This window comes from Heterorhizobium halophytocola (assembly GCF_017873095.1).
Lineage (GTDB): Bacteria > Pseudomonadota > Alphaproteobacteria > Rhizobiales > Rhizobiaceae > Allorhizobium > Allorhizobium halophytocola.
In genome coordinates, this window is the sequence record NZ_JAGGJU010000012.1 from 55,332 (window position 1) to 110,690 (window position 55,359).

The following is a 55,359-nucleotide window of genomic DNA, read 5'->3' on the forward strand; positions in this document are numbered from 1 at the left end:
GGAGGCGCCCATGCTCTCGGAGACGATATCGCCAAGACCATAGCCGGAGACGACGGCGGCGACCGGGCTGCCGACCGCGTCGGCCACATTGCGGGCGAAGGCGGCTGCACCGACGGCGGAGCCGCCCATGCCGGCGACCGCCAGCACGGAAACTTTCCTGCCCCCGCGGGCGACGAATTCGTCGATCGTCTCGCAGATCGTCAGCATCGGCCCGCCGCGCGGCGGGACGATCATGATCAGCCCCTCGGCGGCAATCGCGTCGGAGATGTAGTAGACCTCTTCGGTGGTGAGCGTCCCCACATCGTAGAAGAGGCTGTCGATACCGGTATTGCGGGCGCGCCACACCTCCAGCACGCTGTTGCGGCCGGGGCGTTTCTGGATGCGTTCGGGGAAACTCAAAGTGCGCGCGAACTGGCTCAAACTCAGGGTGTACGCCGTTTCAAACATCTGGCCACCTCATGGTTTCGAAGGGTCTTTGAAAGACAACCTGCAAGCGCAAGCGTGCCACAGTTTCGCGCCACGGCCAAGGGATGCGCGGACATTCTTTCATCATCGCGGTGCTTCGCCCGGCCGGGTTTTGCGAAAGCTCCGCTCTTGACCTCAACCATGCTTGAGGCGCTACCACCCGTCAGGCGGACACAACAGGAAAGGAGCGCGCCATGGGGCCGACAAGGGCGTCAGGCGAAACCGGTCTGGCGCAAGGCTTCGCCGGCAATCATGGCCGCCGACATGGCGACATTGATCGAGCGCTGCCCGGCGATCATCGGAATGATCACGCGCGCGTCGGCGCCCTCGTGCACGGCATCGGGTACGCCGGCGCTTTCGCGGCCGAACAGCAGGATGTCGTCGGGCCGGTAGGCGAGATCGACATAGGGGACGGCAGCCTTGGTCGAGGCAAGCACCAGCCGTCGGCCGGTCGTCGCCCGCCAGGCTTCGAATTGCGCGAAATTGACGTGGCGGGTCATCGTGACGCTTGCCAGATAATCCATGCCGGCGCGTTTCAGGTTCTTGTCGGAGAGCACGAAGCCGGCTGGTTCGATGATGTCGACGCCAAGGCCAAGGCAGGCCGCCAGACGCAGGATCGTGCCGGTATTGCCGGGGATGTCGGGCTGGTAAAGGGCGATGCGCAGCTGGCTCATGGCCATCGTTTAGCGGTGCGTGCGGATTTGCTCAAGCCGCTGCCCCGGTTCGGCTGTGGTCTTGCCGCAACATTTTCGCGCTTTCGCGTTGCGGGCAGGATCTTTGCGGGTTTTCAATTTTGCCGAGACCCGGTAAAAGACGTCGTCTTCAACGCTCAAGAACAGGGGAGGCCATGATGACATCATCCGCTTTGCAGCGCTTCCCCGTGCCTCCACGCGCACGGATGGATTAGCGCCGGTCAAATCGCGGCGTTTCACACCCTTCCAAATCGCCTGGCGGCCGTCAGCGGCCTCTTCGAAAATTCATGTTGCCCCCGCTTTGCAGCGCACAGACAGCGTTTCTTTCGCGCTCCGGGGGCCCGTTGTCTGGAGTCGACCCATGTTCTCCTGGTTCGAGAACCGCCTGAACCCGTTCCCGAGCGCCGAGCCGGATCTGCCGCCCAAGGGGCTTTTCCGCTTCTGCTGGCATTATACAAGGCCTGCCGCGCCCTGGCTGTTGCTGCTCGGACTGTGCTCGATGGTGATCGCCATCTTCGAGGTGCTGCTGTATCAGTTCCTCGGCAATATCGTCGACTGGCTGTCCGGTGCCGACAAGGCAACCTTCCTGCAGACCGAAAGCGGCCATCTGCTGTGGATGGGCGCGCTGGTGCTGATCGGCATGCCGCTCGTCGGCGCCCTTCATACCGTGACCATGCACCAGGTGCTGGCCGGCAGTTTCCCGATGATCGCGCGCTGGCAGATGCATCGCTTCCTGATGCGCCATTCGATGACCTTCTTTGCCAACGAGTTCGCCGGCCGGGTGGCGACGAAGGTGATGCAGACCTCGCTTGCGGTGCGCGAGACGGTGATGAAGATCATCGACGTCTTCGTCTATGCGGCGAGTTTCTTCATCTCCATGCTGGTGCTGGTGATGAGCGCCGACATGCGGCTGGTGATCCCGCTGGCGCTGTGGATCGTGTTCTACATCCTCATCCTGCTCTATTTCATCCCGCGGCTGCGCAAGATCTCCAGCCAGCAGGCCGATGCCCGCTCGCTGATGACCGGCCGGGTGGTCGACAGCTATACCAATATCGCAACCGTCAAGCTGTTCTCCCATGCGGGCCGCGAGGAGACCTATGCGAAGGCGGGAATGGCCTCGTTCCTCGACACCGTTCACCGGCAGATGCGCAAGATCTCGGCGCTCAACATCGTCGTCGACATCAACAATGCGGTGGCGCTGTTCTCGGTCGCCGCCCTCAGCCTGATCTTCTGGCTGAACGGCTCGATCTCAATTGGCGCGATTGCGGTTGCGACCGGCCTTGCCATGCGTATTTCCGGCATGTCGCAGTGGATCATGTGGGAGGTCGCCGGCCTGTTCGAGCAGATCGGCACGGTTTATGACGGCATGGGGATGATGACCAAGCCGCACGACATCGTCGATACCCGCGAAGCGCGGGACCTCGACGTGAAGGAAGGCCAGATCGTCTACGACCGCGTCCGCTTCCACTACGGCAAGGACAAGGGCGTCATCGAGAATTTCTCGCTGATCCTGGCCGCCGGCGAAAAGGTCGGCCTGGTCGGCCGGTCCGGTGCCGGCAAGACGACGCTGATGAACCTGCTGCTGCGCTTCTACGACCTGGAATCCGGCCGGGTGACCATCGACGGGCAGGATATTTCGGCGGTGACGCAGGAGAGCCTGCGGTCCGCCATCGGCGTGGTGACGCAGGATACCTCGCTGCTGCACCGCTCGATCCGCGACAACATCGCCTATGGCCGGCCCGAGGCGTCGGATGCCGAGATCATCGAGGCGGCGAAGCAGGCCAATGCCTGGGACTTCATCGACGGGCTTGTCGACATGCAGGGCCGCAAGGGCCTCGACGCGCAGGTCGGCGAGCGCGGCGTGAAGCTGTCGGGCGGCCAGCGCCAGCGCATCGCCATTGCCCGCGTGTTCCTGAAGAACGCCCCGATCCTGATCCTCGACGAAGCCACTTCGGCACTCGATTCGGAGGTCGAGGCCGCCATCCAGGAAAGCCTGTTCTCGCTGATGGAGGGCAAGACGGTGATCGCGATCGCCCACCGCCTGTCGACGCTGACGCAGATGGACAGGCTGGTCGTACTCGACAAGGGCCGGATCATCGAGACCGGCACCCATGGCGAACTGGTCGGGCAGGGCGGCGTCTATGCCGACCTGTGGAACCGCCAGTCCGGCGGCTTCCTGGCCGATAATGACGAGACAGAGCAGGCGGCCGAATAGCCGGGATTGCGACGCGGCGGCCACGGAGATTGGCCGCTGCCGTTCGAAAAGGGGCCGGCCGGCACCGGGCGCGGGCCTCGGCCATTATCCACTGCCTATAGTTTCGCTATAGGGCGCCTGCGCAAAAATGCATTGCCGCGGGGCCTCCGGTCGCCTAGCGCTTGGGCTTCTGGTCCGGATTGGCGGGGACGATTTCATGCGGCACTATATCGACTGGCTCTGGGCCTTGCTGGCCGGCGCGCTGCTTGCGTCGATGATCACGATCAACAGCACGCTTGCCGCCTACACGACACCGTTCATCGCGTCGTGGGTCGTGCATGGTGTGGGGGCCGCCGCGGCCTTCGTGCTGCTGATGGCCAATGCCCGGCTTCTGCGGCGGCGCCCGGCCTTTGCCGGCGGGGAGCGACGCCCGCCGCTATGGTCCTATTTCGGCGGCGCGCCGGGGGCCTTTGCCGTTGCGCTGTCGTCGATCGCGGTCAATTCGGAACTGGCGCTTGCCGGCGGCCTGTCGCTGCTGCTGGTCGGGCAGATCCTGTTCGGGCTGCTGTCGGATCTCTGGGGCCTGTTCGGCACGCCGAAGCGAGAGATCAACCGCTTCGACATCCTGGCCGCCGGCTTTGTCGTCGCCGGTAGCGCCGTGCTCATCTATTCCGGGAGCGCCTGATGCTGTTTGCCGTCGCCATCGCGCTTGCCGGGGGAGCAGCCGTCGGCATGTCGCGCTCGGTCAACGGGCGCCTGACGATGGACCGGGGCGCCTTCGAGGCCTCGTTCTGGAACCATCTGAGCGGTTTCGTGCTGCTCAGCGTCTTCATCCTGATCGCCGAGCGGGCCAATGTCGCGCTGCTGGGCGGCACGCCCGGCTGGGCACTCTGCGGCGGGATCATAGGCGCCGTGTTCGTGGCGATCAGTTCCTATGTCTTTCCCCGGATCGGCGCCAACCGGTCGGCGCTGCTGATCATCGGCGGGCAGATGATCACCGGGCTTGCCATCGACTACCTGCGCGGCACGGCGAGCTTTCATGCCGGCCAGCCGGTCGGCGTCGGGCTGATCCTGTTCGGCATCTGGCTGACGCGGTTTTCCCGCTAGCGCTGAGAGATGGTCGGCCAATGTCGGCTATGAAGGCGGCCCTCCATGTCTCTGATATCCCGCAATTTCTCAAGGGTCTGCCGCCTTCAGCCGGTGCCGCGATTGCCGCCGGCGGCACGGATTGCGGAAAATCCGACCCGCTGCACGCGATGGCTGGTATTTGAATTGTTTCCTTAAACCGGCTTGCGCTTTTTGCGGTCTATTCTGGCTGTTAATCAGGCTCGGGGCAGGGCGCGATTGCTGGAGACCACATCCATGTCCGACGGGACGCAATACTCACAAGGTGATCGACTGTTTCGACAGGCCTGGACACTTCTCGGCCATCTGGGCGTGCACATGACGCCTGCCAATTACGAGCTGATGTGCGAGGTCCTGATCGGCCGCAAGCCCGATCTGCGCGCACGCTTCAAGGCCCTGCCGCGTCCGGTGACACAGGCGCATCTGAACCAGCTGGTGGACGAATACCTGCCGCATCACGGCCTGCCGGCAGCGCTTGCCAGCGCGGGCGCTGCAGCGACCACGGCGATCGACACGCTGGAGGGGGAGTTCGCCACCTCGCAGCAGGCGCTCGCCTTCCAGCTGAAGCATCTGACGATCCTGAAGGCGCGACTGCCGAACGCGCAGGAGCTGAAATCGATGACGGCGCAGGATGTCGTCATCGACCTGGAGACGGCATTGGCAGCCCATGCCGAGACCCTGCAGCGCCTGACATCCGCGGTCAATGCCGGACAGGATCCGGTCGTGGCGCTGAAGGAGGTGCTCGACAGGCTGAAGGAACAGCCCATGTCGCAGGCCGTCATCGGCCCGAAGGATGCAGGCCTCGTTCACGGCTTCGGCGACGGGCAGGCCATGAAGACGCAGCTGGAGCAGCTCTATCTGGCGCAGAACCGGCCCAGTAATATCAGCCTTCTGTTGTGCCATCTGAACGGTCTTGAAAAATACCGGGTGCCGGCGCTCGCCAAGGCCGGCGCGCATATGGCGGCGAACCTCAGCCGCCGGGTCAAGGGCATGATGGAGAAGGACGAAAGCGCCTATTGGCTGACGTCCGATCGCCTCGGTCTGCTGTTGAAGACCGACGATGAGCGGGCGATCAGCCAGGTCGGCAGCGAAATCGGCTCGGTCGTCGGCCATTCGCTGGCGGATGTGCGCCGGTCGATCGCTTCGGCGCCGGACGTCTCGTGCCGCTTCGGCAGCGCCAGCGCCCACGGATCGGATACGGCGGCGCATTTCTTCATGAGTGCCAATCGCGCCCTCCAGCAGGCCGAGGCCGGCGCAACCGAGCATCCGGTTTTCTCCGATGGCGCCGATGTCAGCGAGGCTGCCGGTGCTGCGCGATACAAGGTCCTTTACGGCCGCGAACAGCAGGGCTGAGCCCGACGGTCCTTTGCGGATCGGAACGAGAAACGGCGCGCCTCCCGATCGGAGGCGCGCCGTTGTCGTTGTTGGATCCGACCGCTGATCAGGCGGTGGTCGTACGCGGCTTGTGGCCGACAAGGCCGTAATAGGCGATGTAGACATAGCAGATCACCGGCATCAGGAAGGCCAGCTGGACACCGATGGTGTCGGCCAGCGCCCCTTGAGCAACCGGCAGCACGGCGCCGCCGACGATCGCCAGGCACAGGATGCCCGAGCCCTGGCTCGTCAGCCGGCCGAGGCCGTGGAGGGCGAGCGAGAAGATCGTCGGGAACATGATCGAGTTGAACAGGCCGATCGCCAGAACGGCCCACATGGCGGTGGTACCGGTGGTGAAGACCGTCACCAGCAGCAGGATGCCGGCGATCAGGGCGTTGAAGGCGAGCGCCTTGCCGTCGTCGACATAGCGCATGGCAAATGCGCCGATGAAGCGGCCGATCATCGCGCCACCCCAGAAATAGGAGACGTAATGGGCGGCGTCGGCTTCCGACAGGCCGGCAATCGACGGCTCGGCAAAGAAGTTGACCAGGAAGCTGCCGATGCTGACTTCGGCGCCGACATAGACGAAAATGCCGACGGCACCGAGGACCAGATGGCGGTAGGACCAGGCCGAGCCGTGGGCGCTGCCGATCGGGGTGATTTCGTCATTGCCTTCGACGACCGGCAGTTTCAGCGCGGCAAAGACCGCCGCGAGGATCAGCAGCAGGGCTGCCAGACCCATATAGGGCAGCTTGACGGCGCTGGCCTCGGTGGCGTGCAGGACGTCCAGCTGTTCCGGCGTCATGTTGGCGGTTGCGGCAGCCGCAGTGCCCAGGATCATGAAGGCGCCGAACATCGGCGCGATCGTCGTGCCGAGCGAGTTGAAGGCCTGGGTGAGGTTCAGCCGGCTGGCTGCCGTGTCCGGCGGGCCGAGAACGGTGACATAGGGATTGGCAGCCACCTGCAGCAGCGTGATGCCGGTTGCCAGCACGAACAGCGCGCCGAGGAAGACCGGGTAGAGCCTGGACGTGGCGGCGGGCACGAACAGTGCGCAGCCGATGGCGGCGATCACCAGGCCGACCACGATACCGCCCTTGTAGCCGATCCGCTTGACCACGGCGCCGGCCGGCAGCGACATCAGGAAGTAGGCGCCGAAGAAGCAGAGCTGGATCAGCATCGACTGGGTGTAGTTGAGCGAAAACACGCTTTTCAGATGCGGAACGAGAATATCGTTGAGGCAGGTGATAAAGCCCCACATGAAGAAAAGCGATGTCAAGGCGATGAGTGCGAACCGGTAATTCGGCGCAGTGCCATGCGTCGGCGTCGCGCCGGCGGGGGCGGAGGAGGAAATTGCGACCAAGGGAAATACCTCGATGGAAAATACGAAATGGGAATATTCGGGAGGGAGGATCCCGAACGGTGGAGGAGGGACCGCCGACGAAAAACGCCATGCGGGGTGACATCTTCTTAATGCCAAAACCGGGGAAATGTTTCGCTGCCAAATTGTTATTTCATATAAATACGCATGTGTTGCCGCTGTGGCACAGTGCGTGCCTCGGCCCGTCCGGTTTTTCGGGCCGGGCTTGGGCGGCGGGGACGGCATGTGCGGCGGCGTCGTCCGCCGCTTTGCCGTCGGTCAAAAGGCGCCTATATGAGCTCTCATGATTTTCCGCTCCATCGCCCGCCTCTTCGAACACTGGATCGATCCGTTTTCCGCCCGCCGCGCGCTGCGGCCGCCTGAGAACGTCTGGTCCTTCGTCTGGTTCTATGTCCGCCAGGCCAAGGGGCCCTTCGCCGCCATGGCCCTGTTCGGCGGAGCGGTCGCCGTTCTCGAGGCGGCATTGTTCTGGTTCGTCGGTCGGCTGGTCGACATGCTGGGGGCTGCGCCGCGCGAGGCCGGCTGGAGCGGACTGATCGCCGACCACGGCACCGAACTGATGGTGATGGGCGGCGTGGTACTGCTCGGCCGTTTCCTGGTGACGGCAGTCGGTGCGCTGGTCGAAGAGCAGGTCATCGTGCTCAACTTCTTCAACCTGGTGCGCTGGCAGGCCTATGCCCATGTCGCGCGGCAATCGATCAATTTCTTTCAGAACGATTTCGCCGGCCGGATCGTCACCAAGGTCTGGTCGGCCGGCCAGGCGACGGGCGATCTGCTGACCTCGCTGCTGCAGGTCTGCTGGTTCATGATCATCTATACCGTCTCGACCATGGCGCTGGTCGGCCAGCTCGACTGGCGGCTGGCGGCGGTGATCGCCGTCTGGGTGCTGATCTTTTCGCTGCTCGCCCGCTATTTCGTACCGCGCATCCGTTTTCATGCCCGGGAGACGGCCGAGGCGTCATCGATGCTGAACGGCCGGATCGTCGACAGCTTCGGCAATATCCAGACGCTGAAGCTGTTCGGCCGCGAGGACGAGAACGACTACTATATCCGCGAGGGCTTCGACCGCTTCCAGTCGACGCTGCAGCCTTTTGCCCGGCTGCTGACGGCCGTGCGCTCGTCGCTTGCCATCCTCTCCGGCATCATGATCACCACGGTTGCATGGCTTTGCGTCGAACTCTGGATGGCGGGTTCGATGACCGTCGGCGGGGTTGCCTTCACGCTCGGCCTCGTGCTGCGGCTCAACATGCTGCTCGGACGGATGATGACCCAGCTGAACGGCATCATGCGCAATATCGGCACCATCCAGAATTCCGCCGAACTGATCTCGCGGCCGATCGGTCTTGTCGATGCAAAGGATGCGCAGACGCTGAACGTCCGGCAGCCGAATATCCGCTTCGAGGGCGTCAGCTTCGGTTACGGCCACAAGGGGCCGGTGATCGACGATCTGACGCTGGAGATCCGGCCCGGCGAAAAGGTCGGCATTGTCGGGCGCTCCGGTGCCGGCAAGTCGACGCTGGTCAATCTGCTGCTGCGCTTCTACGACGTGGAGAAGGGCCGCATTCTGGTCGACGGGCAGGATATCGCCCAGGTGACGCAGGAAAGCCTGCGCTCGTCGATCGGCATGGTGACCCAGGATACGGCACTGCTGCATCGCTCCATTCGCGACAATATCCTGTTCGGCCGGCAGGATGCGGGCGACGACGCCTTGCGCCGTGCCGCCGAGCGTGCCGAGGCGCTCGATTTCATCGAGGGGCTCGAAGACCACCGCGGCCGCAAGGGCTTCGACGCGCAGGTCGGGGAACGCGGCGTCAAGCTTTCCGGCGGCCAGCGCCAGCGCATCGCGATCGCCAGGGTGATGCTGAAGGACGCGCCGATCCTGGTGCTGGACGAGGCGACCTCGGCGCTCGATTCGGAAGTCGAGGCGGTGATCCAGGCCAATCTCGACCGGCTGATGCAGGGCAAGACGGTGCTGGCCATCGCCCACCGTCTGTCGACGATCGCAGCGCTCGACCGGCTGGTGATCATGGACCAGGGGCGGATCATCGAGATGGGCACCCATGCCGAACTGCTGGAACGCGGGGGCCTCTATGCCGATCTCTGGGCGCGTCAGTCGGGCGGCTTTCTCGCCGGCGAACCCGACACCGCGCCACCGAGTGTCGCCTCGCGCTGAGCCTTGCTGCCGGAGCATGCCCGGTAAACACGCGTTCACCTGAGGTGCTCAAGTTTTTTGTTTTCACGCATTTCCGGACGGAAAGCCGCGACGACACTTTACCTGGAAATGCTCTGGGGTCCGGCAGGTGGAACGGCAATCTCGGCCGTCAGCCCATAATGGTTCGAGCCATAGGCCTCGGGTATGCGGGCGATCGATCGGGCGGACAGCGACTTCGAAACGAAGACATGGTCGATCGGCACGCCGAAGGGGCCGGCCCAGGTCGGCCAGGTCGCCGGCTCCCAGCCGGTCGTGGTCATGGCATCCCGGCGCACGAAAGCCTGCATGTCGGGGGCGATGGCCGCGGCATTGAAGTCGCCGGCTATGATCCATGGGCCGGGCCGCGGATGCATGAAGGCGGAGAGCGCTTCCAGTTCCTGGGTATGATAGGCGTCGAAATAGGGCTTGCTGACATGGGCGGCGCCCAGATGCACGGTGACGCCGCCGACATCGATATCGGCGGTTGCCAGCCGCTCCTGGCGCAGATCGCTGAGCGCCAGCATGCGCGGATCGCTCAAGGGACGTTTCGACAAGATCATGACGTCGCAGAAGGCAACCACCGCGCCGCAGCCGACCCTGTAGGGATAGGCTTTTGCGAGCGTGTCGACATAGGGTCTGAGCGGCGCCGACTCGAAGATGTAGACGAGGTCGGCACCCGACGAGACGATCATGTCGGCGATCCGGCCGCCATTGGCGCGGTTATTCCCCAGAATATTGAAGGAGACCAGCTTCAGCGTCTGCGTGCCCGCCGCCAGCGCGTGCTGCTTGGGCTGGATCCGGTTTTCAAGATGCAGCGTGAACAGTGCGACGGCGAGAGCCGCGACGAGAAGCAGCGAGCCGAAGCGCCTGGCACCGAGGATAACGGCCAGCAGGGCGCCGAGGGCCGCCAGCACGGCGATGTGCAGTTGCAGGCTGTAGACAATGCCCAGAAGCCAGAAATCGGCGACAAAACGCAGGACAAGAAGGAAGAGTGCTACCGAGACCAGGGTACAGCACGCTGCCGCCAGATTGTTTTTCATGAAGGCTCGTGTTGATTTTCGCGCAGGGGTCGGCGGAGAATGCGCCATCTGAGAGTGCGATGCAACAATTTGCGGCAATGCAATGCTGCGCCTGCGGTTTTGCTTGTTGTTTGCGGCTAAAACTAACATCCGTCAAGTATTTCGCCCGCGACAAACTGCCGTCATCCCCCTGTCCAGACTGGACATATTCGGTTATCAAGCTTAGAAACCGGCACGTTGTAGGAGAATCTGTGGCAGCTTTGAAACGCCAGAGGGACAACGGGCCGACGAGGCGGAAGCGGGTATCGCAACCACTGCGAAAGGGACGAGCAAGCCGTGAGTGAACACGAAACACATAGCGATCTTCAGGGCGAGCCCACTCGCCGCGATTTTCTGTACCTGACGACCGGCATGGCCGGCGTGGTGGGTGCCGTCTCGGTTGCCTGGCCGTTTATCGACCAGATGCGCCCGGATGCCTCCACGCTTGCGCTGGCCTCCATCGATGTCGATGTCTCGGCGCTCGAGCCGGGCATGTCGCTGACCGTCAAGTGGCGCGGCAAGCCGGTCTTCATCCGCAACCGGACCGAAAAGGAAGTGGAGGACGCCAAGAGCGTGCCGATGGCCGAGTTGAAGGACCCGGTTTCGCGCAACGCCAACCTGGCGGCGGACGCCACGGCCAGCGATCTGGACCGGTCGGCGGGCGAGGGCAAGGAAAACTGGATCGTGATGATCGGCTCGTGCACCCATCTGGGTTGCGTGCCGCTCGGTCAGTCGGGGGAGTATGGCGGATGGTTCTGTCCCTGCCACGGCTCTGTCTATGACACGGCCGGTCGTATCCGAAAGGGTCCGGCACCGGAGAACCTGCATATTCCGACTTATGCGTTTACGTCCGATACCGTGATCAGGATCGGCTGAGGGGGGAATTGAATAATGAGTGGTCATTCTAGCTATCAACCGTCGACCGGGGTTGAGAAATGGATCGATGCGCGCTTGCCGCTGCCGCGCATGGTCTATGACAGCTTCGTCGCCTATCCCGTCCCCCGCAATCTGAACTACGCCTATACCTTCGGCGCGATGCTGTCGGTCATGCTGATCGTGCAGATCCTCAGCGGCGTCGTGCTGGCCATGCATTATACCGCCGACGCGGGGCTGGCCTTCGATTCCGTCGAAAAGATCATGCGCGACGTCAACCACGGCTGGCTGCTGCGCTACATGCATGCCAATGGCGCATCCTTCTTCTTCCTCGCCGTCTACCTGCATATCGGCCGTGGCCTCTATTACGGCTCCTACAAGGCGCCGCGCGAGATCCTCTGGATCCTCGGCGTCGTGATCTTCCTGCTGATGATGGCAACCGGCTTCATGGGCTATGTCCTGCCCTGGGGACAGATGTCCTTCTGGGGCGCCACCGTCATCACCGGCTTCTTCTCGGCCTTCCCATGGGTCGGCGAGTGGATCCAGCAGTTCCTGCTCGGCGGTTTTGCCGTCGATCAGCCGACGCTCAACCGCTTCTTCTCGCTGCACTACCTGCTGCCCTTCATGATTGCCGGCGTCGTCGTGCTGCATGTCTGGGCCCTGCATGTGACCGGCCAGACCAACCCGACCGGCGTCGAGGTGAAGTCGAAGACCGATACGGTGCCGTTCACGCCTTATGCGACGCTCAAGGATGCGTTCGGCGTGTCGATCTTCCTGATCGCCTATGCCTGGTTCATCTTCTACATGCCGAACTTCCTCGGACACGCCGACAACTACATCATGGCGAACCCGCTGAAGACCCCGGCCCATATCGTTCCGGAATGGTATTTCCTGCCGTTCTACGCAATGCTCCGGGCGATCACCTTCAACATCCTGTTCATCGACTCCAAGCTCGGTGGCGTGCTCGTCATGTTCGGCGCGATCATCGTTCTGTTCTTCCTGCCCTGGCTCGACACCTCGCGTGTCCGCTCGGCAGTCTATCGTCCCTGGTACAAGCTGTTCTTCTGGCTCTTCGTCGTCGACTGCGTCCTGCTCGGCTGGCTCGGTTCGCGCACGCCCAGCGATCTCTACACGCTGATGGCCCAGTTCGGCACCTTGTACTATTTCGGCTTCTTCCTGGTGATCATGCCACTGCTCGGCATCTTCGAAACACCGCGCAGACTGCCGAATTCGATCACCGAGGCGGTTCTCGCAAAGAACGCCAAGGCCTGAAGAACAGCGCGAAAGGAACGCACACAATGAAAAAGCTTGTGACAAGCATCGCGCTGATGTCGCTCATGTCGGTCTTCCAGGCAGCGGCACCCGCCGCGGCCCAGGAAGGCGAGGAGCATGAGGGGCTGGCAGCCGAAGTCCACCATGCGATGGAGGCGGGGCACTACCCGATCCTCAAGCCTCGCAACCAGAGCTGGAGCTTTGCCGGACCGTTCGGCAAATACGACAAGGGCCAGCTGCAGCGCGGCCTGAAGATCTACAAGGAAGTCTGCTCGGCCTGTCATTCGATGCAGCTGGTGGCCTTCCGCACGCTCGGGGAGCTCGGCTACTCCGAGGAGCAGGTCAAGGCCTTTGCCGGCGAATACGAAGTGCAGGACGGCCCGAACGGCGACGGTGACATGTTCAACCGCAAGGCCGTCGGCTCGGACTATTTCCCGTCGCCCTTCGCCAATCCGGAGGCGGCTGCGGCCTCCAACAATGGCGCGGCACCGCCCGACATGTCGCTGCTGGCCAAGGCACGCGGCGTGGAACGCGGCTTCCCGACCTTCATCTTCGACATCTTTACCCAGTATCAGGAAGGCGGGCCGGATTATATCTACTCGCTGCTGACGGGGTATCAGGAGCCGCCGGAGGGCGTTACCGTGCCGGAGGGGACGCATTTCAATCCGTATTTCGCCGCCGCTCCGTCGCTGGCCATGGCGCCGCCGCTGTCCGACGGGGTCGTGACCTATGACGATGGTTCGCCCGAGACGGTGGACCAGTATGCCCATGACGTCTCGGCATTCCTGATGTGGGCAGCCGAGCCGCATCTGGAAGAGCGCAAGCGTACCGGCTTCATGGTCATGGTGTTCCTGCTGATCTTCTCGGCGCTGCTCTATCTGACGAAGAAGTCGGTCTATTCGGCCAAGGAAGCGCACTGAGCGCTTGCCGCTTGCTAGCATCTGCGCCGGGACGGCTGCTGCCGTCCCGGCGTTGTCATGGATAGGTGATGGTGACGACCACCGTGTCGTTGTAGGAGCCGGCCGCCGCCGGCTGGGGCTCGACAAGGCCGTAGATGGGAATGACCTGCGCGTCGCCCGTTCCGGTTCCCGACACCCTGTCGCTGTCGGTGTTGCCCCAGGGCACCCTGTAGGTCGAATCGGCGTAGAGGCCATAGGCGATCGTGTGCGTGCCGGACCGCATCAGCCGTCGCTGTGGATCGTTTGCGCCCGAAAGGCCGCCATCCATGGAGATCATGTAGGCGGTGCCCGGTGTGCAGGTGACGTCGACGCTGCCTTCGGCTGTCACATCCTCGTCGATGACGCCATGCATGCCGAAATTGAGGTCAGTAACGTCGATCAGGCAATTGCCCGCCACGCTTGCCGAAGCCGTGAAGCTCGTCTGCGCCAGACTGCCGGAGGTTGGCGCCGAGCAGTTCAGAGCGGTGCCCTCGGCGTAGTAGAAGGCGGTATCGGCAGCGCCGAAGGTCGAGGCATAGCTCCCGGCCGCTGCCGTCGGCTGTCCGCCGAGCACGGTGCCATAGAGCGTGATCGTGCCGCTCGCCGCTTTATGGGACGGTGACAAGACTATCCTCTGCGGGGCGCCCAGCGAGGTGTTGCTGTAAGACCCCCACGGTTCGCCGCCGGCACTCGAACTAGAGAGTTGAAAGTCGAGCGAATGGCTGCCGGACCGCAGCTTGCGGGCGCTGCTCGACGCGCCGCCGCTGCCAGCGCCGAAATTGCCGCAGATGGTGACGGCGCGTGCATTGGGGCTGACACTGCTGCAACTGATTGCCACATTCGCCGTGGTGCTGGTCTCAAGACCGGACAAGGTGTCGACATTGCCGAAATTCAGTGCGTCGACGGCGACGCTGCACGTGGCCGCCTCGGCCCGGCTGATAGGGCCCGCAGCCATGATGGCAACGAGGAATATCCAGAAGAGGACAGCGAAGGCTCGCTCAAGGTTTGCATACGGCATCGGGGATGGCCACCTGTTGGCCCTGATCGGGCTTGTAGGAGAAAGTCGCGACGCAGGTGCTGCCGTCTTGACGGGTGATGGTGATGCGATTGTCGGCCTTCAACTGCTCCACCAGAGCCTGGCCGTCATAGCCAACGACGAAGGGGTCGGCGTCAGCGCTGGTGGTGCCGCTGGCGCCCATCTCGATCACCTGGCCGTTCGCAGATCGGAATGTGACCAATGCCGCATTGGCGTGGGTGTCGACATCGAACTTGACGACGACGCCGGAGCGGTCGGCCGGCACGACCTTCTGGCGGGTGTCGTTGACCACGGCATCCAGCGGCAGGTTCGCCGGATCGATGGACACGTTGTTTGCCTGATAGGCCCTCAGTTTCGGCAGGAGCAGCTTGCCGTTGCGGTTGGTCTTGCCGGCCGGGCGATTCTCGTACTGGACATCGACGCCGGGCGCACCTGCGTCAACCACGGCAAAGGCGTCTTCGATCCGGTTTGCGGCAAAAAGGCCGCCGCCGGCGGCCACCACCGCACCGTCGACGCTCACGGATGCGCGCGCGCTGCTGCCGCGCTGGTCGACGCGACCGCTGACCTGACCGACCGCGGAGCGATAGCTTGCCGAAGCGCTGTTGACCGCATCGTCCGATTGCTGCCGGGAGATGCTCCATCCGTAGTCACCGACCTGCTGACCCTGCGTGCGCGAAACCGTTTCGATGGCGGTAAAATCATCGGACTGGGAGGAGACCGAGGTCGACGAGGTCGTCCTCTCGCCGAGGGGTACGAGCAGGCTGGCAAATACACCGGTGTCCCTGCCGCCGAGATCCTTGAAAAAGGAGAGGCTCAGCGTGCTGTCGTTAAACACCCGACGGCTGGTTGAAAGGCTCAGGAACTTGTCGTCGCTGCCGGCATCGGTCTGTTCATGGGCAAAGCTGAGATTCAGCCTGGATTCGCTGAAGGGCAGCGGGATGGAGGCCGAGACCTGCTCCAGCGCGCGTGGCGGGCGGATCGACCGGCTGTAGTACTCGGTGTCGTCCCCGCTGCTCGTCGCGGTGACGGACGCGATGTCATCATAGGTGCCGAAGACGCGCTGGATGCGGCCGGAAAGGTGCAGCTCTCCGAATTGCCGTTCGAGCGAAACGGCAATCTGCTGACCGCCTTCACCATCGTGATAGCTGCCGGACGCCGAAAGCGATATCACCCCGGTGGGCTCGGTGGCGAACACGAAGCCAAGCCCGCCATTAACGAGATCGGCGCCGCCTTCCACATGAGCTTCCGCGGTCAGCCAGTCCGTCAGTCCCCAGCGCAAGGTGGCCGAGCCGTAGGGCCGTGGATCGTAACGGTCGGATTCGCTGCCATAGCCCTGGCGTGCGAAGCCGATCTCGGCGGAGAAATCCTTCAGACCCGGTGCCAGCAGCCGGTTGGAAGTGATGAAGCTGCTGTTGGTGGTTACCTGCTGCCCTTGGGCGTCGGTGACCACCACCTGGGCATTGCCGGTGCCATCAACGATCGGCAGGTTGTCGATCTGGAACGGGCCGGCGTCGACCCTTCCGGAGTAGCGCCGGATGCTGTTCAGATAGACATCGACGGTGGAGGGCACCGCCGCGCTGCCCGAAAGCTCGGGCACGGGGAAGGTGACCAGATCGGAGCGAAGGGCAAAATTGCGCTGGATCTGCACGCCACCGAGACGGGTCGGACGGGTCCAGCTGAGGCCGCCGGTGATGACGTCGCCGACGCTGAAGGTGGTCATCGACGACTCGCTGGAGTAGCGCCAGGTGGTATCGAGCCGCTTCGTGCCGTAATAGTCGCTGCCGGACGTGCTGGCGATAAAGGTGTTGTCGAGCACGCCGAGTGGCCCGAATAGCCGGGCCTCGAACGACCCGCTCAGCCCGGTAAAGCTGAAATCGCCGTCTTCCGCCGAATTGTCGGTTGCGGCGGTCAACCGATAATTGAGAAGCGCACCGGTCACCGATTGCGCCTGCAGGCGTGGCTTCTTTTCTGCAGCCCCCTGCGACGGCCGGGCGTCGATCACCTTGGGTGCCCTCTGGGCATCCGCGGCGACGAAATCGATCGTCTGCTGCGCCTCGTCGAAGACATAGCGCACATGCGGCAAGCGATCGATCAAGATGCGGCCATCCGCCGCCCGCGCCGATTTTGCCGGGGTGATGCCGACACTGCGCAACTCGTCGACCTCGATCGAGAGTTTGCCGTTCGCAGACTGATGAAAGGATGCGACGAGATCGGTCGGCTGGCCGTTTACCGATACCGAAAGATAAAGATCGAGACCATCATCCGGCACAGGCGTCGACGCCGCCGGGTCGGCCGGATCCGAGGTGTTTTCCCCGGATCCGGTCTCCCCATTGGCAGACGCAGCAAACGCGACGCAGCCGGCGACGAACAATGCCAGGCCGGAATGATATCGCATCACCAGGTCTATTCGGAGAAGCGCACTGGGATCGAGTGACGGATCACGACATTGACCTGGCCGGCAACGCGCTTTTTGGGATCCGGCAGCTCGTCGATCAGCAGGCGATAGGTCTCTGTCCCGCTGATCGGCTTCTTGGCGACACGCACCACCCGGATCAGGTTTTCCCGGCCGGGAGCCAGTTTCGTGACCGGAGGGCTGGCCACCACGTCGGTGGTCGGATCGAGCCGGTCGCGGCCGTTGACCTTGGTCCAGCGGTAGACGCGCACCTGGACATTGGTGGGGGTCGATCCACTGTCCCAAAGCCGGATCGTGGACGTCGCAGTGCCGCCGTTCAGATCAAGCCTGACCGGTGAAACCCGCAGCGATGTGGCGTCGGCGGAGCTGCCGAGCATACACGCAATCACGCACGCGGTAGAAAAGCGCAACAAAGACATAAATGTTATTCCCCGTATTCTAACGCTTGCTGTCAGTAGGTGATCGTCGCAACGATCGTATCGGCGTAGTCGCCTGCCGCTATGCTCTGGCCGGCGTTGACCTGACCGTAGAACGGGATGGTTTCGTCATCGCCCGTGGCGGTATTGCCGACGGTGTCGGTCCCGGGCGTATTGCCCCACACGGTGGTGTGGCCGCTGTCCTGGTAGATCGAATAGGCAGCCTTCACGCTGGTATCGCTGGTGTTCGTCATGTAGCGCGTGGCGACCGAGGCTAGATCTCCGCTGCCGGCACTGAGACCAATCTGGTAAGTCGCGCCCGCGGTGCATTTCACCGTGATATTGCCGGTCGCGTCCGCGGCGGCGTCAAGCACGCTGACAGTGCCGAAGGCGAGTGTGTCGGTCGAAATGGTGCACTCGTCCGCGATCGTCATCGACACGCCCATGTTGGCTGTCTTGGTCGCAGCGAAAGCTGTGGTCAGGGAAAGGGGGAGCGCTACGGCAACGGTAGCCGCCGCAATCATATACTTTGTCATGATAACCTCGAGTTGTAGAACTGATCTTTTCGCTTGGCTTGATTTTGCTCTCGCCGCTAATAAACTTCGCAGTAATATGCTAATCATCTGTTAATTTAGTAGCATAGGTATCTTCACTGCACGAATTATATTGCGAGGACAGGATATTATATATTTTTTAACTATAAACATTATTGTCTGTGTAAGAAAATACAGTGAGTTGCTGCCAAGGCCTGGACGTATATCTTCGAGGGTGGTGGTCGGGTTTCGGCAAGTTCCAGTTGCCTTTTCACGGTTTTACCAGATCGGAAGCCGGTGCCGGGCGAGCCGCAGATGTTTCAACTGGACGACGCACGTTGAGCGACCTATTGGTGGGTCTTTCCATTGACCAGCAGCAAGGCCCGTCGTTCATGTCTTCATACGGTACCGAACTCGTTCGTTCGATCCGGTCGATTCCCGACTATCCGAAGCCCGGCATCATTTTCCGCGACATCACCACGCTGCTCGGCGATGCGCGCGCCTTTCGCCGCGCGGTCGACGAACTGGTGCAGCCCTATGTCGGGCTGAAGGTCGACAAGATCGCCGGCATGGAGGCGCGCGGCTTCATCCTCGGCGGTGCCGTGGCGCACCAGCTGTCGGCCGGTTTCGTGCCGATCCGCAAGAAGGGCAAGCTGCCGCATGATACCGTGCGCATCGCCTACAGCCTTGAATACGGCGTCGACGAAATGGAAATGCATGTCGACGCGGTCAAGCCCGGCGAAAAGGTGATCCTGGTCGACGACCTGATCGCCACCGGCGGCACGGCTGTCGGCGCCGTCAAGCTGCTGCGCCAGATCGGCGCCGACGTGGTCTCGGCCTGCTTCGTCATCGATCTGCCGGATCTCGGCGGCCGCAAGCAGCTCGAGGCGCTGGGCGTCGAGGTGCGGACGCTGGTCGAGTTTTCCGGTCACTGAGCCGCAGGGCCGATCGTTTCAGAGGCGAGGGCGGGAACCGGGATGGTGTCCGCCCTCGCGTCTCAGGCGGCCGCGGCTATCGCGGCGCCCAGACCTTCATTGTCATAGGCAATGCCGGCAATCCCCCAGCCGCCATCGACGGCGTATTTGATGTTGGCGAAGATGCGTGCGCGGGGCAGTCGCCCGGCGGCTGCCCTTTCGATGATCTCCGTCCCCTCGCTGATCCAGCGGCGTTTCAGCTCCGGGGTCGGAAGCACGAAGGACGGCACCGTCAGCTCGAAGACGGCAATGTCAGCCGGCTGGCCGGCCGAGACCGTGCGGCCCCGAGGCACCACGATCAGCTCGGCCAGCACGTTCGGCGGCATGAAGCCGTTATCGGCAAGGCCGTGCAGGTCGAGCAGCAGATCGGTCAATTGCTTCAGCACGGTGGCTTCGGCATCGACGGACAGCAGCGCCTGCGAGACGATGACTTGGATGGGCATGGTTTTTCTCCTTAGTGGAAGGCGCGGAATGTCTCGCGTAGGATGGCATTGGGTGCGCAATCGCTATATAACGATCGCTATGTGAATAAATGTAACGATCGTTATTTTGTCAATGAGAAAAATAACGATCACTATTTTTGTAGGTACATTATGGGACGACCCAAAGGGGGCGGTGGCGATGCCGCCGCGAGACTGCTGGAAGCGGCCGGCCGCGGTTTCAGGACCGGTGGCTATGGCGGCATCGGCGTCGACGCGTTGGCAAAGGAGGCGGGCCTGACCTCCGGCGCCTTCTACGCGCATTTCGGCTCCAAGGCGGAAGCCTTTCATCAGACGGTAATGGACGGGCTGGCCGTTCTGGATCAGGGCGTGGCCGTGCATCAGGCCGAATGGGGCCCGCACTGGCTGGCGCATTTCGTCGACTTCTATCTCGGCGACCGGATGATGCTGGGACTTGATCAGGCCTGTGTCCTGCCGGGGCTGTCTGCCGACGTGGCGCGCGCGCCGCACAAGACACGCAAGGCCTATGCGGACGCGCTGTCGGCCTTGGCCGACCGCATTGCCGGCGGATTGGGCGGCGACGACGCACGGGAGCGAGCCTATGCCTTGCTTGCCCAGCTTTCGGGCGCCGCCAGTCTGGCGCGGGCCGTCACCGACGAGACTGTCCGCGAAACGGTCCTGCAGGCCGCCGCCAAGGCCGCCAAGGCGATCTGAGGTGCTGCATTAGCCCGCGCAACGGCCGGCACGGTTACTGGCGGGCCAGAGCTAGCCTGACGCCAAGCAGCAGGAAGCAGGCGGCAAAGCTGCGGCGCAGCCAGGTGACGGCCTGGGGGCTTGCCAGCAGCCTGCGGCGGGCAAGCGAAGCGAACCAGCCATAGAGCGCAAAGACGATGAAGGTCAGCCCCATGAAGGCAAGGCTGTAGCCTGTCATGGCGCAGAGGGCGTGGGGATCGTCCGGGCGGACGAATTGCGGCAGCAAAGCCAGGAAGAACAGCGACAGCTTGGGATTCAACAGGTTGATGGCAATCGCATGCCGGATGATGACCGGGGCTCGTCGCGCGCCATGGTCGGGTCGCGGTGCGAGAAGGCTCCCATCGCGCCAGATGCTGATGGCCATCCAGAGCAGATAGAGCCCGCCGGCGAGTTTCAGCAGATTGAAGGCGGTGGCATTGGTCGCGAGCACGGCGGCAAGCCCTGCTATCGCCGCCAGCATATGCGGAACGATGCCGAGCGTGCAGCCGAGGGCGGCGACGAGCGCCCATCGTCGCCCGTGCGACAGTCCCATGGCGATGGTGTAGATCGCTCCGGTTCCGGGTGTCACGATCACGATCAAGGCTGTCAGAATGAATTCGATCGGCATGGCCGGCTGGTCCTTCGTCAGAGTTCGCCAGACGATAGAGACCTGCAATCCTGCGGTCTTGAACGCAATTGCAGCAGCAACGCGCTACGGTCCCTCAGCGGCGCGCCGAAAACGATGCCGGCGTCAGACCCCAGCGACGGCGAAAATCGCGGGTCATGTGGCTCTGGTCGGCGTAGCCGGCCACGGTCGCGGCTTCCACAAGCGTGCTTCCGCCTGCAATCAGCCGGCGGGCCCGGTCGGCGCGCTTCTGCATCGCATAGGCGTGCGGCGTCAGGCCGGTCCATGCCGCGAAGGCGCGCAGCAGCTGGAAACGGCTCATGCCGGTTTCGCGGGCGAGCTCGCCAAGGGAAGGCGCAGCGCCGTCCCCGGCCTCGATCATGTCGCGGGCGCGCTGAAGTCGCAGCCGGTTCCCGGCTTCGGCCCGAGATGCCGGCAGGAGCAGGGGCGCGAAGAGCGGCAGCAGAGCCTCTTCTGCCGGAAAGCCGTCGCCGCGGTCCGGACCGCAGAGACGATCGAGGCATGCCAACAGCCTGGACCGCAGGACGGCATGGCGCGCAAACACCGGATGTTCGAACTCGAAATTCTGCGTACCCTCCGGATCCACACCATCAAGCAGCGAGGCGAAGCGCTGCGGCGACAGATAGAGCATGCGCCAGCTGCGGCGTTCACCGCGCAGCGGCATGCCGTCATGCACCTCGCCGGGGTTGACGGTAATCACGTCACCGGCAATTGCCTCGACCTGGCCCCGGCCGGAGGCGGAGATCTGGCCACCGGCAAGCATGACGCCGATACCGAACTCGTCATGACTGTGGCGGGGAAAACTGTGCGCCGAATGAGCGGCAACGGTCCTGAGGCCGGGCAGGCCCGGTTGATGAGCGACGAATTCTGCCGCCCGACGGGTCATGCCGCGATCGCCTTTGCGATATCGCTCTCCATGCTATCGGGCCGGGTGTTCGGCGCATAGCGGGCGATGGGCAGACCGTTGCGGTCGATCAGGAACTTGGTGAAATTCCACTTGATTGCCCGGGTGCCGAGGATGCCGGGCGCGGTGCGGGTCAGATATCGGTAGAGCGGGTGCGCATCGGCCCCGCGGACGTCGATCTTGGAAAACATCGGGAAGCCGATCCTGAAGGTGAGATCGCAGAAGCTTGCGATCTCGTCATCCGATCCCTTCTCCTGGGCACCGAACTGGTTGCAGGGAAAGCCAAGCACCACCAGATCGCCGGCAAACCTGTCCTGCAGCGCCTGCAAGCCGGCATATTGCGGGGTGAAGCCACAGGCGCTGGCGGTGTTGACGATCAGCAGCACCTTGCCGGCAAATTCGGCAAGGCTGCGCTCCCTGCCGGTTATGTCGGTCGCCGAAAATTCGTAGACGGTCATGGCGTCACGCCTTCCTCGAATTCGAGTATCTTGCTGTCGAAACGCAGCACGGTCTCGCCCTTCTGGTTGATGCCGTCGGCAACCCCCATGTTGAGGATCCAGCCGGGGCGCGAGGCAAGCGGCCGGCTGTCGACCATCTCGATCCCGTAGCGGATTGTGTCGCCGGCAAACACGGGTTTCAGCCATTGCAGCCGGGAAAAACCGGGGGAGGGGCCGAGCTGCGGCGGGGTCAGACCCTCGGCCGTCAGTCTGACGGTTTCCGTCGACCAGTAATCGACGAAAAGCCGCATCCAGGCCGCGCAGGTGTGCCAGCCCGAGGCGCAGAGCGCCCCGAAGACGAAGTCGCGGGCAGCCTCCGCATCGGTGTGGAAGGGTTGCGGATCGTGCTTGCGGGCAAAGGCGATGATGGCGTCGGCGGTAAAGCTGTGCGCGCCGGTTTCGACCCGGTGGCCGGGCGGATAGAGTTCGAGCAGTTTCATCAGCCGGCCTCCGTCCCCGGTCTCAGCCGCATCATGATCGGGTTTTCCGACTGCAGCACGATCTGGCCATTCTGGTTTTCCAGCTGGTGGGTGAAGTTGACGATGCCGATGCCGGGCCGCGAGCGCAAGGCTCGGGCCGCCAGCACCTTGGAGCGGCCACTCAGCGTGTCGCCGGCAAGCACCGGCCGTTTCCAGGCCATGTCCTCGATGCCGGGCGCCCCTTCCGAGGCGGCCTGCAGCACATAGGCCTCGATCATCATCTGCATCAGCAGGCAGCTTGTGTGCCAGCCCGAGGCCGAGAGCCCGCCCAGAATGCTGGCCTGTCCGGCGCTTTCAGAAATGTGCATGGGCTGCGGGTCGAATTCACTGGCAAACGCGACGATTTCTTCTGCCGTCACGGTCTTCGGCTTGAATTCGAAGACCCGGCCGAGTTCGAAATCCTCGAAATAGAGTGTCGCCATTCGCACCTCCTCCTGCACGTTCGAACGGGCGCAGACAATGGCGGGCATGCCGCGCAAATTCAAGGCGTCGATGGGCCGCGCCAGGGCTTGTCTTCCGCTGAAAACATGCCGCACGAAGGATGGCGCGTTGAAAAAACATGTAGCGATCTCCCTGCCTCGCGCGTTCGCCTTAGCGGCTTGGGTCGCGCATGTCCTGTTCGCGAAACCGCAACTCGGCTTGGACGCGATGCTCCAGGGGCCGCAAGATCCGCCTGGCGGCCACGATCACCCCTTGGGGTTCTCGGCCGTCAGTTCGCTGATGTCCGCGTCTTCAAAGGCCTTCATCACCCGCAGGGCAGCTTCGACATCGGCGCGGTCGACCCTGCGCAGAATGTGCTCGCGCAGCTCGTCCACCAGCTTCTCGACCTCGTTTGCAACCCGCTCGCCTTCTTCCGTCAGCCAGATGCCCTTGGCGCGCCGGTCTTCCGGGTCGTCCTTGCGGATGACGAGGCCCTGCTTTTCCAGCTGGTCGAGCAGGCGCACAAGCGAAGGCCCCTCGATGCCGACCGTGCTGGCGAGCTTGACCTGGCGCACGCCATTGCCGAGGCGGCTGATGAAGATCAGGGGGGCGGCCGAGGCCTCGGACACGCCGTGCGAGCTGAGATGCTGATCGACCAGCTTGCGCCACTGGCGGCCGGTGGACAGGAGAGTGGCGCTGAACTGGCGCTGAAGTGTGGATGCGTTTGCCATGCCATCGTCTACAGCTGAAATAATGAGGATGCAATTAACAACGGTTTTGCGGCGATGCGGTTCAACGCCGCGGCCCCGGTCCCTTGCGCTTACGCTGGCCGGGCTGGACGACGCGAGGGCATGGGTGGGCCCCAATGCAAACTGCCGCCGCTTCGGGGAAGGGGCGGCAGGGCCAGGCAGTTTGAAGATCCGGCTGAAAGTCCGGGATCGGGATCAGGTGTTGAAGCGGAAATGGATCACGTCGCCGTCGTGGACGACATATTCCTTTCCTTCGTCGCGCCCCTTGCCGGCCTCCTTGGCGCCAACTTCGCCCTTGTAGGCGATGTAGTCGTCATAGGCGATGGTGAAGGCGCGGATGAAGCCACGTTCGAAATCGGTATGGATGACGCCGGCTGCGGCCGGGGCCTTGGTGCCGCGCGGAATGGTCCATGCCCGGGTCTCCTTCGGGCCGACGGTGAAATAGGTGATCAGGTCCAGCAGCTGATAGCCGGCACGGATCAGGCGGTCGAGGCCGGCTTCTTCCAGGCCGAGAGCGGAGAGGAATTCCGCCGCCTCGTCTTCCGGCAACTGGGCGACTTCCGATTCGATCGCAGCCGAGATGATCACGCATTCGGCGCCCTGTCCCTTGGCCATCGCGGCGACGGCCTCGGTATGGGCGTTGCCGGTCGAGGCATCGGCTTCGGCGACATTGCAGACGTAGAGAACCGGGTGCGAGGTCAGCAGGTTGAGTTCGCGCAGGATCACCAGATCCTCGGGCGCCAGGGTCTGCAGCAGCAGGCGGGCCGGCTTGCCCTCGTTGAGCAGCTTGATCACGGCTTCCATCACCGGAAGCTGAGCCATGGACTCCTTGTCCTTGCCGGTGGCGCGCTTGCGGGTCTGTTCGACGCGGCGCTCCAGGCTTTCGAGGTCGGCCAGCATCAGCTCGGTATCGATCGTGTCGGCATCGCCGACCGGGTCGATGCGCCCCTCGACATGGGTGATGTCGTCATCCTCGAAGCAGCGCAGCACATGGACGACGGCGTCGACTTCGCGGATATTGGCGAGGAACTTGTTGCCGAGGCCTTCGCCCTTGGACGCGCCACGCACGAGGCCGGCGATGTCGACGAAGGAGATGCGCGTCGGAATGATTTCCTTGGAGCCGGCAACAGCTGCCAGCTTCTGCATGCGCGGATCCGGCACGGCGACTTCGCCGGTGTTCGGTTCGATCGTGCAGAACGGATAATTGGCAGCCTGGGCGGCGGCCGTCTTGGTCAGCGCGTTGAAGAGAGTGGACTTGCCGACATTCGGCAGTCCGACGATCCCGCATTTGAAGCCCATGGCGTCTATAACCTGCTTTGAAGCTTGATTTCGTGTGGCTGTGGCTATGGGATAAACCGGCCATGGGGTCAAGGGTCGAGGGCCGGAACAGCCGGGTTTTGCCGGCGGGGCCGGCCTCTGACCGCTGGCCGGCGGTCTCAGATGGGAAAAAGCCTGGCGCTCACAAGGCCCGATTGGTTGAGGCACCGGCGGAATGCGCGCTCGTCCGCCGGGCTGAAGGCACGCTTGGGAAAGGCAAAGAATTGCGGCCCGGCGGGAAACAGGACGAACACCGTGGCGTCTTCGCTCCATGACTTGAAATCCGTCCATGCGTGACGGCCATGGCCGCGGTCGCGCGTCAGGCTGATCTCCGCTGCGTCGAAGGTCAGTTCGGTCTCCTCGTGACTGGCAGGCGTCTCGCGGAAATACTGAACGGATTTGCGCCGTCCGAGCCGCCTGCCCGCCCTCGCCACGGCAAAGAGCACCAGCGCTGCGAACAGGGGCGAGGCAATCGCCGTTGAGACGAACGAGAGTTCGAACAGTAGCAGGAGATAGACGGCACAGAGGCCGGCGCAGAAAACAAAGGCCATGGCGACCGCGACCGGCGTGGTCCTCTGCCGGCGCCAGAGATCCTGTCCCGCCAGGATGTCGTCTTCCGTAAGCCTGTACCGCATTGTCACCTGCACTTTCGTGTCCCGGCATGGATGCCATGCCGTGCATTGGCAGAATTGTCGCTGGATTGTCAGTCGGCTGAGGCCGGATGTTGAAGTTGATTAGCACACGTGGCATGGCGCGGGACAGGCGCCAAGAAAAATAGTGCGCTACAGGAACCTTGGCAGACGCGGCGGCTTTTATGCTATAATGCACTGCAAAAGCGGATCGCCCTTAGCAACGGAGGAACGCCGTTGGCCGGAAATGAAACAGTCCTGAAACCGAAGACCGTGACCAAGCCGAAGCTGGAAAAGCCGAAGCTCTACAAGGTCATATTGCTCAACGACGACTACACGCCGCGGGAATTCGTGACCGTGGTGCTGAAGGCCGTGTTTCGCATGAGCGAAGAAGCGGGGCGCCGGGTGATGATGACGGCGCACAAGATGGGATCGGCCGTGGTCGTCGTGTGCACGCGCGACATCGCCGAAACCAAGGCCAAGGAAGCCACCGACCTCGCCAAGGAGGCCGGCTATCCGCTGATGTTCACCACCGAACCCGAAGAATAGCCCGTTCCATATCGACTGCTATGAAGTTCAGACGGCGGCCGGCGGCTTGCGGTAGAGATAGTTTGCCGGCAGCCCGAGCCGCTTGCAGGCCTGCACCGGCGCGGAAGAGGGCAGCATGAGCCTGTCGGTGCCGTAGGCTGCCAGATCGACGAGCCGGCGCTGCGTCGGGCTCAGCGACCAATGGGTCCACAGATCCAGCCGGTCGCGCACCCAGGGCGGCAGGATCTCGATCGCCGCCTTGACAAACAGGCCCTGCATGAAGCGCAGTGGTGCCGGAAGCAGGGGGACGGTGCGCATGATGTCGAGGAACTCGAACACCACGTCCGACTTGACAAGCCGGTGCCGCATCACCTCGAACAGTACGTTCATGTCGGACAGTGACGTCGGCACGCCGCCGGCACCATAGAGATGGGCGGCAGCCTCGCCTTCGGCCAGCATGTGGTTGCGCTCGACCTCCGTGAGCGGGCGGGCATAGGTGCTGAACGCCTCCATGAAGCCATAGCAGGCCGTGGCATGCACCCAGTCGAGCAGCAGCGGATCATCGGCCCGGTAAGGGTGCCCTTCGCGCGTCACGCCACTCACTGCGGCATGGCGCCGGTTGATGCCGTCGATCATCCGCGATACCCGGCTCTCGGCGCCGTAGACGGTCGCCATTGCCGCCAGCGCGGTGCGTTGCAGCCGCGGTACGGCATCGGTGCGGAAACTGGTGTGCTGCCACACCCCGTCGCGCACCTGCGGTTCTGCCAATTCCAGAATGACGGCACTGATGCCGCCGATGAACAGCGTCACCGGATTCTTGAAAACCTGCCAGGACACCGAATCGGGCGGCAGAAGCGCCGGCTCTCCGGGCGGACTGGAAAAGTCGAATTCGACGCCTTTCGGCTGAGACAGGCGGCGGGCATAGGCATCGAGGTGCCGGCTCAAAACCTCAGGCATGGGAAGGGGCGAGAACGCAAGCAACATGACGATGAACCTCCGGCCTTCATAATGCGGAAAGTTATCCGCAGGTTCCTAATAAGCAGGAGATCACGTCTTCAAAGAGGCGGCCGACGCTTTCATTCAGCGATTGTTCAGGTTGCGATGCGTTGGCCGGGTGCCGGTTGCGTTGCGGACTGCGCCGGACCGTCTCAGCGGGCGGGGATGTCGCGGATCTCATAACCCTGCTTGGTCGGTCGGAAGCCGCAGCCCGCGTAGAAGCTGTGGGTCGCAGGGCTGCTGCTGCCCGTCATCAGCCGCACGGCATAGCAGTTCTCCTGCAACGCGAGATCGACCGCGTGCGCAAGCACCGCGCGGCCCACGCCCATCCGGCGGAAAACCCTTGCGGTGACGACGTTTTCGATCAGCGCGTGTGGGCGCCCGCCACGTGTCAGGTTCGGCATGACGACGAGAACACAGCTGCCGGCCAGATTGTCGCCGACAAAACCGCCGAGGATCGACAGAGCGGGCATGGCGGTCATTTCGGCAAACCGCTGTCGGGCAAGATCGGGGGGGAGGGCAGGATCGTGCGGATGCAGGTCGCGGTAGAGCGCCAGCAGGTCCTGCAAGTCCTCGCGCTCAAGCCTGCGGACCGCGACCTGTTGCATGCCTCATTCGTCCTTGTTGCCGAACATCTTCTTCAGCATGTCGGCCATCGGCCCCTTGGTGGGCAGTTTTCCCGGCAGCTTCGTCGGCTGGCCACCGCGCGCCTGGCGGATATGCGACTGGCCGCCTCCGGGTTTTTTCGGCGGTTTCGCCGGCTTTTCCGGTTCCGCCTTGCCGCCGGTCGCAAGCGTCAGCTTGTTCATCAGCTTGGATTCGTCCTTCAGCGGCAGCAGGTCGGCATTGTCGGCAATCGCATCGATCAGCGGATCAAGCCAGTCACGGTCGACCTTGGCAAAGTCGCCAAGGACATAGCCGGACACCCGGTCCTTGTCGCCGGGATGGCCGATGCCGAGGCGCAGTCGGCGATAGTCCTTGCCGCAATGGGCGTCGATCGACTTCAGCCCGTTGTGGCCGCCATTGCCGCCGCCGGTCTTCATCCGCACCTTGCCGGGGAGAAGATCGAGTTCGTCATGCACGACGATCAGGTCGGCCGGGGTGAGCTTGTAGAACCGCATGGCCTCGCCGACGGCTTCGCCCGAGAGGTTCATGAAGGTCAAGGGCTTCATCAACAGGACCTTTTCGCCGGCGATCTCGCCATCGGCAATCTCGGCCTTGAACTTCTTCGTCCAGGGACCGAAGGCATGGCGGCGATAGATGGCGTCCACGGCCATGAAGCCGATATTGTGGCGGTTGCCATCGTATTTCGACCCGGGATTGCCGAGGCCCGCAATGATGATCATGTCGATGTCCGTTCGTCGTTTGGCCTTGGGCGATTGACCACAGCCAAACGGCGGACTTGTCAACCCGTTTTGTTATTCGGCCGCGGCAGTTTGCCCGGTGACCGGCCCCAGGCCGTAACGCGCCAGAATGGCCTCCTGGGTGCCGTCGGCGATCATCTCGTCCAGCGCCACCTGCATCTTCTTCTGGATATCGGCCGGAAAATCGATGTTGCAGGCAATCGAGAAGGTCTGCTGGGAGAAGATGAACTTGGCCTCCAGCGGTTCGCCCTTCGCTTCCAGCTGGCGGAAATAGAGCTCCGACATCGGCATCAGATCAATGCGGCCGGCGAGCAGCTTCTTCAGGGTCAGGTCAAGATTGGTCGCCAGATCGACCTTGGGAAAACGGTTCCGCTCCAGGATCGCCTGGGTGTAGTCGTTGCGCTGGGTGCCGACGACAAATTGCCGGGCGGTCTCGAGATCGTTGGCAACCACGCCCGAACCCTTGCGCGCGACCATGAAATTGCGGTCCAGCGCCAGCGGTTCGATCCACTTGAACCGGTCGTTGCGTTCGGGAATGTGGGCGGTGGTGAAGACGCAGGTGTCTTTCTCCGCTTCCGCCAGCGCGATCGCCCGTGCCCAGGGCATCAGCTCGATCGTGTAGTCGATGCCGATCTTCGGCATGACCTTGATGATCTGGTCGTAGGATGCCCCGCTGATGCCGCCGTCGGCGCGGAAATTATAGGGCGGGTAGTCTTCGGTGGTGAAATGAACCGTCTGGGCCTGCGCATGGGATAAAGGGGCGGCAAGCAGAACAAGCATAGCAAGCAGTTTCTTCATGGCCATTCTCCAAAAGCGTCAGCTGAAAGGTCTTTCTCAGGCAACCGTGGTGGTCTTCTCCTGCAGCCAGAGATGTTGTTCGATGAGGTCGTCGACGCGCTGCGGCCGGGCAAACAGATAGCCCTGGCCGTAGTCGCAGCCGAAATCGCGCACGATCTCCCATTGCGCGCCGGTCTCGATGCCCTCGGCCACGACCGAGCAGCCCATCTTGTGGGCGATCTCGGTGATGCCTTCGGCGAGCAGCCGGCTGCGCTTGCGCTTGCCCGTCTCGCCCTCGGTCAGCGAGCGGATGAAGCTCTGGTCGATCTTGATGATGTCGACCGGGAAGCGGTTGAGATAGCTGAGCGACGAATAGCCGGTGCCGAAATCGTCGAGCGCGATGCGGCAGCCGAGATCCTTGAGCTGCTCGAGCACGGCGTGAACCTGCGGATTGTCGTGCAACAGCATGGCCTCGGTGATCTCGATCACCATGCGCTGCGGACGGATGCCGTAGATGTCGAAGAGCGAGGCCAGCCGCGGCGGCAGGCCCGGCTCGAACTGCAGCGGCGAATAATTGACCGCCAGATAGGTGGTTTCGTCGCCGGTCTCGTCGGTCAGACGGCGCAGATTGGCGAGCGCCTTTTCCAGGATCTTGTCGCCGATCTGGACGATGTCGCCGGTCTCCTCGGCCACGGTGATGATCTGGAACGGCGGCAGCAGGCCCTTTTCCGGATGGGCAAGCCGCATCAGCGACTCGTAGCCGATCACCGTGCCGTCGGTCAGGTCGACGATCGGCTGCAGGAAGGCGTGGAACCAGTCATTGGCAAGGGCAAGCTCGATCGAGCGCTCGATCTCGGCCCGCTGGCGGGTGCTGTCCTGCAGCAGCGGGTGGTAGACCTTGGCGCCGTTCTTGCCGCCGTGCTTCTTGCTGTACATGGCGAGATCGGCGTGCTGCAGCAGTTCGGTGGCGTTCTCCGCATGGGTCGGATAGAGCGCAATGCCGATCGAGGCCGAGAGCCGCGCCGAGCTGCCGTCGAGCACGAAGGCCTCGTCGAAGATGGCGCAGATTTCGGCACTCAGCTGCAGGGCCCGGGCTTCCGCCTCGCCGTCGAGGAAGAGGATGGCGAATTCGTCGCCGCCGAGCCGGGCGGCGACCGAGCCGAGCGGCAGGAGAGGGCGGACCTCGTCGGCGATCCGGCGCAGTACGCTGTCGCCCGCCTGGTGGCCGAGATTGTCGTTGATCCACTTGAACCGGTCGAGGTCGATGAACAGGCAGCCAAGCTCGGTGCCGAGCGCATCCGCCTCGCTTATCTTCTGGTCCAGGGCATGCTCGAAACCCTGCCGGTTCAACAGCCCGGTCAGATGGTCGGTGATTGCCTGATGGTGGTTGCGCGCCTCCGACTGCTTCAGCGCCGTCACATCGGTCATCACGCTCAGCGACAGACCCTGGGCGTCGTCGACGGCCTTCTTGACGCTTTCGACGATCAGCACATCGATCGTGCGGCCATCGGCGCAGGTGAATTTCGTCGTGCATTCCCAGGCCGAGCGGCCGCCTTCCAGGTCGCGCTCGCGCTTGCGCTCGAGATAACCCTGGCGATCGCTCTCCGGCACGCGGTTGCTAAAACGCGTGCCGAGGATGTCCGTGCGCTTGTAGCCGGTCGCCAGCAGCCAGTAGTCCGAGACACCGGTGATCCTGTCGTCCTCGTCGATCGAGAACAGCAGGGCAGGGGTCATGTTGTAGATGTCGGTGGCGCGGCGGTGAGCGAGCTTCAGCTCTTGCTCCTCCTGGTCGAGCTTGAACTGCATGGCGTTGAAGCTCTTGGCGAGCCGTCCCATTTCGTCCCTCGACTGCCAGTCGACGTGATGACGCGCGCCCAGCTTGCGGGTGGCCTCGATCGCGGCGGTCAGTTTCAGCAGCGGCTTGATGATCATCAGCCGGTTGCCAGCGATGGCGGCGCCGATGACCAGCACGACGGCGATGATGAAGATTGCGATGAAGCTGCCTTCTGCCTCGTTGAGGCTCGCAAGGACGTCCAGCCCCTCATAGTAGATCGTCAGCTCGCCGACGGTCTTGGGACCTTCCAGCGCCTTGTAGACGATCGGCACCTTGCGCGAGATGAAGCTGGCCGGTGGCGTGGCGTTTTCCGGCATCGACACGGACAGTGCGCCCGAGGCATCGCTGACGCGCACATGGTTGACCGCCTGGTCCGACAGGATGGCGGCCGTGATGCGAAGCACGCTTTCCTCGTCGAAATCCCAGAGCGGTTTTGCCAGGGCCTGGGCATTGGCGTTGAGGAGCACGCCGACATGATCTTCGAGTTCGCGGGTGGCGCGCTCGGTGGACAGGAAGAGGAAGAGGGCAAACAATGGCACGACGAGCGCCAGCACGGCGCCACCGACGATTGCCAGGAACCTGCTTTCAACGGAATGGGTCATCGGAGCGTATCCCGCAACTTGGCCGGGACCGCCGCATCTGAAGCCAACACATTTCCCCCACGTGCCATTATGAAGGGGACGTTTGCATGAATGTGTTAAGTCGGGCTGAATCTATCGATACTAAATAGAACAGTGTGCTCTCGACACACCTGCGCCGGTAACAAAAAATCCCGCCTCGATGAGGCGGGATCCATTTCGGTGGCAATGCCCTGAGGGCAGAGCTTTATTCTTCGCTGTCGCCTTCTGCGGCGTCGCCGGCATCCTCGTCCTCGGACAGGCCGCCTGCAGGTGCAACGATGGTTGCGATGGTGAAGTCGCGGTCGGTGATGACCGGGGTCACGCCCTTCGGCAGATCGACATGCGAGATGTGGATCGAGGAACCGATCTTGTGGCCGGACAGGTCAACCGTGATCGCTTCCGGAATGGCGTTGGCCGGGCAGTGCAGTTCGACATCGTGACGCACGATGTTGAGAACGCCACCGATCTTGATGCCGGACTTCTCTTCGTTGATGAAGTGAACCGGAACAGCAACGGTGACCTGGCTGTCGGCCGACACGCGCAGGAAGTCGACATGCAGTACGAAATCACGCACCGGATCGAGCTGGTAGTCCTTCGGCAGGACGCTGATCTTCTCGCCGTTGACTTCGACCGTTGCGACGGTGGTCATGAAACCGCCGGCATGGATGCGCTTGGTCACCTCATTGGTGTTGAGCGCGATAGAAATCGGGGCCTGCTTGTCACCATAGATGACAGAGGGAATAGAACCGTTGCGACGAAGTTCACGGGAGGACCCCTTACCGACCCGTTCGCGCGCCTCGGCCTTGAGCTCATAAGTGTCGTGGCTCATGGCATTTCCTTTCAAGGTTATGGAGAGCTTCGATCGGTCGGCAAAAGCCGGCCGATGACAGCTGAGGTGTCTCTGTTCGGGGACGGCCTCATCCGCGTTGCCTCCAAGGGTGTCTACGCGGACGGGGGCGCTATAGACCACGAAAGTCGAAAAGGCAAGGGATCGCGGGCGATGCGCGATGTCCAAATCGCCGCTTCAGGTCTTGCTAACCTTCTTTCCCAACGAATTCTAAATTGCCGGATGTCACATAGACGAGTCGAGAGTTTGTTCTGCGAGATCCTGAATGCTCAATATCCTGACCTGCATCACCGTGCAGCACGATCCACGCCTCCTGGCGGCAGCGGTCTGCATCTGCGTTCTCGGTGGCGTGCTGACGATGCGGATCTTCTCGCGGGCAAGGGCGACGACGGGCGTCACCTGGCTGAGCTGGCTTTCGCTCAGCGCGATCGTCGGCGGCGCCACCTGCTGGGCGACGCATTTCATCGCCATGATCGGGTTTCGCTCCGGTGTGGTCGTCGGCTTCGATCCGGAACTCACCTTTGCGTCGCTGGCGATCGCCGTCTTGACCTGCTTCCTCGGGTTCGGCGTCGCGAGCCTCGGCCGCCGTACGGCTCTCGTCGAAGCGGGCGGCATCCTGGTCGGCCTGGGCGTCGCCGCCATGCATTATGTCGGGATGGCTGCCTATCAGGTGCAGGGCGCGATGGTCTGGGACCGGTCCTACATCATTGCCTCGCTGGTGATGGCGGCCTTCTTCGGTGCGTTTGCGACCAATCGGGTCGCACGGCCGGTGACCCGCTTCTGCCGCTATGGCGGCGGCACCTGCTTCATTCTGACAATCGCGCTGACGCATTTTACCGGCATGACCGCCCTGACCGTCGTGCCGATGCCCGGCATCGCCGCGCCGGCCGACATGCTGCCGCAGGCGGTGGTGGTCGTGTCGGTCATCGCCGTGATGTTCCTCATCATGGCGCTGGGCGCCAGCACCTATATCCTCGACATGCAGATGACCCGCGCCAGCGTGGAGCGCTACCGCTACATGTCGCTGCATGATGCGCTGACCGGCCTGCCGAACCGCACCGCGGTGCTGGAGCGTATCGAACACCTGATCGCGACACCCGCCGCGCGCTCGACCCAGTTCGCGGTCGTCACCTTCGACCTCGACCGGTTCAAGGAAATCAACGACGTGCACGGACATGCGGCCGGCGACCATGTGCTGCGCGTGGTCGGCGAGCGGCTGAGTGCGGTGTTGCGCGCCGACGAATTTCTCGGCCGCGTTGGCGGCGATGAGTTCGTCGCGGTCAAGAGCGTCGTTCACCGGCGCCAGGACATGATCGCCTTTGCCAACCGGCTGATCGAGGCCGCCTGCGAGATTATCCTCTGGGAAGGGCAGAACCTGACGATCGGCTGCAGCCTTGGCATCAGCGTCCACCGCGACGCCGGACAGTCGGTTGACGACCTGCTAGCGCAGGCCGATGTCGCCATGTACCGCGCCAAGGCGACCACGCTCGACCGCATCTGCGTGTACGATCCGTCGATGGATCTTGCGGCGCGTGAACGCAGCGCGCTGGCGATGGACATGCGCCACGGGATCGGTGCGGGCGAATTCGAACTCTATTTCCAGCAGCAGAACGACACGCAGACCGGCCGGACCACCGGCTTCGAGGTGTTGTTGCGCTGGAACCATCCGACCCGCGGCCTGGTTTCGCCGGCCGAATTCATTCCCATTGCGGAGAAGACAGGCCTCATTCGCGAACTCGGGGACTGGGTCTTGCGGGAATCCTGCCGGGAGGCCGCCACCTGGCGCGTGCCCCTGCCGGTCGCCGTCAATGTGGCGCCGCTGCAGCTTGGCGACCAGGATTTTCCCAAGCGCGTGCTTGCCGTGCTGGTCGAGACCGGCCTTCCGGCCTCGCGGCTCGAACTGGAAATTACCGAAACCGGGATCATCGCCGACCAGCAGGGTGCGCTCAAGGTTATCCGCGAGCTGAAATCCTATGGTCTGCGGATTGCCATGGATGACTACGGCACGGGCTATTCCTCGCTGTCGATGCTGCAGCTCTTCCCGTTCGACAAGATCAAGATCGACCGCGGCTTCGTCTCGGGGGTCTCGACCAACCGGCATTCGGCCGCCATCGTGCGCTCCACGCTGATCCTTGCCTCCAGCCTCGACATCCCGGTTCTGGCGGAAGGCGTAGAAGTCGAGGCCGAACTCGATTTCCTGCGCCTTGCCGGCTGCGCCCAGGTGCAGGGCTATTACTACGGCCGACCGATGCCGCGCGCCGCGATCGAGGACAAGGTCAATGGCGCCGCCGCGTCGGCCGCCTACGACAGGGCCGCGCAGGACAAGGCCGTAAAGGACAAGGCGGCGCTTGTCGCGGCAGAGGACAAATCGATCAGGTCCGCCGCTGCCTGAGGCGGCGGCGAGGGGCTGGCGGTGAGGGTCCCAACCGTCTGATGCCGTAGTCTCAGCGTCCGTCCTGCCCGGCTGACGGTTTTCGCCGACGCCATCGGCCGTCACGATGGCGAACCTCAAGAACTTTACGCGGGACGTCTGCCTGACCGCTACTGCGGTCCAGGATATATCTCCGGCCTTCATTGCGAAGGTGACGGGAGCGGACCTCAGCCCGTCTTGCCGGGATCTTCGCGCAACCTTTCCTGCGTCTCTATCATCCGCATGTCTGTGGCGTGAGTGGTCATCCCGGTTCTGCGCATTCTCGCCGACACCACAGCGATCCGGGGCGACAAGGGCGGTCTATCCCACCGTTTTCGCATCAGCGCGCGCAGACACAGGCCGTGGTGGCCGGGGGTGCTATGGCGACGGCGCAGGCCGAAACGCGCGGTGCCGCTGACGGCGGTTATCCGCAATGCGCGTAGATACACAGCTGTGCCCGAGCCCGCCGCCGACAGGTGGAGCAGCAAGCGATGCGTTCGCTGGCTGATGCGGGACCATGTCCGACCGAGTTTCTGTCCGGGATGCGCGAGCCGCAGGTGCCACGGCTCAGGCCGGATTGCCGTATGGCGCAAGGTGGGCAGGGGCCGGGCAGGGCACTGCAAGGCCTTCCGATTGCGAGCGCCTTGCGGGGAACACCTGGCTCCATCGTCGCGGCTTCGATGGCCAGCGTGGCGCGCCGGGTGGCAGGCAAAAAAATACCCCGGCGCCGCATTCGGTGCCGGGGTATCTGCGTGTTTCGGCGTATTGCCGGTCAGGCGGCCTGGCGGCCCCCGGCCTGATCGTCGTAGTCGGCGTCCTGGGCTTCCGCACCGACCGCGAACCGGCTGACCTGTTCGTTGAGGCCGTCCGCCTCATTGGCAAGCGCGAAGGCCGAGGCCGTGGTCTCTTCGACCATGGCCGCGTTCTGCTGCGTTACCTGGTCGAGTTCGTTGACCGAGGCGTTGATCTCCGCCAGACGGCCCGACTGGTCGCGCGAGGCGCCGGCGATCGCGCCGATATGGTCGTTGATCGCTGCAATGCTTTCCTCGATCTGGTGCAGGCTCTGGCCGGTCTTGGCAACCAGGCCGACGCCGCCTTCGACGTCCTGCGTCGAGGTGTTGATCAGCTCGGAAATGTCGCGGGCCGCAGCCGACGAACGCTGGGCCAGTTCGCGCACTTCCTGGGCGACGACGGCAAAGCCCTTGCCGGCATCCCCTGCACGGGCGGCCTCGACGCCGGCGTTCAGAGCCAGGAGGTTGGTCTGGAACGCGATCTGGTCGATCACGTCGATGATCTGGCGGATCTTCGACGAGGAGCTTTCGATCCGCTCCATGGCGACGATCGCCTCGTTGACCACGGTCGACGACGTCTTTGCACCCGACAGCGCGCCGGCGGCAACATCGACGGCCGTCTCGCAACGCTTCAGCGTGTCGTTGACCGAACCGGTCATTTCGCCGAGAGCGGCTGCGGCTTCCTCGAGCGAGGAGGCCTGGCGCTCCGTGCGCTGCGACAGGTTCCGGGAGGCTTCACTGAGGCCACTCGAGCCACTGCGGATCGCATCAGCGCTATTGCTGATCGAGCGGATGGTCATCTCAAGCTTCTCGACGGAATCGTTGAAGTCGAGGCGCAGGTGGTCGAGGGACGGCACGAAGGCCTTCTGGATGCGCACGTTCAACTGGCCGTCAGACAGCTGCTGCAGGCCGGAAGCAAGGGCGGAGACCGCCTCTTCCAGTTCGGCGGCGCTGCGGGCCTTTTCGGCTTCGCGCTGTTCGCGCTCCTCGTCGAGCTGGTGACCGCGGCGTACGGCTTCGTCTTCCATCTGCTCCTTGTCGAGCGCACTCTGGCGGAAGTTTTCAAGCGCCCGGGCCATGATGCCCATTTCGTCCTTGCGCGAGACGGCGGCGATTTCGATCGCCTTGTCGCCCTGGTTCAGGCGGTTCATCAGGGCTGCAAGATCGCTCAGCGGACGGGTCAGGTAGGACGACACGAGAAGGCCGATGCCGCCCATGATGACGAGCACGGCAAGCGTCGTGAGCAGCGCCCACTTCGCCAGATCATTGGCGGAGGCCAGAACCTTGGCTTCGTCCTGACCGATCACCAGAAGGTGCTGTTCGCCGAACAGGTCGACGGGCACATAGGAATAGAAGATCGACTTGTCGCCGGCCTTGGCGATGACCGTGCCGGCGCTGTTGGCCTTGGCGGCCGCGACGAGTTCGGGAGCGACCGTGCCGTTGCCGCTGCTTGCGCCGCTGCGGATCGTGCCGTCGGAGCTCAGCAGGAAGGCATCGTCGATCGACTGGCCGAGGCCGTCGGGCGCGACGACGGCGGCGAGCTTGTCGGCGCCGATGCGCATGAACAGCGTGCCGCGCTTTTCGACCTGGCCCCAGACCGAGATCGCCAGCGGCTTGGCGACGAAGGCGGACATGTCGCTGCCTTCGGCCTTGAAGCTGGTAAAGCCAAGGTCATGGCTCTCGTCGAGTGCGCCGGCTTCTGTCGCGTCGTAAAGCGGCGCAAGCGCTGCATTTTCCGGATCGGTGACCGATGTCAGGAACTCGCCGTCCTTGGTGACGGTATAGATGAACTGGCCGGTGAGCGTTGCGATATAGATATCGCTAACATTGGCATTCTTGCGGGCTGCCTTCAGCGTACCGTGGATGGTCGCGTGGCGGACGCCGTAGAGCAGTTTCGTGGCCGAGCCGTCGATTTCGGTGCGTTCGTCGGCCGTCTTGCTGTCGTCCATGAAGGTCTTGCGAACATCGGCGTCTTCCGCCCAGATCACCGTTCCCATGTTTTCGACAGCGTCGCCGATCGCCGCATTCTGCGCCAGTTCGTCAAGCGCCTGGCCGACACGGGCCTGATAGGCGTTCAGGGCCTTCACCTGATTGGTGGCGATCGCGTCGAGACGCAGCTCGCTTGCCTCGATCAGGCCTTCCTTGCCGATCTCGTAGCTGAGCACGCCGACCGCGGCACACGAAATAAGGGTTGCACCGATCACGAGACCAGCAAATTTAGCTTTGACAGACGAGAACGTCTTAACGTTCGATTTTGACACCATTTCACCGGACATCGTTATACCTCCCAGGGTGGTACATCCGTTGTCCGTGAAAAACATTACTTCACAGTAAATCCGACATTACGCATACATATCATCACGCGAGGAAGTATGCCGCGCCGGTGCATGGCCTTGCAGATATTCAGCAAAGTGGATGTTTAATCGCGGGTCGGCATGCGGGGAGGAGCCCGGTTTTCAGCGGTGCCTGATCGTCATGGGGTCGAAAGACTAGTCGAAGAGACTGGAAACGGACTTTTCGGTATTCGTCCGGTTGATCGCCTCGCCGAGCAGGTTTGCAACGGAAATCACCCGGATATTGTGTGCCGACTGGATCGCGGTGGTCGGCTGGATGGTGTCGGTGATGACCAGTTCGCGCAACTTGGACGCGGTGACGCGGGCAGCGGCGCCGCCCGACAAAACGCCATGCGTGATATAGGCGGTCACGCTGGAGGCGCCGTTGGCCAGCAGCGCTTCGGCAGCATTGCAAAGCGTTCCGCCGGAATCGACGATGTCGTCGATCAGCAGACAGTCCTTGCCGGACACATCGCCGATGATGTTCATCACTTCCGACTCGCCGGGGCGATCGCGCCGCTTGTCGACGATCGCAAGCTGGCTGTCGAGACGCTTGGCCAGCGCGCGGGCGCGGACCACGCCGCCGACATCGGGGGAGACGACCATGACGTTCTTCAGGTCGTAATGCTCCTTGATGTCGCGGGTGAGAACCGGCACGGCAAACAGGTTGTCGGTCGGTATGTCGAAGAAGCCCTGGATCTGGCCGGCATGCAGGTCGAGCGTCAGAACGCGGTCGGCGCCAGCTTCGGTGATCAGGTTGGCGACCAGCTTGGCCGAGATCGGTGTGCGGCCCGAGGCGCGACGATCCTGGCGGGCATAGCCGAAATAGGGGAGGACAGCGGTGATGCGACGGGCCGACGAACGACGGAAGGCGTCGATCATGATCAGCAGTTCCATCAGGTGGTCATTCGTCGGGAAGGATGTGGACTGCACCACAAACACGTCTTCGCCGCGAACATTTTCCTGAATTTCGACGAAGATTTCCTGATCGGCAAATCTTCTGACGCTGGCTTTTCCAAGAGGGACGTTCAAATAGCTGCAAATGGCATCTGCCAATTGCCGACTGGAATTACCCGCGAAAACCTTCATTGTGGCCCGCCTGTTGCCTTCGTGATGGGGCGCTTTTTAGCGACGTGGCCCTCGATTGCAAGCGATTTGGCTGTTGCTCAAGCATTTTCGTGGCATCTTTATGAGAGGTGTTGAATTTACACTTCACCCGGCGCGCGCCTGTCGCCAGTCGATATACTGGTCGATCGTCTCGGTGGCGATGCGCTGCATCACCGAGGATGGCACGGCGGCCCAGGGGTCGGCGCTCTCGCCGGCGACCCTCTCCTGGCCCTGTATACGGTGGAGACGCGCGCCACTGGCGTCCAGGACGTCCCAGACATAGACCACGTTGATCTTGCCGCCGTCGGCAAAGGCCGAGAGGTATCCCTTCAGGATATAGTCGCTTGCATTGTCCTCCGAACCCCGGATGGTGATGCCGCGCGCCCGTGCATCGGCGCCGAGCTGATGCGAGAGCGGTGTCACCTTTTCCACAGGCGCGCCGATGATCGGCAGGAAACGGATCGATTGGCCGGATGGGCTGGCGGGCGTCAGGCTTGCGACCTGCTGTGGCTGCGCGGAGGGCGCGGGCTGGGAGTTTGCCTGCCGGGTGGCAGGCGGCAGGGGCTGGTCGAAATCCTGATCGTCGGAGGCGGGGGCGGCCGGCGGTGTCTGCCGGCGTTCGGTATATTGCGGTTCCGGCTGCGGCTGGTCGCCGGACCAGCCATCGCCATCGAGCGGCGCGGAGGCGGCCGGTGAACGCGCCGCGCCGGAATTGAGGGCTGCTGCCTGCGCCTCCAGCGAATTCTGGGCGCTGTGGGAATAGTCCGGACTGCTCTCCGCATAGCCCTGCGCAGCGCCGTCATAGCTCTGTTGTTGCGCGTAGACGGGTTGAACGGGCGCCGAGCGGATCCTGTCGGAGGATGTCTGTTCGTAGGCGGGCATCGAGGTGTCGCCGATATCGGCGGGCGGAATCAGCCCCTCGGCGGAATTGCAGCCGGACAACAGGCCTGTGAGATACAGGCCGCTCAAGAGATGTGTCTTTCGCATCCCTGCTCGATCCCTTTTTGACGCATGCCGCCCGAATTTAGCGCCGGGGGCTTAACCGTTCGTCAACGACAGCGCGAAAATCCCGCGGGTCCGCAGATCAGGGTAGAATGTCCACGCTGGAAACGTCCTTTGGGAGAGCGGCTGCGGATAACGGGCAGGGGTGACGTGGGCGGATGCCGGCCTAATTAAGGAGCTCCGGATGTCGTATCTTCACGATGCCGGCAATCCGGTCGCATGGAAGGAGCCATTGATGGTCACGAGGATGTCTTCGCTCGCATCGCCCTATACGGCGCTCGTCATCGGTGCATCGGGCGGCATAGGTGCTGCCTTCTGCGAACGGATCGAAGGCGATGATGCCTGCGGGCGCCTGCTGACCCTTTCGCGCTCTATGGATGGCTTCGATCTTTGCGACGAGGAGAGCGTTGCGCGGGCCGCCGGCCGGATCCGCGGTGCGGTCGAGCATGTCGATCTTCTGATCTGCGCCACCGGAGCGCTGACAATCGACGGCGTCGGGCCGGAAAAGACGATCCGCGCCATCGATCAGGAGGCGATGCGCGCCCAGTTCGACCTCAATGCGATCGGCCCGGCGCTGGTGCTGAAGCATTTCGCCGGGCTTCTGCCCCGGGATCGCCGCGCGGCGATCGCCTTTCTCTCCGCCCGGGTCGGCTCGATCGGCGACAACCGGCTGGGCGGGTGGATATCCTATCGCGCCTCGAAAGCGGCCCTCAACCAGATCGTCCGCACGGCCGCGATCGAGATCGGCCGCAGCCGGCCAAAGGCTCTGGTGATCGCCTTGCATCCTGGAACGGTGGCGACCGGATTGTCGGCCGACTACGGGGCAGGGCACGACCGCTTCAGCGCGCCGGAAAGCGCCGGCAAACTGCTGGATGTCATCGACCAGAGGCCCGCCAGCGACAGCGGTGCCTTTCTTGCCTATGATGGTAGCCGGGTCGACTGGTGATGGTCGGCCGCCCCGGTCTCAGGGCCGGACGATCAGATCCAGGCTGTGGCGCGACAGGACTTCCGGTTCGGCCTCGGTCGTCAGATAGGTCTGTCCGAGCGTCATGGCCGTCTGGCGCTCGCTGTCGGTGACGATCATGTGGACGAAGAGCGACATGTTCGGCTCGATTACCTGCGGATTGCCGACATGAAACATCTGCGCCTCCATCCAGGACGGTGAGAAGCGGGCGCCGAGCGAATAGCCGCAGGCGTTCAGCCGGTGGCGGGTCAGGCCGCGCTCTTCCATCACGCGGGCATGGGCGTCGAACACGTCGCCGAAGGTGTTGCCGGGCTTCAGGATCTTCTCGATTTCCTCGATCGCTTGCCGGCAGGCGGCATAGAGCTCGCGGTGGCGGGCCATCGGCTCGCCGATCAGCACCGTGCGCATCATCGCGACATGGTAATGCGCGCTGACACCGGCCCATTCGAGCGTCAGCTGGTCGCGGGCATCGAGCTTGCGGCGCCCCGCCTTGTAGCGGCACAGCAGCGCGTCGGGGCCGGAGCCGATGATAAACTCGTTGGCCGGATAGTCGCCCCCGCCCGCGAAAACCGCGCCCTGCATGGCCGCCAGGATATCGGCCTCATCGCCGCCTTCACGGATGAGCGGCAGGGCGGCGTCGAGCGCGTCGTCGGCCAGTTCGGCCGCACGGCGGACATAGGCGACCTCCGTCGGGCTCTTGATCAGCCGCAGCTGGCCGACGAGCCCGGAGGCATCGCTGAGCTTGGCGAAGGACACGAGCTGCTCGTCGAGCAGTCGGGCGACGCGGCCGGTCATGCCATGGGTGTCGTATTCGACACCGATGCGGCTGCCGAGCAGATCCATGTCGTTCAAGAGGTTCTTCAGGTCGGTCGTCGGATCGGCCTTGGCGCGGTCCATCCACACGACCACGTTTTCTATCGTCGACGTGTGGCGCGCCTGGCGCAGGTCGGCCGAGCGCGTCAGCAGCGTCATCGTGCCGTCGGCCTTGACGACGAGCGTCTGGAAGAAGCAGTAGCCGAAGGTGTCGTAGCCGGTCAGCCAGTACATGCTCTCCTGCGCGAAGAGCAGGATGGCATCCAGCTTTTCGGCCTGCATCGCCTCGGTCAGCCGCTCCAGCCGGCTTGCATATTCCCGGGTGTCGAAGTGTAGGGCCATATCAGTCCTCCATCAGGGCGATCGCCGAAATCTGGCGACCGTAATCGGGTTCGTTCGCATGGGTGGTGCGGCGATAGGAATAGAAGCGCTCGGGTTCCGCATAGGTGCAGATCGCGAGATTCTCCGCCTCTATGCCGGCAGCCTTCAGGCGCGACAGGGTCAGGGCCGGCAGGTCGAACATCCTGTGGCCTGCACGCTTTGCCGGGTGGAAGAAGCGCGCATAGCCCTGATCTGTCTCGAGGAAGCGGGCGAGAAAGTCCTCGCCGACCTCGTAATTGGCAAGGCTGATCGACGGGCCGAGGCAGGCGCGTATCGTGTCATGCCGCGCGCCGAGGGCGACCATCGCATCGATGGTGTTTTCCAGTACACCCGTCAGCGCGCCGCGCCAGCCGGCATGGGCAGCCCCGATGACGCCGTTTTCAGCATCGGCAAACAGGATCGGACCGCAATCGGCGGTCAGGACGCCGAGCACCGTGCCGGGCGTTGCCGTCACCATGGCATCGGCCTTCGGGCGCTGTCCGTCATAGGCGCCTTCGATGATCCTCACATCCGGCGAATGCACCTGATGGACGGTCGCGAGGCTTTCGACATCGCGATCGAACCAGGCGGCGACACGGGCACGGTTTTCCTCGACGTTTTCACGCGCGTCCTCGGAGCCAAGCCCGACATTCAGTCCTTCGTAGATGCCCTCGGACACGCCGCCCTGCCGGGTGAAGAAGCCATGGCGGATCTGTGCTTGTGCCGCCGACAAAAGCGGACTTTGCAGCGGGCGGAGAAGCGTCTTGTCAGGCATTTTCAATATCACTTGCGGGTGTCAACGAGAGGATGGCGGGCACTCCTCGTCCAGCCTCCCGACGCGGTTCGCCGGGCGGCGGGATCGTGGCCCAAGGCCGCGGGCGCTGTCAATCCATCCGACGGAAGGGCGCAACCTTGATGGTGGGACTCGACAGGCAGAGCACCTTGAACAGCTCGCCCATCTTGCCGGGACCGGCACCGGCAAGCCTGTCGACGGCAATCGCGATATCATGCTGGATGCCGGGGGATTTGCCGTTGGCAAGCGCCTGCGCCCGTTGCTCGAGACCGAGCCCGCGCAGGAAATCGCCTTGGTGCATGCAGCCATTGACCTGCATTTCCAAGGCCTGCGCCAGCCGGACCAACTGTTCGAAGTCGACATGGCTGGTAAGGTCCGCAAGTCCCGGATGGGCCAGCGGATCGTCGAATTCATGGGCCATCACCGCCTGCAGCGTGTCGCCGAAGCCGGTGGTCAGATGGCCATAGTCGATCAGCAGCGTCGTGCCGCCGAAGGCCTTCAGCCTTTCGCACATGACCTGCAGCACAGAGAGGCGGGCCGGCGCGATCTCGAAGATGGTGCCGTCGTCCGGCAGGCGGGTAAAGTCCTGCAGATAGGCAGGGTCGAGCGTGGCGACGCCAACCGTGAAGGCCAGGTTGTCGTCGGCATCGAGGCTGACCATGCGCTCGCGAAAGCTCGTGCCGGACTTGACGAATTGGCGCAGCGGAATGGCGTCGAACAATTCGTTGGCGACGAGCAGGGTGAAGCCGTCCGGCAGTTCGTCGAAACCGTGCTGCCAGGAGATCTTGTCGCCGTGCCGTGACAGTGTCTTTTTCTGAACGGCCTGCAGGCGGTCGCTGGTCTCGACCAGATGGACGGTGGCGCCGGCATAGAAGTCCGGTGCGACACGGGCGGTCACCCGCAGAATATCGGACATCATCGTGCCGCGGCCGGGGCCGACCTCGACGAGGCGCACCGGCAGCGGCTGGCCATGAGCCTGCCAGGCATGGACGAGAAACAGCCCGACCATTTCGCCGAACAGCTGGCTGACTTCCGGCGCCGTGACGAAATCGCCGCTGGAGCCGAACGGATTGCGCGTCTGATAATAGCCATGCTCGGGATCGGCGAGGCACAGCGAGAAATAGTCGGTTACGCTCATCGGACCGTTGGCCCGGATCAACGATTTGATTTTGTCACCCAGTGCAGTCGTCACGTAAAGGTCATGCCCCTTGTTCAGCGCGATACGCTGCCACGCCAGGAGAGTGCGAGAGTGCACAGGCCCGCAGCAAGCATCGGCAACGACAACACCATACCCATAGTGAGCCAGCCTCCGGCCAAATATCCAAGCTGTGGATCGGGTTCACGGAAGAATTCCACAAGTATTCTTGCCAGAGGGTACAATGTGGCGAACAAACCGGTAATCAGGCCGGGTCGCTTGAGGCCACCGAGCCTTGCGACGACTTGCAATATTGCAAGTAGAAGCAGGCCCTCGAGGGCGGCTTCATAAAGCTGGCTCGGGTGGCGCGGCAGCGGACCGCCGGTCGGAAAGACCATGGCCCAGGAAATATCGGTGACCCGACCCCAGAGTTCGCCGTTGACGAAATTGGCGATGCGGCCGAAGAACAGCCCGATCGGCACGACGCTCGCGACCAGGTCGAACAGGCTCCAGGTCGGAATGCCATTGCGTCTGGCGAAGATGATCATCGCGATCGTGGCGCCGATAAATCCGCCGTGGAAGGACATGCCGCCGTTCCAGACCTGGATGGCGCGGATCGGTTCCTCGAGAATTGGACCGAGGTCATAGAACAGGATGTAGCCGATGCGTCCGCCGAGCACGACGCCGACAGCCGCCCAGAGAATGAAGTCGTCGACCTGCTTGGCCGTCAGCGGCGATACACCGCCCGGCCACAGCCCCGGGCTGGCGATCATGCCACGGGCCAGCCACCAGCCGATCAGGATTCCGGCGACATAGGCCAGGCCATACCAGTGGACGGCGAGGGGACCGAGCGAGAAGGCGATCGGATCTATCTGGGGATAGGTGAGGACAGTGGTGAATGCGACTGAAGACTGCAAGGCATGCCTTTCCTGGGCTTGGGCGGAAAATGACCGTGGCTGCGCATGCGGTCAAGATGGATTCGACGCGGACGCCGGCCCGCGCGGGAGTTATCAGGTCGCTTTGTGCTTGCAAGCCAGCAGGCGAGGCCCTACCTGAATGGCATGCGCGGCACGGCCGCACAGAACGAGGATTGACGGGAGCAAGGAGCCCAGCCATGTCCACCGGTACCAATCGTATGATGGATGAATTCGCCAAGTTGATGACCGATGCCGCCGGCGCCGCACAAGGCGTGCGCCAGGAGGTGGAAACCGCGTTCCAGGCCCAGGCCGAACGCTGGCTCAACAACATGGATGTGGTGCGCCGCCAGGAATTTGACGTGGTGCGCGAAATGGCGCTGAAGGCGCGCGAGGAAAACGATGCGCTTCAGCTGCGTATCGCAGCGCTCGAGGAAAAGCTCGCCGCCAAGGACTGAGACAGGCGGAAGCGCCCGACGCTTACGCTTCTTTGCAAGAGATTCGACAGGGCCGATGCTGGAAACAGCGTCGGCCTTTTTCATTGCCGGACGCGTTTGCGTGTTCCGGCAAGGTGTAAACGGAGCGTTAAAAAGGTCTTTTGAAAAGATTTTTTCCACAAGCCCGCCAGACTCCAAAAAACGAGGCGGCAGAGTCAGTTACGGCTGCCAGGTGCTGTGGAAGAAGAGAGTGTTTCCACAAGCACGAACGGTTTTCGGCAAAAGAAAGGCTGGCACCGGCGGCCCTCCGTTATAGACTGATTTTAAAAGATGATTCTAAACGGACGGCGTAAGTTTCAGGCAGGGTGCGTATCTTAGCCTGACGTCCCAACGGCAATCATTCATGTTTGTTTTTTCGGAGTGCGGAGTAGCAATGGCGGCCGGCTAAGGCTGTCGTGCATCCTCGTTTTTCGATGTTGAAGGTAATACCATGCGCCTTGTGGAACTGGAATTCGAACGACAATCCAACCCGGTCGACATGATCGAGTTCGTCGCATCGAACAATGACTGGTCGTTCGAGCGGTCCGGCGAAGACGAAATCGCCATGACCGTGGAGGGGCGGTGGGCCGACTACCATGTCTCCTTCTCCTGGATGGAGGAGTTCGAGGCGCTGCATCTGGCCTGCGCCTTCGACCTGCGCATTCCCGACCTGCGCGTCAACGAGGTGATTACGCTGCTGTCCCATGTCAACGGACAGACGCTGATGGGCCATTTCGACCTCTGGCGTCAGGAAGACGTGATCATCTTCCGTCAGTCTCTCCTTCTGGCCGGCGGTGCGGAGCCGACCAACCGTCAGGTGGAGGTTCTGCTGTCCAGCGCCATCGAGGCCTGCGAAGCCTATTTTCAGGCGTTCCAGTTCGTCGTCTGGTCGAGCATGGATGCCAAGAGCGCGATCGATGCCGTGCTCTTCGAGACGGTCGGCGAGGCCTGATCGTGGCGGCGTCTGATACGGTGCTTCTCGTCGGTGCGGGAAATATGGGCGGCGCGCTGCTGACCGGATGGTTCAGGAGCGGTATTCCCGGCGCCAGCGTGACGGTTCTCGATCCGAGTGCCGCACCACGCATCCAGTCGGCGATCGCCGATGCCGGGTCGACGCTTGTCACGCATGTCCCGCAGGATCTCTCGCCCGATGTGCTGTTTCTGGCGCTGAAGCCGCAGATGATGGGCAGTGCGCTGCCGGCACTTGCAAAACTGGTCGGTCCGCAGACGGTCGTGGTCTCGGTGGCGGCCGGAACGACGATTGCCAGCCTGTCCGAGGCCCTGGGTAACGGCGCCACGGTACGCGCCATGCCCAATACGCCGGCCATGGTCGGACGCGGTATTACCGGTGCCTTTGCCAATGACAAGGTCACAGCAGAACAGCGGGACCTCGTCCATCGGCTGCTGAAGGTTTCCGGACCGGTCGAATGGGTCGAAAGCGAAACCGATATCGATCTCGTAACCGCGGTATCGGGCAGCGGTCCGGCCTACGTCTTCTATCTGGTGGAGTGCATGGCCGAGGCAGGCCGCAAGCTCGGTCTGCCAGCGGACCTTGCCATGCGTCTGGCACGGGAAACTGTCGCCGGCGCCGGCGAACTGCTTCATCAGTCGTCGGACGCGGCTGCCGATCTCAGGCGCAATGTCACGTCTCCGGGCGGCACGACGGCTGCGGCTCTGGCCGTGCTGACGGAACCGCATGACGGCATGCAGCCTCTGTTCGACCGGGCGATCGCGGCTGCGCGCGAGCGTGCCGAGGAATTGTCGCGATGAGTGATGGCGAGACAGGGGACGGGATCAGTTTTGCAGACTTCGAGAAGGTCGATATCCGCAGCGGCACCATTGTCGAAGCCGAAGCCTTTCCGGAAGCGCGCAAGCCGGCCTACAAGCTGAAGATCGATTTCGGCCCCGAGATCGGCATCAAGCGGTCGTCGGCGCAGATCACCGTGCATTATACGCCCGAAACCCTTGTGGGACGGCAGGTGATGGCGGTCGTCAACTTTCCGCCGCGCCAGATCGGTCCAGTGCGCTCCGAAGTGCTGACGCTCGGCTTTGCCGACGCGGACGGCGCGATCGTGCTTGCCGCGCCAGAGCGGGCGGTGCCGAACGGCCAGAAACTGATGTAGCATCGCTACCAGGCCCTGGTCACAACGACCTGAATTGACGATCTTCCAGAACAGATGCCCGGCTGATGATGGCGATAGCCCGAGGACCGAAGGCCCTCAGGCGGGGACGCGGATGGTGGCGCGCAGACCGCCGAGCGGGCTGTCGCTCAGCACCACATTGCCGCCATGGCTCCGCGCGACGTCGCGCGCGATCGCAAGACCAAGGCCGGTGCCGGATGCATCGAGATTGCGGGCGGCGTCGAGCCGGAAGAATGGCTTGAATACCTCGTCGCGGGCTTCCGCCGGTATGCCCGGACCGTCGTCGTCGAAGGTGATGATCAGCCACTTGTCGCCATGACGCGCCTCGATCTCCAGGCGTTCGGCATAGCGGCGCGCGTTGGAGGCGAGATTGCCGACCAGCCGGGCAAAGGCGTTGGGGCGCACGCGCACGGCGTCATCGCCTTCCAGCCGCCATGTGGCGCTCTTGCCGTGCAGGCGAAAATCCTCCTCGATCTTGCCGAACAGATCGCTCAGCCGCAGCTGGCCGACTTCCTCTTCCGCCTCGCCACGGGCGAACGCCATATAGCCTTCGAGCATCGACTGCATGTCGTCGACGTCCTGATTGAGGTTCTCCAGATCGGGATTGTCGCCGGCAAGCGCCAGCTGCAGCTTGAACCGGGTGAGGATGGTGCGCAGGTCATGGCTGACCCCGTTCAGCATCGCCGTGCGCTGTTCCATCTGCCGCTCGATCCGTTCGCGCATCAGGATGAAGGCGAGGCCGGCCCGGCGAACCTCGTCGGCGCCGCGCGGGCTGAATTCCTCGATCTTCTGGCCCTTGCCGAAATTCTCCGCCGCGCGCGCCAGCGTCAGGATCGGGCGTATCTGGCCGCGCAGGAACAGGGTCGAAATGATGATCAGCACCAGCGATGTGCCGACCATCCAGACGATGAAAATGTGCGAATTGGAGGCATAGGCGCGGTTGCGGCTGACGAAGACACGCAGCACCCGGTCCTCGAGAAGGATCCGGATTTCCAGCAGGCCGGAATTGCCGACGGTGTCGATCCAGAAGGGCCGCTGGATGCGGTGCGAGATTTCCTCGGTCAGCGTCTGGTCAAGCAGCGAGAAGAACGGCTTCGGTCGTGGCGGCGGCAATTTCGCGCCCGGCTCGACGGAAATCGTCATGCCCAGGTCGTCCTTGACGATCCGCGTCAGCGTCGCATAGCCGGCATCGTCCGGGCTGGCCTCGATCAGCTCGACGATCGCTGCGATCTCCTGGGTCACGGCGGCCGACAGCCGCTCGGTGACGAGTTGCCAGTGCCGCTGCATGAAGACGAACGCCAGCACGGTCTGCAGGATCAGGATCGGCAGGATGATGATCAGCAGCGAGCGGGCGAACAGGCCGGTCGGCATGCGGCGACGCAGCCAGCGGCTGGTGCGCTTGACGCCGGTGCCCGGTGCGCGCTCGGAGGCGCGCCTGATCGTCTCGAATATGGCCATCTGCTCTGCTGCCGGTCCTTTCTTTCAAGCCTTGACGTGCCGTTTCAGCAACCGGCCTGCGCGACATGCCATAGAGCAAATCAGCGACAAGCGTAATATGGTTTTACGGCTGCAAGACCGCCAGCCAGGCCCCGAAAGGTTGCACCGCGCGCTACCCCCAAGCGGATGGGCAAACGGCTAGTCCAGGCTGAGCCGGTAGCCGATGCCGCGTACCGTCTGCAGCCAGACAGGGTTTGCCGGGTCATCCTCGATCTTGCGCCGCAGCCTGTTGATCTGCACATCGATCGTGCGCTCGCCGACCTCGACGTCATTGCCGATCAGTTCGTGGCGCGGGATCGTCTCGCCCGGCCGCTGGGCAAACAGCAGCATGATTTCCTGCTCGCGGTCGGTCAGCTTGATCGTCTCGGTGCCCTTTTTCAACTCCTTGCGCATCAGCTGAAAGGTATAGGGCCCGAACATGACCTGCTCGATCTTCGGTGCGGCGGTGCTGACATTGCGTTTCAGGATATTGCTGATGCGCAGCACCAGTTCGCGCGGATCGAAGGGTTTGGAGAGGTAGTCGTCGGCCCCGGCCTCCAGGCCGGCGATGCGCGATTCCGATTCCGCCCGCGCCGTCAGCAGAATGACCGGCACGGTCTTTTCCGCAACCAGGCTCTGGGTCAGCGACAGGCCGCTTTCGCCCGGCATCATCACATCGAGAACGATCAGATCGAAATCGAGACCAGCCAGCCGCCGCCGGGCTTCGGCAGCATCCGCCGCCACGGTGACGCGGAAGCCCTTGTCGGAGAGAAAGCGCTTCAGCAGGTCGCGGATGCGGGTGTCGTCGTCGACGACCAGAAGATGGGGGGCGTCATCGGCCAGAGATTCTTTCGCTGCCATCCTCAGGTCTCCTCGCGCGTCGGTCGCACCGTGTCGCGCGTGCTTGCCATCCGCTCGAGGAAGTCATGCACGGTGGCGCGCATCTGCGGGGTGAAGCCTTCCATGGCCTGCGAAATCCGGCGCGACTGCGGATCGCTGAGTGCCAGCGACAATTCGCGGCCGGCCAGGGTCGGATAGAGCCGGCGCTGGCGCCGGTCGGCCGGGCCGGCCATCTGCCGGATATAGCCGCTGTCGATCAGCTCCTTCAGGACGCGGGCCAGGCTCTGCTTGGTGATCTGCAGGATGGCGAGCAGATCGGCAACCGTCATGCCCGGCTGGCGGCTGACGAAATAGACAACCCGGTGATGGGCGCGGCCGAAACCGATCTTCGACAGGATGGCGTCGGGATCGGAGATGAAGTCCCGGTAGGCAAAAAACAGCAATTCGATCGTGTCGAAATCTATGGCCTTGTCATCGACCACCGGCAGTTCCGGCAGGCTCTTTGCCGCCGTCTTCTGCGTTCCCTGTCTTGGCACCGTGTTCATCCCCCTCGTTGCGCGCAGTCTTCGTTGTCGTGCTATCTGCCGCTGCTTAAACGTTTTTCCTGCGTCAGAACTAAGGGCAGATCGGCTAAAAAACCACCGGAAAGATGGATCTGCGCCTCGATTTCCAGCAAATCCGTCGGCGCTGTCTCTTCCGATCCCGCAGGCCCTGCCGCGATCAGGCCGGGAGAAGCGCGGTGCCGGGCTTCCATCGCACGCCGATTTGCCTATCTTCATGCGGCGCACGCGCGGTAGGGCCGTCCGGTCCCCGCGGGCGCATGATGTTGGACGACCAAGAGGTTATCATGGGGCAGCTCCAGGCGGCGGTCATTCCGGTGACGCCATTTCAGCAAAACTGCACGCTGCTGTTCGACAGCGACAGCAAGCAGGGGGTCGTGGTCGATCCCGGCGGCGACGTCGAGCGCATTCTCGAGGCGATTGCGGAGACGGGCGTCACCGTCGGCGAGATCTGGATCACCCACGGGCATATCGACCATGTGGGCGGAGCCGAGGAGTTGAAGGAAGCGCTGGGAGTGCCGATCATCGGGCCGCACCGCGACGACGAAAGCCTGCTCGACAGGGTCGAGGACCAGGCGGCGATGTTCGGCGTGCCGATGAAGGTGCGCAATGTCGTGCCGGACCGCTGGCTGGAGGAGGGCGACGAAGTCTCCTTCGACGGTCATGTCTTCGAAGTGCTGCATTGCCCGGGGCACGCGCCGGGGCATGTCGTCTTTTACAATCGCCAGCAGGGTTTCGCGCATGTGGGGGACGTCCTGTTTTCCGGCTCGGTCGGTCGGACCGATCTGCCCGGCGGCGATCATGCCCAGCTGATGGCCTCGATCCGCGACAAGATCCTGCCGCTGGGGGACGAGGTCGGCTTTCTGTGCGGTCATGGACCCGGCGGGCGGATCGGCGACGAGCGCCGCAGCAATCCTTTTCTGCAGGATCTCTGATCCAGCTCTGACGGCTTTCAGCTTGCGTCATCAAAAAAGCCGGCGAGCTGCCGGCTTCTGTCATCTGTGGGGCTGGGGCGCTCAGTTGGCGGCGCAGAAATGCGCCTGGCCGTCATAGCCGATATAGGTGCCGTCCTGGGGAGAGAAGCTGCGGTAGCGCTGGCTGCAATAGCGGTACCAGCTCTGCGACCAGGGACGAAGCGACTCGGCGGCCGGCCGGTATTCGACCACATAGCCGGGCTGCGCCGGATAATAGGTGCGGGCCGGTGGCGGATAATAGGCAGGCGGCGGGGGTGGCGGATCGATATAGCGCGGTTGGCTGTTGGCAATAGCCGAACCGACGACCACGCCGGTTGCCAGCCCGAACAGGCCAAGCGCCGCAGCATCGCCGTCATGGTGACGGTGGTGTCTGTAGTAGCCATCGGCAAAAGCGGGGGCGGAGATCCCGACCGTGGCCGTTGCGGCGGCCGCCGCAAGCAGAGCGTATCGTGCAAAATTCCTCATGACATGGTATTCCTTGTCCACGTTCCTGATCGCCGAGAAATCCTACCGGTGATCTGAGGCAAGATGTAGGCCGCTGCGGCTGAATGGAAGCTGAACAAAAAAACCCGGCATTGCTGCCGGGCCGATATTCGATAGCCAGGGTGCGGCGAAGGTTCAGTCTGCAACCTGCAGGTTGACGGCCTTCGGGCCCTTGCCACGACGATCCGGCTCGGTGTCGAAGCTGACCTTCTGATTTTCTGCGAGGCCGGTCAGCCCGGAGGCCTGAACTGCAGAAATGTGAACGAAAATGTCCGCTCCGCCATTGTCAGGCTTGATAAAACCGAAGCCCTTGTCGGTGTTGAAGAATTTTACAGTACCAGTCTCGGCCATGCGTCAGGTCCTTTTCTCTCTGTCCGTGAACAACGAACAGCATTGCAACAATCCCATTACGGGTATTTCGCAGGCATTTCTCGAAATGTGAGGAAAGGGTCCCAATTTACCGCAGAAAAAAGAAATACTACTGACCGTGTCGGTCATTCTTTGTCCCCTCTGCCCGGAAGTTTTTTTTGCGCCTCCGGAACGCAATATTATAAGGTCTTCCCGTGTTCGCTAACTGCCCGAACCCAATAACTGTGCTGGGTTTGTTCGTGAATAGCAAGCAAAAGTTTTTTGAAATCGTTACCTTTTTTTATATGAGAAGAAATTAAATTACATAAAATGAGGCAAAGGAGGCGAAAAAACGGTCAAAATTTAGGGTCATTTTTTCCATTTTGAGCGGAATTTAGACAGTGTAGTTCGCTTTTGGCGAGTATAGCGGCAAATGCAATTTTGTCGGCCATCCGCATTTTTCAGCTTTCGGCCATGCGCCGGGGCGCGAGCATGGGCACGATTTCAACCAGAAGCATGGCCAGAAACATCAACAGGCACCCTACATAGCCGACGACGGGCAGTGTCTCGCCGAGCAGGATCGCGCCGAACAAGGCGCCGAAAAGCGATTCCGACGACAGGAAAATCGCCGCCTGGGGCGCCGTTGTATAGCGCTGCCCGATGATCTGCAGCGCAAAGGCAAGTCCGGAGGAGAACAGGCCGGCATAGAGAATCTCCAGCCAGACCGCGCTGATCGACGGCAGATCGATCGATTCGAATGCCGTGGCAAAGCCGAGCGCGCCAAAGGTGCAGATGGCGAACTGGATGGCGGTGAGGGCAAGCGGGCGACCGCTGCGCTGAACCGCAATTGCCGTCAGCGCGATCTGCACCGCGTAGGATGCGGCACAGCAGATCACCAGCAGGTCTCCGCGGTTGAGCGCCGAGAGGGTGCCGCCCTGCAGCAGCAGGATGCCGATCAGCGCCATGGCGGCGCAGGGCCAGACCACCCAGTGGGGCGGGCGGCGCCAGACGATCAGCGACAGGAACGGCACGAGCACGACATAGAGCCCCGTCAGGAAGCTGGCATTGGTCACCGTCGTGGTCTGGATGCCGACCTGCTGGAAGCTCTGCCCGGCAAACAGCGACAGTCCGATCAGGATGAAGGCGCGGAGGTCTTGCCCGCTCAGGCGCGCCCGTTCCCTGCGCGCCTCCCGCCAGGCGAAGGGAACGACCGCGATGAAGGCGATGGCGAAACGGAAGGCGTTGAACCAGTGTGGCCCCATATGCTCCATCGCCGAAGACTGGGCGACGAAGCCCCCGCCCCAGATGGCAGCGGTCAGGAGAAGGACGAGATTGGCCTGGATGCGGGTCATGGAATGGTGATCACGGGGCAGGGGCTGAGGATCAGCTTCTGCTATCAGCCCTTATTCCGTGCGACAAGCGGCAAGTTCGAAAGGGTCTGCTCCGAACGCGTCGCGCCCCGTAGACTGCGCAATCGTGCTGCGACAGTCTTTAAAGCGATATTGCCTACACGAGTGGAAGCTGCGCCACATTGGTCTGCGGCGGCACCGGCCGCTCGATCTGCCGTGCCACGCGTGGCGCGCTTTCATCGGGCTGCTCCTGGTGCATCAGCAGCAGGAACATCAGCACGCAGCCCAGGGCCGCACCGGTGGCGATCCGGATCACCGGAAACGGATTGCCCGCCTTTCGAAGTTTGACGCCGTCGTCGTCCAGAAGCATTTCTCAGTTCCCGCATACTGTCTTTTCAGTGTGCCAGAAGGCGCTGCTATCTGGTCAGCAGACGGACGAAATCGCGGCATCCCCGGTGTTTTAATGTGGCGATATCGGGGCAGGGGTGCTGACCGATGTCTCGCCGGTCCGGCCGATGCCCCTGCCATGTCAATGAATTGGCATGGTGACAGGCTTTTTCCTTGAAACCGGACGCCAGTTTCGACATAGAACTTGGACCTGAAGCCTATAAGAGGTTTCCCCGCGTTCAATCAGCTTCAGGACTCACAGATCATGGCCTTTCTTGCCGACGCCCTTTCCCGCGTAAAGCCATCCGCGACCATTGCGGTCGCCCAGAAAGCCCGCGATCTGAAGGCAAAAGGCCGCGACGTGATCGGTCTCGGTGCCGGCGAACCCGATTTCGACACACCCGACAACGTCAAGGATGCGGCCAAGGCCGCGATCGATCGCGGCGAGACGAAGTACACGCCTGTCTCCGGCATCCCGGAACTGCGCAAGGCGATCGCCGAGAAGTTCAAGCGCGAGAACGGCCTCGACTACAAGCCCGAGCAGACGATCGTCGGCACCGGCGGAAAGCAGATTCTTTTCAATGCCTTCATGGCAACGCTCAATCCGGGCGATGAAGTGATCATTCCGGCACCTTACTGGGTGTCCTACCCGGAAATGGTGTCGATCTGCGGCGGTACCCCGGTGTTCGTCGAGACCAAGCAGGAGAACAATTTCAAGCTGACGGCGGACGAGCTGGAAAGCGTCATCACGCCGAAGACCAAGTGGTTCATCTTCAACTCACCCTCCAACCCGACGGGTGCTGCCTATACCCATGACGAACTGAAAGTGCTGACCGACGTGCTGTTGAAGCATGATCACGTCTGGACGCTGACCGACGACATGTATGAGCACCTGACCTTTGGCGACTTCAAATTCGCCACGCCGGTCGAGGTCGAGCCGAAGCTCTATGACCGCACGCTGACGATGAACGGCGTGTCGAAGGCCTATGCAA

Annotated in this window: 57 protein-coding genes (2 of these 57 running past the window's edge); 19 read left to right on the forward strand and 38 right to left on the reverse strand. The window is 63.0% G+C overall.

Translation table 11 applies throughout. The features are described from left to right. Window positions 1–447: the 5' portion of a cell envelope biogenesis protein OmpA gene (locus J2Z17_RS19950; RefSeq protein WP_209947513.1), read on the reverse strand. It extends 1,368 nt beyond the left edge of the window; 447 of the gene's 1,815 nt are visible here — the first part of the coding sequence; its start codon is at window positions 445–447; its stop codon lies beyond the left edge, outside the window. Window positions 448–677: 230 nt separating this feature from the next. Further along, window positions 678–1,139, reverse strand: a complete 462-nt coding sequence (locus J2Z17_RS19955; RefSeq protein WP_209947515.1) for a tRNA (cytidine(34)-2'-O)-methyltransferase — start codon at window positions 1,137–1,139, stop codon at window positions 678–680. Between the two features lie 379 nt (window positions 1,140–1,518). Between J2Z17_RS19955 and J2Z17_RS19960 the strand changes: the two genes are divergently transcribed. From J2Z17_RS19960 to J2Z17_RS19975, 4 genes are all read left to right on the forward strand, one after another. Then, window positions 1,519–3,372, forward strand: a complete 1,854-nt coding sequence (locus tag J2Z17_RS19960; protein WP_209947517.1) for an ABC transporter ATP-binding protein — start codon at window positions 1,519–1,521, stop codon at window positions 3,370–3,372. A 196-nt stretch (window positions 3,373–3,568) separates the two neighbouring features. Beyond that, on the forward strand, window positions 3,569–4,036 hold the full coding sequence (locus tag J2Z17_RS19965) for a DMT family transporter (RefSeq protein WP_209947520.1): 468 nt from the start codon (window positions 3,569–3,571) through the stop codon (window positions 4,034–4,036). Continuing rightward, window positions 4,036–4,458 carry a DMT family transporter gene (locus tag J2Z17_RS19970; RefSeq protein ID WP_209947522.1) on the forward strand — a complete coding sequence of 141 codons (423 nt, stop codon included), beginning with the start codon at window positions 4,036–4,038 and terminating at the stop codon, window positions 4,456–4,458. The genes J2Z17_RS19965 and J2Z17_RS19970 overlap by 1 nt, the downstream gene beginning before the upstream one ends. A 255-nt stretch (window positions 4,459–4,713) precedes the next feature. Then, the gene (locus tag J2Z17_RS19975) at window positions 4,714–5,829 is read left to right on the forward strand and encodes a hypothetical protein (RefSeq protein ID WP_209947524.1); all 1,116 of its coding nucleotides are present in this window, start codon (window positions 4,714–4,716) and stop codon (window positions 5,827–5,829) included. Window positions 5,830–5,917: 88 nt separating this feature from the next. On the opposite strand, the gene J2Z17_RS19980 is transcribed toward J2Z17_RS19975, so the two are convergent. Beyond that, window positions 5,918–7,201, reverse strand: a complete 1,284-nt coding sequence (locus J2Z17_RS19980) for a sugar MFS transporter (protein WP_342454441.1) — start codon at window positions 7,199–7,201, stop codon at window positions 5,918–5,920. Window positions 7,202–7,511: 310 nt separating this feature from the next. On the opposite strand from J2Z17_RS19980, the gene J2Z17_RS19985 reads away from it, so the two are divergent. Then, complete coding sequence (locus J2Z17_RS19985) at window positions 7,512–9,401, forward strand: ABC transporter ATP-binding protein (protein ID WP_209947526.1); 1,890 nt, start codon at window positions 7,512–7,514, stop codon at window positions 9,399–9,401. A 98-nt stretch (window positions 9,402–9,499) separates the two neighbouring features. On the opposite strand, the gene J2Z17_RS19990 is transcribed toward J2Z17_RS19985, so the two are convergent. Continuing rightward, a complete protein-coding gene (locus J2Z17_RS19990) occupies window positions 9,500–10,459 on the reverse strand; it encodes an endonuclease/exonuclease/phosphatase family protein (protein WP_209947528.1) in 960 nt (319 codons plus the stop codon). Between the two features lie 315 nt (window positions 10,460–10,774). Between J2Z17_RS19990 and petA the strand changes: the two genes are divergently transcribed. Genes petA through J2Z17_RS20005 form a run of 3 tightly spaced genes read left to right on the forward strand, consistent with a single transcriptional unit; the run spans window position 10,775 to window position 13,542 of the window. Further along, window positions 10,775–11,353, forward strand: coding sequence for a ubiquinol-cytochrome c reductase iron-sulfur subunit (petA, locus tag J2Z17_RS19995; protein ID WP_209947530.1), 579 nt, complete (start codon window positions 10,775–10,777; stop codon window positions 11,351–11,353). Between the two features lie 15 nt (window positions 11,354–11,368). After that, window positions 11,369–12,622: a cytochrome b gene (locus J2Z17_RS20000; protein ID WP_209947533.1), complete on the forward strand. Its 1,254-nt coding sequence runs from the start codon at window positions 11,369–11,371 to the stop codon at window positions 12,620–12,622. A 26-nt stretch (window positions 12,623–12,648) separates the two neighbouring features. Beyond that, on the forward strand, window positions 12,649–13,542 hold the full coding sequence (locus tag J2Z17_RS20005) for a cytochrome c1 (RefSeq protein ID WP_209947535.1): 894 nt from the start codon (window positions 12,649–12,651) through the stop codon (window positions 13,540–13,542). A gap of 55 nt (window positions 13,543–13,597) precedes the next feature. Here J2Z17_RS20005 and J2Z17_RS20010 read toward each other — a convergent pair whose 3' ends face one another. From J2Z17_RS20010 to J2Z17_RS20025, 4 genes are all read right to left on the reverse strand, one after another. Continuing rightward, on the reverse strand, window positions 13,598–14,578 hold the full coding sequence (locus J2Z17_RS20010) for a Csu type fimbrial protein (protein WP_209947536.1): 981 nt from the start codon (window positions 14,576–14,578) through the stop codon (window positions 13,598–13,600). Then, on the reverse strand, window positions 14,559–16,991 hold the full coding sequence (locus tag J2Z17_RS20015; RefSeq protein ID WP_209947538.1) for a fimbria/pilus outer membrane usher protein: 2,433 nt from the start codon (window positions 16,989–16,991) through the stop codon (window positions 14,559–14,561). The genes J2Z17_RS20010 and J2Z17_RS20015 overlap by 20 nt, the downstream gene beginning before the upstream one ends. 8 nt (window positions 16,992–16,999) lie before the next feature. After that, entirely contained in the window at window positions 17,000–17,386 is a 387-nt protein-coding gene (locus J2Z17_RS20020) for a fimbrial biogenesis chaperone (protein WP_209947540.1), read from the reverse strand. A gap of 74 nt (window positions 17,387–17,460) precedes the next feature. Then, complete coding sequence (locus J2Z17_RS20025) at window positions 17,461–17,961, reverse strand: Csu type fimbrial protein (RefSeq protein WP_209947542.1); 501 nt, start codon at window positions 17,959–17,961, stop codon at window positions 17,461–17,463. A gap of 389 nt (window positions 17,962–18,350) precedes the next feature. Here J2Z17_RS20025 and J2Z17_RS20030 point away from each other — a divergent pair, with 389 nt between their 5' ends. Next, window positions 18,351–18,893 (forward strand): adenine phosphoribosyltransferase, encoded by a 543-nt coding sequence (locus tag J2Z17_RS20030; RefSeq protein WP_209947545.1) that lies wholly within the window; start codon window positions 18,351–18,353, stop codon window positions 18,891–18,893. Between the two features lie 62 nt (window positions 18,894–18,955). Here J2Z17_RS20030 and J2Z17_RS20035 read toward each other — a convergent pair whose 3' ends face one another. Then, window positions 18,956–19,375: a Tautomerase enzyme gene (locus J2Z17_RS20035; protein WP_209947547.1), complete on the reverse strand. Its 420-nt coding sequence runs from the start codon at window positions 19,373–19,375 to the stop codon at window positions 18,956–18,958. Between the two features lie 150 nt (window positions 19,376–19,525). Between J2Z17_RS20035 and J2Z17_RS20040 the strand changes: the two genes are divergently transcribed. Next, a complete protein-coding gene (locus J2Z17_RS20040) occupies window positions 19,526–20,086 on the forward strand; it encodes a TetR/AcrR family transcriptional regulator (protein WP_209947549.1) in 561 nt (186 codons plus the stop codon). 34 nt (window positions 20,087–20,120) lie between these two features. Here J2Z17_RS20040 and J2Z17_RS20045 read toward each other — a convergent pair whose 3' ends face one another. From J2Z17_RS20045 to J2Z17_RS20080, 8 genes are all read right to left on the reverse strand, one after another. Then, window positions 20,121–20,732, reverse strand: a complete 612-nt coding sequence (locus J2Z17_RS20045) for a LysE family translocator (RefSeq protein ID WP_209947551.1) — start codon at window positions 20,730–20,732, stop codon at window positions 20,121–20,123. 94 nt (window positions 20,733–20,826) lie between these two features. Further along, a complete protein-coding gene (locus J2Z17_RS20050) occupies window positions 20,827–21,636 on the reverse strand; it encodes a helix-turn-helix transcriptional regulator (protein WP_209947553.1) in 810 nt (269 codons plus the stop codon). Then, window positions 21,633–22,112: a glutathione peroxidase gene (locus J2Z17_RS20055; RefSeq protein WP_209947555.1), complete on the reverse strand. Its 480-nt coding sequence runs from the start codon at window positions 22,110–22,112 to the stop codon at window positions 21,633–21,635. The genes J2Z17_RS20050 and J2Z17_RS20055 overlap by 4 nt, the downstream gene beginning before the upstream one ends. After that, window positions 22,109–22,591, reverse strand: a complete 483-nt coding sequence (locus J2Z17_RS20060; RefSeq protein ID WP_209947557.1) for a MaoC family dehydratase — start codon at window positions 22,589–22,591, stop codon at window positions 22,109–22,111. Before J2Z17_RS20060 ends, J2Z17_RS20055 begins: the two co-directional genes overlap by 4 nt. Beyond that, on the reverse strand, window positions 22,591–23,052 hold the full coding sequence (locus J2Z17_RS20065) for a MaoC family dehydratase (protein WP_209947559.1): 462 nt from the start codon (window positions 23,050–23,052) through the stop codon (window positions 22,591–22,593). The genes J2Z17_RS20060 and J2Z17_RS20065 overlap by 1 nt, the downstream gene beginning before the upstream one ends. 264 nt (window positions 23,053–23,316) lie before the next feature. Further along, a complete protein-coding gene (locus tag J2Z17_RS20070; protein ID WP_209947561.1) occupies window positions 23,317–23,781 on the reverse strand; it encodes a MarR family winged helix-turn-helix transcriptional regulator in 465 nt (154 codons plus the stop codon). A 213-nt stretch (window positions 23,782–23,994) separates the two neighbouring features. Further along, complete coding sequence (gene ychF / locus J2Z17_RS20075; RefSeq protein WP_209947564.1) at window positions 23,995–25,098, reverse strand: redox-regulated ATPase YchF; 1,104 nt, start codon at window positions 25,096–25,098, stop codon at window positions 23,995–23,997. Between the two features lie 137 nt (window positions 25,099–25,235). Beyond that, complete coding sequence (locus tag J2Z17_RS20080) at window positions 25,236–25,751, reverse strand: YcxB family protein (RefSeq protein ID WP_209947566.1); 516 nt, start codon at window positions 25,749–25,751, stop codon at window positions 25,236–25,238. Window positions 25,752–25,982: 231 nt separating this feature from the next. Here J2Z17_RS20080 and clpS point away from each other — a divergent pair, with 231 nt between their 5' ends. Beyond that, complete coding sequence (clpS, locus tag J2Z17_RS20085; protein WP_209947568.1) at window positions 25,983–26,294, forward strand: ATP-dependent Clp protease adapter ClpS; 312 nt, start codon at window positions 25,983–25,985, stop codon at window positions 26,292–26,294. A gap of 27 nt (window positions 26,295–26,321) precedes the next feature. On the opposite strand, the gene J2Z17_RS20090 is transcribed toward clpS, so the two are convergent. From J2Z17_RS20090 to J2Z17_RS20115, 6 genes are all read right to left on the reverse strand, one after another. Then, window positions 26,322–27,257, reverse strand: a complete 936-nt coding sequence (locus J2Z17_RS20090; protein WP_209947570.1) for an oxygenase MpaB family protein — start codon at window positions 27,255–27,257, stop codon at window positions 26,322–26,324. Between the two features lie 164 nt (window positions 27,258–27,421). After that, window positions 27,422–27,877: a GNAT family N-acetyltransferase gene (locus J2Z17_RS20095; protein WP_209947571.1), complete on the reverse strand. Its 456-nt coding sequence runs from the start codon at window positions 27,875–27,877 to the stop codon at window positions 27,422–27,424. 3 nt (window positions 27,878–27,880) lie between these two features. Beyond that, window positions 27,881–28,615, reverse strand: coding sequence for an aminoacyl-tRNA hydrolase (gene pth, locus J2Z17_RS20100; RefSeq protein ID WP_209947573.1), 735 nt, complete (start codon window positions 28,613–28,615; stop codon window positions 27,881–27,883). A 72-nt stretch (window positions 28,616–28,687) separates the two neighbouring features. After that, window positions 28,688–29,431: a substrate-binding periplasmic protein gene (locus J2Z17_RS20105; RefSeq protein WP_209947574.1), complete on the reverse strand. Its 744-nt coding sequence runs from the start codon at window positions 29,429–29,431 to the stop codon at window positions 28,688–28,690. 36 nt (window positions 29,432–29,467) lie between these two features. Beyond that, window positions 29,468–31,846: an EAL domain-containing protein gene (locus J2Z17_RS20110; RefSeq protein WP_209947576.1), complete on the reverse strand. Its 2,379-nt coding sequence runs from the start codon at window positions 31,844–31,846 to the stop codon at window positions 29,468–29,470. 223 nt (window positions 31,847–32,069) lie between these two features. Next, a complete protein-coding gene (locus tag J2Z17_RS20115; RefSeq protein WP_209947578.1) occupies window positions 32,070–32,693 on the reverse strand; it encodes a 50S ribosomal protein L25/general stress protein Ctc in 624 nt (207 codons plus the stop codon). Between the two features lie 283 nt (window positions 32,694–32,976). Here J2Z17_RS20115 and J2Z17_RS20120 point away from each other — a divergent pair, with 283 nt between their 5' ends. Continuing rightward, complete coding sequence (locus J2Z17_RS20120; protein WP_209947579.1) at window positions 32,977–35,103, forward strand: putative bifunctional diguanylate cyclase/phosphodiesterase; 2,127 nt, start codon at window positions 32,977–32,979, stop codon at window positions 35,101–35,103. Between the two features lie 790 nt (window positions 35,104–35,893). On the opposite strand, the gene J2Z17_RS20125 is transcribed toward J2Z17_RS20120, so the two are convergent. From J2Z17_RS20125 to J2Z17_RS20135, 3 genes are all read right to left on the reverse strand, one after another. Further along, the gene (locus J2Z17_RS20125) at window positions 35,894–38,077 is read right to left on the reverse strand and encodes a methyl-accepting chemotaxis protein (protein ID WP_342454438.1); all 2,184 of its coding nucleotides are present in this window, start codon (window positions 38,075–38,077) and stop codon (window positions 35,894–35,896) included. A 324-nt stretch (window positions 38,078–38,401) separates the two neighbouring features. Then, a complete protein-coding gene (locus J2Z17_RS20130; RefSeq protein WP_209947583.1) occupies window positions 38,402–39,334 on the reverse strand; it encodes a ribose-phosphate pyrophosphokinase in 933 nt (310 codons plus the stop codon). Between the two features lie 123 nt (window positions 39,335–39,457). Further along, window positions 39,458–40,339 (reverse strand): hypothetical protein, encoded by an 882-nt coding sequence (locus tag J2Z17_RS20135; RefSeq protein WP_209947585.1) that lies wholly within the window; start codon window positions 40,337–40,339, stop codon window positions 39,458–39,460. Window positions 40,340–40,601: 262 nt separating this feature from the next. Between J2Z17_RS20135 and J2Z17_RS20140 the strand changes: the two genes are divergently transcribed. Beyond that, the gene (locus tag J2Z17_RS20140) at window positions 40,602–41,300 is read left to right on the forward strand and encodes an SDR family NAD(P)-dependent oxidoreductase (RefSeq protein ID WP_209947813.1); all 699 of its coding nucleotides are present in this window, start codon (window positions 40,602–40,604) and stop codon (window positions 41,298–41,300) included. A gap of 18 nt (window positions 41,301–41,318) precedes the next feature. On the opposite strand, the gene J2Z17_RS20145 is transcribed toward J2Z17_RS20140, so the two are convergent. The 4 genes from J2Z17_RS20145 to lgt all read right to left on the reverse strand — a co-directional run bounded on the left by J2Z17_RS20145 (window position 41,319) and on the right by lgt (window position 45,336). Then, window positions 41,319–42,473: a M24 family metallopeptidase gene (locus J2Z17_RS20145; RefSeq protein ID WP_209947587.1), complete on the reverse strand. Its 1,155-nt coding sequence runs from the start codon at window positions 42,471–42,473 to the stop codon at window positions 41,319–41,321. 1 nt (window position 42,474) lies between these two features. After that, window positions 42,475–43,266 (reverse strand): peptidoglycan editing factor PgeF, encoded by a 792-nt coding sequence (gene pgeF, locus J2Z17_RS20150; RefSeq protein ID WP_209947590.1) that lies wholly within the window; start codon window positions 43,264–43,266, stop codon window positions 42,475–42,477. A 109-nt stretch (window positions 43,267–43,375) separates the two neighbouring features. Further along, the gene (locus tag J2Z17_RS20155) at window positions 43,376–44,476 is read right to left on the reverse strand and encodes a class I SAM-dependent methyltransferase (RefSeq protein WP_209947592.1); all 1,101 of its coding nucleotides are present in this window, start codon (window positions 44,474–44,476) and stop codon (window positions 43,376–43,378) included. Between the two features lie 20 nt (window positions 44,477–44,496). Next, the gene (gene lgt, locus J2Z17_RS20160) at window positions 44,497–45,336 is read right to left on the reverse strand and encodes a prolipoprotein diacylglyceryl transferase (RefSeq protein WP_209947594.1); all 840 of its coding nucleotides are present in this window, start codon (window positions 45,334–45,336) and stop codon (window positions 44,497–44,499) included. A gap of 197 nt (window positions 45,337–45,533) precedes the next feature. Between lgt and J2Z17_RS20165 the strand changes: the two genes are divergently transcribed. From J2Z17_RS20165 to J2Z17_RS20180, 4 genes are all read left to right on the forward strand, one after another. After that, on the forward strand, window positions 45,534–45,791 hold the full coding sequence (locus tag J2Z17_RS20165) for an accessory factor UbiK family protein (RefSeq protein ID WP_209947596.1): 258 nt from the start codon (window positions 45,534–45,536) through the stop codon (window positions 45,789–45,791). A 469-nt stretch (window positions 45,792–46,260) separates the two neighbouring features. Beyond that, the gene (locus J2Z17_RS20170) at window positions 46,261–46,761 is read left to right on the forward strand and encodes a type III secretion system chaperone family protein (RefSeq protein WP_209947598.1); all 501 of its coding nucleotides are present in this window, start codon (window positions 46,261–46,263) and stop codon (window positions 46,759–46,761) included. Between the two features lie 44 nt (window positions 46,762–46,805). Then, window positions 46,806–47,579, forward strand: a complete 774-nt coding sequence (gene proC, locus J2Z17_RS20175; protein WP_377300207.1) for a pyrroline-5-carboxylate reductase — start codon at window positions 46,806–46,808, stop codon at window positions 47,577–47,579. Continuing rightward, entirely contained in the window at window positions 47,576–47,932 is a 357-nt protein-coding gene (locus J2Z17_RS20180; protein WP_209947600.1) for a tRNA-binding protein, read from the forward strand. The genes proC and J2Z17_RS20180 overlap by 4 nt, the downstream gene beginning before the upstream one ends. Window positions 47,933–48,028: 96 nt before the next feature. Here J2Z17_RS20180 and J2Z17_RS20185 read toward each other — a convergent pair whose 3' ends face one another. From J2Z17_RS20185 to J2Z17_RS20200, 4 genes are all read right to left on the reverse strand, one after another. Beyond that, window positions 48,029–49,408, reverse strand: a complete 1,380-nt coding sequence (locus tag J2Z17_RS20185) for a sensor histidine kinase (protein ID WP_209947602.1) — start codon at window positions 49,406–49,408, stop codon at window positions 48,029–48,031. A 177-nt stretch (window positions 49,409–49,585) separates the two neighbouring features. Beyond that, the gene (locus J2Z17_RS20190; protein WP_209947604.1) at window positions 49,586–50,287 is read right to left on the reverse strand and encodes a response regulator; all 702 of its coding nucleotides are present in this window, start codon (window positions 50,285–50,287) and stop codon (window positions 49,586–49,588) included. A gap of 2 nt (window positions 50,288–50,289) precedes the next feature. Next, window positions 50,290–50,811, reverse strand: coding sequence for a MarR family winged helix-turn-helix transcriptional regulator (locus tag J2Z17_RS20195; protein ID WP_209947606.1), 522 nt, complete (start codon window positions 50,809–50,811; stop codon window positions 50,290–50,292). A gap of 32 nt (window positions 50,812–50,843) precedes the next feature. Further along, complete coding sequence (locus tag J2Z17_RS20200; protein WP_209947608.1) at window positions 50,844–51,020, reverse strand: hypothetical protein; 177 nt, start codon at window positions 51,018–51,020, stop codon at window positions 50,844–50,846. A gap of 93 nt (window positions 51,021–51,113) precedes the next feature. Between J2Z17_RS20200 and J2Z17_RS20205 the strand changes: the two genes are divergently transcribed. Next, window positions 51,114–51,761 (forward strand): MBL fold metallo-hydrolase, encoded by a 648-nt coding sequence (locus J2Z17_RS20205; protein ID WP_209947610.1) that lies wholly within the window; start codon window positions 51,114–51,116, stop codon window positions 51,759–51,761. A gap of 81 nt (window positions 51,762–51,842) precedes the next feature. Here the strand turns inward: J2Z17_RS20205 and J2Z17_RS20210 are convergent, their stop codons facing one another. From J2Z17_RS20210 to J2Z17_RS20225, 4 genes are all read right to left on the reverse strand, one after another. Then, complete coding sequence (locus tag J2Z17_RS20210) at window positions 51,843–52,265, reverse strand: BA14K family protein (RefSeq protein WP_209947612.1); 423 nt, start codon at window positions 52,263–52,265, stop codon at window positions 51,843–51,845. Between the two features lie 153 nt (window positions 52,266–52,418). Beyond that, window positions 52,419–52,634, reverse strand: coding sequence for a cold-shock protein (locus J2Z17_RS20215; RefSeq protein ID WP_209947614.1), 216 nt, complete (start codon window positions 52,632–52,634; stop codon window positions 52,419–52,421). Window positions 52,635–53,092: 458 nt separating this feature from the next. Beyond that, a complete protein-coding gene (locus tag J2Z17_RS20220; RefSeq protein WP_209947616.1) occupies window positions 53,093–53,983 on the reverse strand; it encodes a DMT family transporter in 891 nt (296 codons plus the stop codon). A gap of 154 nt (window positions 53,984–54,137) precedes the next feature. After that, window positions 54,138–54,350 (reverse strand): hypothetical protein, encoded by a 213-nt coding sequence (locus tag J2Z17_RS20225; RefSeq protein WP_209947618.1) that lies wholly within the window; start codon window positions 54,348–54,350, stop codon window positions 54,138–54,140. Window positions 54,351–54,632: 282 nt separating this feature from the next. On the opposite strand from J2Z17_RS20225, the gene J2Z17_RS20230 reads away from it, so the two are divergent. Further along, a protein-coding gene (locus tag J2Z17_RS20230; protein ID WP_209947620.1) for a pyridoxal phosphate-dependent aminotransferase crosses the window boundary here: on the forward strand, window positions 54,633–55,359 show its 5' portion. The gene runs 476 nt beyond the window's last position; 727 of the gene's 1,203 nt are visible here — the first part of the coding sequence; the start codon lies at window positions 54,633–54,635; its stop codon lies off the right edge, out of view.

Coding starts and splice junctions, on each gene's coding strand:
- pgeF (WP_209947590.1), bottom strand. CDS start 43,266: ATGCCTGACAAGACGCTTCTCCGCCCGCTGCAAAGTCCGCTTTTGTCG.
- J2Z17_RS20195 (WP_209947606.1), bottom strand. CDS start 50,811: ATGAACACGGTGCCAAGACAGGGAACGCAGAAGACGGCGGCAAAGAGC.
- J2Z17_RS19970 (WP_209947522.1), top strand. CDS start 4,036: ATGCTGTTTGCCGTCGCCATCGCGCTTGCCGGGGGAGCAGCCGTCGGC.
- J2Z17_RS19985 (WP_209947526.1), top strand. CDS start 7,512: ATGATTTTCCGCTCCATCGCCCGCCTCTTCGAACACTGGATCGATCCG.
- J2Z17_RS20130 (WP_209947583.1), bottom strand. CDS start 39,334: ATGAAGGTTTTCGCGGGTAATTCCAGTCGGCAATTGGCAGATGCCATT.
- J2Z17_RS20055 (WP_209947555.1), bottom strand. CDS start 22,112: ATGACCGTCTACGAATTTTCGGCGACCGACATAACCGGCAGGGAGCGC.
- proC (WP_377300207.1), top strand. CDS start 46,806: ATGGGCGGCGCGCTGCTGACCGGATGGTTCAGGAGCGGTATTCCCGGC.
- J2Z17_RS20010 (WP_209947536.1), bottom strand. CDS start 14,578: ATGCCGTATGCAAACCTTGAGCGAGCCTTCGCTGTCCTCTTCTGGATA.
- J2Z17_RS20225 (WP_209947618.1), bottom strand. CDS start 54,350: ATGCTTCTGGACGACGACGGCGTCAAACTTCGAAAGGCGGGCAATCCG.
- J2Z17_RS20000 (WP_209947533.1), top strand. CDS start 11,369: ATGAGTGGTCATTCTAGCTATCAACCGTCGACCGGGGTTGAGAAATGG.
- J2Z17_RS20045 (WP_209947551.1), bottom strand. CDS start 20,732: ATGCCGATCGAATTCATTCTGACAGCCTTGATCGTGATCGTGACACCC.
- J2Z17_RS20025 (WP_209947542.1), bottom strand. CDS start 17,961: ATGACAAAGTATATGATTGCGGCGGCTACCGTTGCCGTAGCGCTCCCC.
- J2Z17_RS20095 (WP_209947571.1), bottom strand. CDS start 27,877: ATGCAACAGGTCGCGGTCCGCAGGCTTGAGCGCGAGGACTTGCAGGAC.
- J2Z17_RS20040 (WP_209947549.1), top strand. CDS start 19,526: ATGGGACGACCCAAAGGGGGCGGTGGCGATGCCGCCGCGAGACTGCTG.
- J2Z17_RS20005 (WP_209947535.1), top strand. CDS start 12,649: ATGAAAAAGCTTGTGACAAGCATCGCGCTGATGTCGCTCATGTCGGTC.
- J2Z17_RS20090 (WP_209947570.1), bottom strand. CDS start 27,257: ATGTTGCTTGCGTTCTCGCCCCTTCCCATGCCTGAGGTTTTGAGCCGG.
- J2Z17_RS20050 (WP_209947553.1), bottom strand. CDS start 21,636: ATGACCCGTCGGGCGGCAGAATTCGTCGCTCATCAACCGGGCCTGCCC.
- ychF (WP_209947564.1), bottom strand. CDS start 25,098: ATGGGCTTCAAATGCGGGATCGTCGGACTGCCGAATGTCGGCAAGTCC.
- J2Z17_RS20035 (WP_209947547.1), bottom strand. CDS start 19,375: ATGCCCATCCAAGTCATCGTCTCGCAGGCGCTGCTGTCCGTCGATGCC.
- J2Z17_RS20210 (WP_209947612.1), bottom strand. CDS start 52,265: ATGAGGAATTTTGCACGATACGCTCTGCTTGCGGCGGCCGCCGCAACG.
- J2Z17_RS19955 (WP_209947515.1), bottom strand. CDS start 1,139: ATGAGCCAGCTGCGCATCGCCCTTTACCAGCCCGACATCCCCGGCAAT.
- J2Z17_RS20185 (WP_209947602.1), bottom strand. CDS start 49,408: ATGGCCATATTCGAGACGATCAGGCGCGCCTCCGAGCGCGCACCGGGC.
- J2Z17_RS20145 (WP_209947587.1), bottom strand. CDS start 42,473: ATGGCCCTACACTTCGACACCCGGGAATATGCAAGCCGGCTGGAGCGG.
- J2Z17_RS20170 (WP_209947598.1), top strand. CDS start 46,261: ATGCGCCTTGTGGAACTGGAATTCGAACGACAATCCAACCCGGTCGAC.
- J2Z17_RS20015 (WP_209947538.1), bottom strand. CDS start 16,991: ATGCGATATCATTCCGGCCTGGCATTGTTCGTCGCCGGCTGCGTCGCG.
- J2Z17_RS20220 (WP_209947616.1), bottom strand. CDS start 53,983: ATGACCCGCATCCAGGCCAATCTCGTCCTTCTCCTGACCGCTGCCATC.
- J2Z17_RS20115 (WP_209947578.1), bottom strand. CDS start 32,693: ATGAGCCACGACACTTATGAGCTCAAGGCCGAGGCGCGCGAACGGGTC.
- J2Z17_RS20180 (WP_209947600.1), top strand. CDS start 47,576: ATGAGTGATGGCGAGACAGGGGACGGGATCAGTTTTGCAGACTTCGAG.
- J2Z17_RS20205 (WP_209947610.1), top strand. CDS start 51,114: ATGGGGCAGCTCCAGGCGGCGGTCATTCCGGTGACGCCATTTCAGCAA.
- J2Z17_RS20110 (WP_209947576.1), bottom strand. CDS start 31,846: ATGACCCATTCCGTTGAAAGCAGGTTCCTGGCAATCGTCGGTGGCGCC.
- J2Z17_RS20070 (WP_209947561.1), bottom strand. CDS start 23,781: ATGGCAAACGCATCCACACTTCAGCGCCAGTTCAGCGCCACTCTCCTG.
- pth (WP_209947573.1), bottom strand. CDS start 28,615: ATGATCATCATTGCGGGCCTCGGCAATCCCGGGTCGAAATACGATGGC.
- J2Z17_RS20020 (WP_209947540.1), bottom strand. CDS start 17,386: ATGCTCGGCAGCTCCGCCGACGCCACATCGCTGCGGGTTTCACCGGTC.
- J2Z17_RS19960 (WP_209947517.1), top strand. CDS start 1,519: ATGTTCTCCTGGTTCGAGAACCGCCTGAACCCGTTCCCGAGCGCCGAG.
- J2Z17_RS20190 (WP_209947604.1), bottom strand. CDS start 50,287: ATGGCAGCGAAAGAATCTCTGGCCGATGACGCCCCCCATCTTCTGGTC.
- J2Z17_RS20060 (WP_209947557.1), bottom strand. CDS start 22,591: ATGAAACTGCTCGAACTCTATCCGCCCGGCCACCGGGTCGAAACCGGC.
- J2Z17_RS20105 (WP_209947574.1), bottom strand. CDS start 29,431: ATGAAGAAACTGCTTGCTATGCTTGTTCTGCTTGCCGCCCCTTTATCC.
- J2Z17_RS20120 (WP_209947579.1), top strand. CDS start 32,977: ATGCTCAATATCCTGACCTGCATCACCGTGCAGCACGATCCACGCCTC.
- J2Z17_RS20215 (WP_209947614.1), bottom strand. CDS start 52,634: ATGGCCGAGACTGGTACTGTAAAATTCTTCAACACCGACAAGGGCTTC.
- J2Z17_RS20080 (WP_209947566.1), bottom strand. CDS start 25,751: ATGCGGTACAGGCTTACGGAAGACGACATCCTGGCGGGACAGGATCTC.
- J2Z17_RS20165 (WP_209947596.1), top strand. CDS start 45,534: ATGTCCACCGGTACCAATCGTATGATGGATGAATTCGCCAAGTTGATG.
- J2Z17_RS20030 (WP_209947545.1), top strand. CDS start 18,351: ATGTCTTCATACGGTACCGAACTCGTTCGTTCGATCCGGTCGATTCCC.
- J2Z17_RS19965 (WP_209947520.1), top strand. CDS start 3,569: ATGCGGCACTATATCGACTGGCTCTGGGCCTTGCTGGCCGGCGCGCTG.
- J2Z17_RS19990 (WP_209947528.1), bottom strand. CDS start 10,459: ATGAAAAACAATCTGGCGGCAGCGTGCTGTACCCTGGTCTCGGTAGCA.
- J2Z17_RS20200 (WP_209947608.1), bottom strand. CDS start 51,020: ATGGAAGCCCGGCACCGCGCTTCTCCCGGCCTGATCGCGGCAGGGCCT.
- J2Z17_RS20065 (WP_209947559.1), bottom strand. CDS start 23,052: ATGGCGACACTCTATTTCGAGGATTTCGAACTCGGCCGGGTCTTCGAA.
- J2Z17_RS20135 (WP_209947585.1), bottom strand. CDS start 40,339: ATGCGAAAGACACATCTCTTGAGCGGCCTGTATCTCACAGGCCTGTTG.
- J2Z17_RS20140 (WP_209947813.1), top strand. CDS start 40,602: ATGTCTTCGCTCGCATCGCCCTATACGGCGCTCGTCATCGGTGCATCG.
- J2Z17_RS19975 (WP_209947524.1), top strand. CDS start 4,714: ATGTCCGACGGGACGCAATACTCACAAGGTGATCGACTGTTTCGACAG.